Below are 55,243 nucleotides of genomic sequence, written 5' to 3'. Positions count from 1 at the left end.
CACGATTTCCGTGGCCCCGGCGTCCAGCGCAGCGGCGATCAGCTGGCCGCAGCCATAACTGTGGGCGCGCAGCGAGTTGGCCGGCGTGGGCTCCATGTGCGCCAGCCCGGAGGCCTGCGCCGTTTCGATCACCGCGGTGGCCCCGCCGAAGGCGTCCGCGCGGATGGCCCACGCGGCACCGATCGGGGCCAGAATGGGGCCAACAACTGCGTTGAGCCGTTCCTCGTAACCGGCCGCAACAGCCGCCTCGAGGGTGCCTTCACCGCCGTCGGCCACCGGAAACTGGGTGGTCTCGGCGTCCGGGTAGACGCGCAGGGCGCCTTCGGCAATGGCGGCGGCGGCTTCGACGGCGGTGAGGGAGCCCTTGAACTTGTCCGGGGCGATGAGGATGCGCATGGCACTATCCTGCCAGTCCGGCGGTGCCTGACCATGCTCGACTGCCCGGCGCAGCGACAAACCCGCGCCACCGGGAGTAACGTGGCTGCCACACACATTCGGCCCGGTCCGGGCCGGCAGAGGACGACGTCGGGAACCAACGGACAGGGGGATCGATGAGCCACCACGGACACGGCAGCGTTCCGGGCGTGACCGAGCTGCTGCTGGTACGTCACGGTGAAAGCCAAGGCAACGTTGCCGCCACGCTGGCTCAACAGGCCGGTGCGCATGTCATTGAAGTCCCGGCACGGGACGCGGATGTCGGATTGTCGGACACGGGACTTGAACAGGCGTTGGCCCTGGGCAGGCTCCTCGCGGAGTATCCGGACGGCCGGCGCACACCGGTCTGGTCCTCGCCCTACCTGCGCGCCCGGCAGACCGCAGAACTCGCCGTCCAGACCGGCGGGTGGCAAACGGCAGTCCTGATCGACGAGCGGTTGCGCGACCGCGAGCTAGGAGTCCTGGACATGCTCACCACGGCCGGGGTGGAAGCCCGGCTCCCCGAGGAGGCCGGCCGGCGGCGGTGGCTCGGCAAGTTCTACTACCGGCCCCCGGGCGGTGAGTCGTGGGCGGATGTGGTGCTGCGGCTCCGCTCGCTGCTGGCCGACCTTGACAACAAGCATTCCGGCGAGGGCGTCCTGCTGGTCTGCCACGACGCCGTGATCCTGCTCATCCGCTACATCCTGGAGGGCCTCTCGGAGCAGCAGCTGCTGGACATCGCGGCCACGTCCACCATCCTCAATGCCTCCGTCAGCCGCTTCGTCCGGCCCGACGGCAGGGGGGAATGGCTGTTGGAGACTTTCAATATGGCCGACCACCTCACGAGCGAAGGCGTCCCGGTAACCCAGCACTCGGGCGACGCGGATGTCCACCCCCGCTAAGTCCCGGCGGCCCAAGCCCCCTCAGGCCGAGGCCGTCACCCCGACGTTGCTGCGTGCCTGGCCCCTTCCCGGCGGCGGCTCCGGGAAGGATGACCGTGGCTCCGTGCTGGTCATCGGCGGCGCGCGCAAGACGCCCGGAGCGGCCTTGCTCGCCGGGGTCGCTGCCCTCCGCGCGGGTGCGGGCCGGCTGACTCTGGCCGTGGCGGATTCCGTGGCGATACCGCTGGCCATTGCCCTGCCCGAAGCTGGCGTCCTTGGACTGCCGGAAACGACGGCCGGGACCGTGGTAGGTTCCGCCGGCGGGTCCCTGGCCGCCGAGCTGGAAACAGCAGACGCCGTCCTGGTGGGGCCCGGCCTGGACGACAAGGACCAAACCACGGCGCTGCTGCGTGAACTCCTCAAAGCCACCCCGGGCAACCAGCCGTGTTTTGTCCTGGATGCCTTTGCAATGGCCAGCCTGCCGGAGCTCGAAGACGAACTGTCTCCGTGGGCCGGCCGGCTGATCCTAACCCCGAACGTCACGGAGGCGGCCATCCTCCTCGGCCGGGATGTCGAGGATCTGCACCGCGAGCTCCCTGAGGTGGCCGACAAATATCACGCCGTGGTCTCCTGCCAAGGGGTGATCGCAGAACCCCGCAGCAGCGGCAGGGCTGCTGCGTCTGGGCCCCGCCTCTGGGAGATCACCACCGGGCACAGCGGACTGGGCACCTCAGGCAGCGGAGATGTCCTCTCTGGCGCCATCACCGGCCTTCGCGCCAGGGGAACGGGCAACGCGCAGGCTGCCTGCTGGGGAACGCATCTGCATGCTGCGGCCGGAGACCGACTTGCCAGCCGGCTGGGCGGCTTGGGCTACCTCGCCCGGGAGCTCAACGAGGAACTGCCGCCACTCATGATGGAACTTTCCGCCTGACGCCGGTCCCTCTCTTTAAGACCGGGACCCGTTTAAGACCAGGTCCCGCGCTCCTGGAGGACCGCCTTGAGCAGGTCCGCGCGGTCCGTCACGATCCCGTCGACGCCGAGGTCCAGCAGGCGGTGCATTTCGGCGGGCTCATTGACCGTCCACACATGGACTTGCAGGCCGTGCCGGTGTGCCCGCCGGATGAAGCCGGGCGTCACCACCGGCACGGCACCATAGCGGACCGGGACCTGCAGGGCGTGGACTCCGCGCAGTGCCCGGCGCGCCACGAGCGACATCAGCCGCGCCGGCAGCACGGGGCCCAGCAGGACGAACACGGCATTGGACACGATGCCGGCCGAACTCGCGGCGGGACGGCTCAACTGCTTCAGCACTGCACGGCGGCGCCGGTCCGAGAAACTGGCCACCAGTACCCGGTCGTGCAGTCCGTGGCGCTCGATCGCCGAGGCCAGGGTGGCCACGGAATTCCAGTCCTTGACGTCGACATTGAGCCGGACGTCAGGGAAGGCCGCGATCAGCTCTTCGAACCGCGGGATTGGTTCGGATCCGCCGATCCTGGCCAGGTCCACGGTCGCGGCAGGAAGGTCCGCGATCCGGCCCCGCTCCGCCGTGATCCGGTCCAGGGCTTTGTCGTGGAAGACCACCAACACGCCGTCGGCCGTTGTGTGCACGTCCGTCTCCAGGTGCCGGAACCCGAGCTCGACGGCGGCGCGGAAGGCGGCCATCGAGTTCTCCAGTCCGTCCAGCGAGAAGCCCCGGTGGGCAAGCGCCAGGGGCGCCCGGGTGCCGGTGAAGGTTCCGGCGGGTCCTGGGGTCCTGGCGGCTGGGTCCTCGGGGCCGCCGTCGGGATGCCCGCGGGGGGCGAAGTAGGGGTGCGGTTCAGTCACTCCTGAAGCGTACCCGAGGCTCGATCTGCCGGTGCCGGGGCCGAGGGGATCGGGTCAACGGGGCCGGCTTGAGCGGGATCGGGTCGTCAGGAGTCGTTCTGGCGGATTTCGACGTCGTCGCTGCAGTGCAGGAGTGTGCGGCCGCGGCCGCCGTCGAGGTCCACCCAGATCATGCTGTGATCCTCCGTGACGGCGTCCACGAGGCCGCCGGTCTCGAAGCCCGGGCCCAGCCGGACGCTGACGCGGTCGCCCTGGCGCAGCTGCCTCCAGTGCCGGTCCGGCTCCACCTTGTGCAGGGGTTGTTCGTCCGTGTTGTTGATGCGGTATCTGGCCATGATGTCCCCACTATCGGTCAAACGATCTGTCGCGAGGTCCCAGCCTAGGAGGCCAAGGTGAACGCCAGTTGGCCGTCCACTGGGAATCCGGTGTCCACGCGGACGGCCGGTTTGCGGCGGAGTGCAGGGGTGCAAGGGTGCAGGGGCGCCGGCGGTGTCCGAGTGGACGTGGTCAGCTCCCCCGTGGCTTCAGGGCAACCGGACGCCGAGTTCGGCGAGCTTGGCCTCGAGGATCTGGGCGACGCCGTCGTCGTCGAAGTGCGGGGCCTGCTGACCGGCGGCCCGGATCGCTTCGGGGTGGCCGCTGGCCATGGCGTAACCGTGCCCGGCCCATCGAAGCATCTCGATGTCGTTGGGCATGTCCCCGAAGGCCACCACGTCCGCGGCGCCGATGCCGAGCGAGGCCGCATATTCGGCCAGGGTCACGGCCTTGTTCACCCCGGGCAGGGACAGCTCCAGCAGGGCCATGTTCGGCGCCGAGTGGGTCGCGGCCGCCAAGTGGGCGACGGCGGGTGTCACCTCGGCCAGGAATTCGTCGGCGGTGCCTTCCCGGACGATGGCAAGGAATTTCGCGATGGAGTCCCCCTCAGTGAGGGTGGTGTGCAGCGGGGCCGGCGTGAATTCCGCGAGCAGTTCGCTCGAGCCGTTCTCGATAAAGCCCGGTTCCAAGTGGAAGCCGGTCAGGGTCTCGGCTGCAAACAGCGCGGACGGACGCAACCGTTTGATGATGCGGCGCGCCTCGAACATGGCGTCGAGGTCCAGTGTCCGGGCCGAGAGCATGCGGTCGGCCTCGAGGTCCCACACGACAGCGCCGTTGGAGCAGATGACCGTTCCGGTGTGCCCCAGCTGGTCCTGCAGGGGGTGGAGCCAGCGCGGCGGGCGCCCAGTGACGAACACCAGTTCCAGCCCGGCGTCGCGGCAGGCGTGGAACGCGCGGACGGTCCTGTCGCTGATCTTGCCGTCATGGCCGAGGATCGTTCCGTCGATGTCACTTGCTACCAGCCGCATAGTGCCAGTCTACGTGCGCCGGGACGGTCGGCCCTCGCGGCTGTGCGCGCCGAGGTGTGCGCCGAGGTGTGCGCCGAGATCGCCGGAACGCGTCGCGTTCGCCGGAATATTCCGGCGATCTGGAGAGTTTGCGGCGACCTCGGGACGGGTTGGGCGAGTTCGGCGACCTGGAGAGTTTGCGGCGATCTCGGCGACCTCGGGGCGAGGGCGGGTTCGGCGACCTCGGGCGAGTTCGGCGACCTCGGGCGAGGGCGACGGCGGCGGGCCGAGGCGGCTCAGTGGCGTTCGAAGATGCCGGTAAGCGTTCCCCGGCCCAGGGTGTGCCGCAACAGCTTCGCTTCCAGGCTGCCCGGAGAAGTGTGCTCGTTGAGCCCCGACGGTGCGATGTCGAGCGCGTGCACGGTGATGACGTACCGGTGCGGCCCGTGCCCGGGAGGCGGCGCGGCGCCCAGGTAGCCGTGGAACCCGCCGTCGTTCCTCAACTGGATGGCGCCCGCGGGAAGATGCTTGCCGCCTTCGGCGCCCGCCCCTGCCGGCAGCGACGTGACGTCGGCGGGGACGTCCAGCACGGCCCAGTGCCAGAATCCGCCGCGGCCCGGGGCGTCGGGGTCGAACATGGTGACGGCATAGCCCTTAGTGCCGGCCGGGGCGCCGCTCCAGCTCAGCTGTGGGGACTCGTCCTGGCCGCCGGCGCGCATTTTGCCGCTGCGCTGGGCAGGCGGGAGTGTCTGGCCCTCCGCAAAGGATTCACTACGGACAGGGAACTGCGGAAATTCGTGGCGTGTCATGGCTGCCTTTCACTCACTGCAGGGGTTGGGCCCCCATTTCCACCCGTGCCAGCTCCGCGCGCGTGGGCGGGTTGGCGCCGGCACGGGACACGGTGACCGCCGCTGCCCGGGAGGCATGGGCGAGCAGATCGCGAAGACTTTCGGCGGAGAGTTCGCGCAGGGCCTTGCGGTTTTGTGCCCCGTCCAGGCCCAGATCCACCACGCCGGACAGCAGCGCGGCCATGAACGAATCCCCTGCCCCCACGGTGTCCGCGACGCTGATCTCCGGTGCGGGGAACTGCGCCGCACCTGCGGCGTTGATGCCCCAGGGGCCGTGGCCGCCACGGGTCACCACCACCATGGCGGGGCCCTCGGAGCCGCCCAGCGCCAGCCAGCGGCGGGCCGAATCCAGCGGGTCAACACCGGGATAGAGCCATTCGAGATCCTCGTCGGAGGCTTTCACCACGTCAGCGAGGGTTACGAACTTTTCGGCCTGCCCGCGGGCGTAGTCCACGTCCGGGATGATGCTGGGGCGGCAATTGGGGTCAAAGCTGATGGTCGCGGACGGGTGGGCGCGCTCGACGGCGGCGAGCACCTCGGCGGCGCCGGGCGCCAGCATGGTGGCGATGGATCCGGTGTGCAGCAGCGTGGTTCCCTGGAGCAGGAACGGCAGGCGCGCCGCGACGCCGGGAAGCTCCCAGGCGAGGTCGAAGGTGTAAGTGGCGGCGCCGGCGTCGTCGATCCGGGCGGCGGCCACGCTGGTGGGCAGCTCGTCGGGTCCCAGCGGGAGCAACACGGAGCTCGACTTCAGGTGTGCGGCCAGGGCCTCGCCATACGGATCTCGGCCGTAGCGGCCAATGAACTGGACGGGATGGTCCAGCCGCGCCAGCCCCACCGCCACGTTGAGGGGGCTGCCGCCGACATGGGCCTGGACGCCGGAGGACCGCTGGACTACATCAACCAGTCCTTCGCCAATAACTGTGAGCATGACCATACTCTGCCAGAGAATCCGCTCCGGCGCCGTGTGTTGCGCGCCCGCCCGCTTCCGCCGGGCTGCCCGCTCAGGCCACGGTCTCAGGCGGCCGTGGTGTCCAGCGTAATCCCGGCGGACGCGGCATCGCCGAACCTGGCGTCGATGTGGACAACGTCTCTGCCCGCCCGCTGGAGGAGGCTGGCGGCGATCCCGGCACGGTACCCGGAAGCGCAGTGCACCCAGAGCTTCCCGGCGGGGACGTCCCCGAGGCGCAGCAACAGCTCGTGCAACGGCACGTTGACCGCACCGAGCACGCGGGCAGCGGCGAATTCGTCGGCCCGGCGCACGTCCAGGACGGTGTCCCCGGGCGGCCGGCCGGCCAGCACGCCATCCCAGCCCACGCGCGGGTAGGAGGCGAGGCGGGCCTGCGGTGCCAGGGCGTGCGGCTCGGAACCGAACGCGGCGTCCGGGGATTCGATGCCGATCCGCGAAAGGTCGCGGATGGCGCGCTCGATGTCTTCCCGCGAGCCCACCAGAGTCAGCGGCTCACCCCACGGGAGCACCCAGCCGAGATACGTGGTGAAACTGGAGCCGGAGCCATACTCAAAACTGACGCTGCCCCTGAGGTGGCTGTTGGCGAACGCCACCCGCCGCCGCAGGTCCACCACCCACTCGCCGTCGTCCAATCGCCGGGTGAGCTCCGCGGCGTCCAGCGATTCGGGAACGGTCAGCTCGGAGGCGGCCGGTCCCCGAAGGTTGGCCGGACTCATGTGGGCGTAGTACGACGGGTGGTCCGTGAGGTTGGCGATGAGCTGGCGGACAAAGTGGTCCTCGTCAGGGTCCGTCAGCGCGTGGTTGGCGGCGAGCTGCTCGCCGATGGTGGAGGACCGGGCACGGCTGGCGGGTCCGGAGGAGCAGAACGAGCCGAATCCGTGGGTCGGGAACAGGGCGGCGTCGTGGCTGGACTCGGCGGCGAGGCGCCGGACCGAGGCGTACTGGTCATGGGTCAGGCCGACCGTGTCCGCCTCGGCAACAAGGTCGGTGCGGCCCACCGAGCCATACAGCAGGCTGCCGCCGGAGAAGACGGCCTGCTCCTCGCCGTCGTCCACGATGAACGACATATGCGTGTGCGTGTGGCCGGGCGTGGCGACCGCCTTGACCGTGAGCGAGCCCACCCGGACGGTTTGGCCGTCCGTGACGGGCGTACGCTCGAAGGCGACGGGATCGGCGGCGTTCACGAGGTAGCTGGCGCCGTGGGCGCGGGCCAGGATCAGCCCGCCGGTGATGTAGTCATTGTGCAAGTGGGTCTCGGCCACATGCGTGATGGCCACGCCGGCGTCGCGGGCGGCCGCCTCAATGCGGTCGGTGTCACGCTGCGGGTCGATCGCCAGCGCCACGGAGCCGTCGTGGACCAGATAGCTGCGGTCCCCGAGCTGCGGGGTCTCGATGACGATGACTTCCATGATCCCTCCGGTGAGGTCAGGCCGGTACGGTCAGCCCCGGTTGACGGGGTGTCCCTCGTCCTGCCACTGCATGATCCCGCCGGTGACGTTGACGGCGTCGTACCCCTGGTCCTCCAGGTAGGTGGCGGCCTGTGCGCTGCGCCCCCCGGCGGCGCACATGACGTAGACGGTTCCACTGGCCGGAACCTCGTCGAGGGACTGGACAAACCGTGAGAGCGGAATGCTCCTGGCGCCGGGAACGCGGACAGCGGCGTATTCGTCTTCCTCGCGTACATCGACGATTTCGGTGGCGTCGCCCAGGGCGGCCAGGTCCTTGACGGAGATGCTCTTCATGCCTGTTCCTTTCGCGGGCGCCGGACGGCCCGGCGCGCGTATTCCAGCTACACAATGATACCCCTTGGGGTATCACCGTTGCTCTGGACGGCACGTCCCTGCCGCACCCCCAAATCTAGTCCGTCAAGCTGGCCTGTCCACCCAAGCTGCAGGGCCCCAGCTAGCGTGCGGGACGGTCTCGCTGGTAGACGTCCGGGATGCCGTCGTGGTCCGAGTCGATCTTTTCTTCCTCTTCCGCCTGGCGGTACTGCTTGTTGCGGACCCGCAGCACGGCGGCCGCGAGGAGAGCCGCGAGCACTGTGGCCGCAAGGATCCCGACCTTCGCGTGGTCGTCGTGGACGGTGCCTTGGCCGAAGCTCAGTTCGGCCACGAGCAGCGACACCGTGAAACCTATGCCCGCAAGGATGGACAGCCCGAAGATGTCGATCCACTTGAACGAACGGTCCAGCCTGGCCCGCGTGGTCTTGGTGATGAGCCAGGTGGTGCCGAGGATCCCGGCCGGTTTTCCGAGCACGAGGGCCAGGACGATGCCCACGGCCACGGGGTCCGTCACAGCGGCACCGAGGCCCCGCCAGCCGCCGACGGCCACCCCGGCGGAAAAGAACGCGAAGGCCGGGACCGCGAATCCAGCCGAGATCGGGCGGAACCGGTGTTCAAAGATCTCCGCCAGGCCCGGTCCGGCCTCGGGCCCGCCGCTGGCTTGGGACCGCCGGACCGGGACCGCGAAGCCGAGCAGGACCCCGGCCACGGTGGCGTGGATTCCTGACGCGTGGACGAGCGCCCACGTGGCGGCGCCGAGCGGCAGAAGGATCACCCACGCGGCCAGTGAGTGCATGCCGAAGAACCGACGGTATTTCTGCACCAGGAGCGTATACAGGCCCAACGGGAGCAGGGCCAGCAGGAGAGGCACGGGATGGAGTTCGCTCGTGTAGAAGATGGCGATGATGGTGATGGCCAGAAGGTCGTCCACGACGGCGAGGGTGAGCAGGAAGATCCGCAGCGCACTGGGAAGGTGGGAACCGATGATCGCCAGCACGGCGAGTGCGAAGGCGATGTCAGTGGCGGTGGGGATCGCCCAGCCCCGCAGGGCGTCGGGGCCGCCGAGGTTGACTGCCGCATAGATGAGCGCGGGTACGGCCACGCCGCCCACGGCGGCGGCCACCGGGACCACGGATTTGTTGAATTGGCGCAGGTCGCCCGCGACGAATTCGCGCTTGAGTTCGAGCCCCACCAGAAAGAAGAAGATGGCCAGCAGGCCGTCGGCGGCCCATGCACCGAGGCTCAGCTCCAGATGCCAGGGCCCGTAGCCGATGGTGAAGTCGCGCAGCGCGAAGTAACTCTCCGAGGCCGGGGAGTTGGCCCAGACCAAGGCCACCGCCGCCGCCGCGACCAGCAGCGCGCCGCCAACGGTTTCCTTGCGGAGGATCTCGCCGATTCGCAGGGCCTCGGCGTAGCTGCCGCGGCCGAAAACGGTGAGGCGAGGGGGTGTGGGAGGGGGTGGCGGGGCGCTCATGGAGTCCTCAAAGTGGGGTCGACGGAATCATGCCGACCAGACTTCCCGGCGCACCTTGGTCCAGTCTATTGGCATTCACCCGCCCCGGGGACGTCTGGCAGGCGGCCGGGCGCGCCTTGCTGGCAGCTAGGTGGGCACCCGCGCCGGCTTCAGACCAGCAGCTGCTGCACGAGTTCACGGCATTTCCGGTAGGCGGGAGCCTTTGGATCAATGAGCGCAAAGTGGTCGCCCGGGACCTTCAGTAACTGGACCGGCGCACCGGCCGCCTTGGCTGCTCCGGCGTAGGTCTCGGACTGGCTGACCGGCACACTGTCATCCTCCGTGCCGTGAACGGCATATACGGGCACGCCGAGTGGCACCGCGCTCATGGGGTCTGCATATTTGTGCCGTTTGGGATACTTCTCCGACGAGCCGCCCAGGAAGTTGCTGACGGCGCCGTTGCTGAGGTTGAGCCGCTCGGCGGCCGCGAGGTTGAGCAACCCCGACTGGCTGACGACGCCGGTAAGCTGCACCGCGCCGTCGTCGTCGCCACGGCGCGTCAGCTGGCGGTCCGCGTCCGGGGCTCCGAGCCCGGCGAGCCGGCTGCGTCCCGCCGCCCAGACGGCGAGGTGACCGCCGGCCGAGTGGCCCAGGGCCACCACCCGGTCCAGCCCGAGGCCGTGCTCGTCTGCGAGCTCCCCGAGCTTGTCGATTCCGGCCAGGACGTCGGCAAAGGTGTTGGGCCAGCCTCCGCCGTTGCCGGCGCGCCGGTACTCCAGGTTCCAGGCTGCCATGCCGTGCGCGGCGAGGTCCTTGGCAAGGGGTTCCCCAAGTTCTGCGCCGTACTGCGAACGCCAGTACCCGCCATGGATCACCACCACCACACCCTTGGGCGCGGCCACCTCCGGAAGGAAGAGCTCACCCCACTGGCTGGGGTCCTCGCCATATTGGTACTTCTGCCTCTTCACAGCGTCCTCCTTGGGGCCCGGTGAACAGGCGACGGAGACTGCCCCCAGAGTCACCGCCGCTGCGGCAGCGATCATAGCCCGCCGCCGCATTTCAGCCATGTGCTGAGCCTACCTTGGGCGCCAAGCGGCCCCGCGCAGGCCGGGCCCCGCACGCCGCCCTTGAACACCGCCCTTGAACACGGCCCGACGGCGGCGGCCGCGGCAGTGCCTGCGGGCAGGTGTCGGCGGTGCGCCGTAAGCTGGATCCATGGCGAGCAACTGGGACCGTTTGGACTTGAGCCTGCGCGATTCCGTGCAGGAGAACGTGGAACTGTACGAGCGGGTCCGGCCTGCCCTGAAGCTGGTCACCCGGGAGGTTCTGCTCACGCTGCGGACCATGCTCAAGGACACCGAGGTCACGCCGTTGTTCGTCACCGGCCGCACCAAGACCGTTGAGTCCTTCCGCGAGAAAATTTCCCGCACCGAAGAACCGCTGGAGCCCGGCGGGCCGCCTGTTCTGAAGTTCCCGGATCCCTTCCGGACCTTGAACGACATGGTGGGCATCCGTGTGATCACCAAGCTGCCCGCGGAGAACGCGGTAGTGGCCAACCTGATCAAGCGCCAGCGCCAGCTCTTTGACTGCCGTGGAGACCGCGAAAAGGACATCGGCTCGATCGAGTCCGGTACTTACGGCTACTCCAGCCGGCACCTGATCCTGCGGACTATCCAGAACGAGGCCGTCAAGGACTACCAGCTGGCCTTCAACCCGGAAGTCCCGCCGAACGGCAGCTACTTCTTCGAGTGCCAGATCCGCACCGTGTTCGCGCACGCCTGGAGCGAGATCGAGCACGACATCCGTTTCAAGGCCGAGGACCCGCGGGCCTGGACCCCGCACTTCGACCGCCAGTTCACGGCCACGGCAGCCATGCTGGAGACCGTGGAGAGCGCGTTCTCGGACCTGCATGAGCGCTACGAGGAGGTCCGCAGTTACTGGGATGTGGACGGCGAGGGTGGCGCGCAGCTGACGCCCAACCGGATCCGCGACGTGTGGCGGACCTTGCTGCCGCACGTGGACCGGAAGGTCGACGACGACTGGGGCTGGGCCGCGGAACTCATGGCGGCCCACGGCCTCAACCAGACCATGCAGCTCGCCGGGCTGCTCAGCGCCAACCGGATCACCGAAGTCCGCAAGGCCCTGGACCACCGCTACTCCCCCGGCCCGGACCGGCTGCTCGATGACCTGCTGCTGTGGCAGTACGGCACCGAACACATCGAGCTCACCGCCGAGCCGGCCGACGCCGTCCCGCACCCCCGCCGCGACAGTCTCCTCCGGCGGCTCAAGCAGATCGAGCGGTACCGGCTCACCCAGGGCTAGCGCGGGCCCGCGTCTGCGGATCCGGATTCTCTATGCCGCCCTGCCCTGCCTGTGTGCCTCAATGCCGCGCCCTTCCCCGCTCTGTGCTGCTTGCCCTGCGCGGATTCTCCCCACCTTTGAATGTGCGACGCCGGGACTCACCGGCGTTTCTGTGCGACACGCCGGGCATCGCCCTCAAAAGTGGGGAATTTCGACGCCACACGCGGCTTATCTGTGGGCGTAGGTGAGGCAATCCGCGTTGTCGACCCCCGGGCCCACGTGCACTTCGGGCGCCTTGCACATCAGGTGATCGTTGTGGGCGCATTCGGTACGCTGGCAGGCACCGACGTCGGCCAGCACCTTGGGGAGCCCGCCGTGCACACCGATGTCGATAAACGTCGCGCAGGAGGCATGGTCTTCAGCGCCGCCGACGGTAATGGCGGCCGCGTTGCAGTGGGAGTGATCGTTGAAGGAGCAATTGTTCACGCTGCAGTCGGCTACGTGCGTCGTCATTGGATTTCCTCCATGCTCCGGCCACCCGGGACGGGCAGCGCCGTGGTTCCACGGTAGGCCGCACCAGGGCAAACAAAAAGGCCCAATCGTGTGACCTAATACCGGCCCGGGAGGTGCCAAAAATCTGACATATTCGTTCGACAGGTGGTCACGAAGTCGTCAGTCCGTGGATGCCGGTGGCACCATTCTTGGATGCTTGAGGCAACCAAAACTCCGAATACCGCCCGGGACGCGAGCGCTGCCGCCGACGTCCCGGCCAATCCCGCCCTCGCCGCCGAGGCAAAGATCGCCCGGATCGCGGTGACCATCTTCCCGATCCTCGTCGTGATGGCCGGGCTCGCCGGTTTCCTGCTCCCCGGGGCGTTCAAACCGCTCGCGCCCAGCGTGCCCTTCCTGCTGGGCATCATCATGTTCTGCATGGGCCTGACGCTGACCCCGCCAGATTTTGCCTCGGTGGCCAAGCGTCCCTGGGCCGTGGCCCTGGGAATCGTGGCGCACTACGTCATCATGCCGGGGGCCGGCTGGCTGATCGCCGTCGGCCTGCACCTCGAGCCGGAGCTTGCGGTGGGTCTGATCCTGGTGGGCTGCGCGCCGTCGGGCACTGCCTCCAACGTGATGGCGTTCCTGGCCAAGGGCGACGTCGCCCTGTCCGTGGCCGTCGCTTCGGTGTCCACGCTGATCGCCCCGATCGTGACGCCGCTGCTGGTGCTGTTCCTGGCCGGCTCGTACCTGAGCATCGACGCCGGCGGCATGGTCCAGGACATCGTCAAGACCGTCCTCCTGCCCGTCATTGCCGGCCTGCTGGCACGCCTCTTCCTCCGCAAGCTCGTGGCCAGGGTCCTCCCGGCGCTGCCGTGGGCCTCCGCGGCCGTGATTTCCCTGATCGTGGCGATCGTGGTGGCCGGCAGCGCCAGCAAACTCGTCGCCGCGGGCGGCATCGTGTTCCTCGCCGTGGTACTGCACAACGGCTTCGGACTGGGCCTGGGCTACCTGGCCGGCAAGCTGGGGCGCCTGGATGACAAGGCGCGCAGGGCCCTCGCCTTTGAAGTCGGGATGCAGAACTCCGGCCTGGCCGCCACCCTCGCCACGGCGCACTTCGGCGCGCTGGCCGCGCTGCCGTCCGCCGTCTTCTCCCTGTGGCACAACGTCTCCGGCGCGATCGTGGCCGCGTGGCTGGCCCGGCGCCCCCTCCGGGAGGAACCAACGCAGAACGCCGCTGCACTGGAGGCCGCCGCGCTGAAAGCCTAAGCGGGTTCCTAGCTCCGGAGCCTGGCGAGCAGCGCCGTGACGGCGCGCTCGGCCAGGACCTCGGGGCTGTCCGTTCCGGAGATCACATCGTAGGCGCCGTGGACACCGGGGCTGCCGGGCCCGGCGTCGTCCGCGATGAGCACCTGGGCCACGCCGCGGACGGCGAGTTCAGCCATGGTCCCGGAATCGTCGCCAGTCTCCGGCGCGCAGGTGTGGATGACGCCGTCGGCGCCGCCGGAGAGCATGAACTGCCGCCAGCCTCCGCCCAGCAGGACGACGGCCTGATAGCCGTGCTCCGGCAGGATTCCGGCCAGCACCGTGGCGATGGCCCTGTCCCGCGGCTGCTCGAGGTCCACGACGGCTACGGCCACCAGCTCCGTCCGGCCCCGGCGCATTCCCCGGGCGGCACGGTTGGCCACGTAGCCAAGTTCGCGGACCGCGGATTGCACCCGGTCCTGGGTGGCCTGGCTGATCCGGGTGGTGCCGCCGGAGCGGCCGGAGAGCACGTAGGAGACGGTGGTCAGGGACACCCCGGCCGTCTCCGCGACGTCGCGGATGGTGGGCTTGGATCCATGCCGCACTGATGACTCCCGGCTGCTTCTCCGCCGTTTCGTGGCGGCTCCTGAAAACTTCGTCCTAGGGGCGAACCCCATGTGGAACTCTAGCCCGAAGCGCCGCTCCCCGGCCCACGGCGAACAAACAAGCAACGCGGGGTCACTTAGCGCCCATCCCAAGGCCTTGGATGGGCGCTAAGTGACTCCGCGTTGGGTTGGATTCGGGTTTGGTTTGGCGAGGTCTTTGGTGAAGGGCAGCGGTCCGATGGTTTCCGGGTCGGCGGAGAGATCGAACTGGGCCTCGTAGCCGGTGTTCAGGTAAAGGTGCTTCGCCTCCGGCTGGCGGGGGCCGGTGGTCAGGTAGACCTTCCGGTAGCCGCGGCGGGCGGCCAGCGCTTCCAGTTCGGCAAGGACAAACCGGGCCAGTCCGCGGCGGCGGTGGGCCGAATGCGTCCAGATCCGCTTGAACTCGGCGGTCTGCGGGCCGTGCCGGCGGAAGGCGCCACCCGCCACAGATTCGCCGTTCTCGCGCACAATCAACAGGGCCCCGCCAGGCGCCGCGAATTCCTCCGCCGGGTAGCGGTTGAGTTCCTCCGCGGCGGCTCCGCGGCCGAAGAGGTTGCCGTAGCGGGTGTCATATTCGAGCGCGAGCTCGTCCAGGAGCGGACGGACCCTGGGATCGCTCATGGGGAGGTTGAGGACCGTCAGCGTGGAGCTGCCCGCGGGCTGGGTTTCCGCCGGCGGGATTTCGATGGGCCGGGCCTCGGCGGGCGGGGTGTGTAGTGGTGGCGGTGTCATGACGGTGTCTTTCCGCCGGCGGCGGCCTGCGGCACCGGCTGGCCGATGTTGGCTGGCTCACTGCCCGCTTGATCGTTGTTGGTCTGGCTCGATGCTGGCCTGGCCGTTGTTGGGCCGGACAGCAGGTTCAGGATGCGCCGGGCCAAGGCGTCGTTTTCCCGGAACGGTGCGGCGTTGGTGCGGGGCCGGGCGAAGGCGCCCGCGCCCCAGCCGGAGGTGCCGGGCCCGACGCCGAACAGCCGCTCGCGCCTCTCCCCCACCGGGCTGATCAGCTCGTTGTGGGCGGACACCAGGAGCCGTCCGGTCGCATGCGTGCCGTCCGCGGTCAGGAGCTGCTGCTCGGTGCCGAGCCCGGAGGTGTGCAGCTGGCGCAGCAGCGGGTTCGCGGAGCGGGCCACCGACGGCGCCGGGAGCCGGGCCTCGATCAGGGCCGCCGCTGACACGGTGAGCCCGGACTGGGCCGAGCGGGCGACGAACCGGCCCGAGTGCTCCGCGGCCTCGATCTCCAGGCCTGGGCCGATGAACTGCAGCAGTCCGGCCTGGTGGATCGCCAGCATCTCCCGCAGCCTGCGCGGCGGCGGCCCGGAGTCGACGAAGCTGAAGAAACCGTGCCACCAGCCCTGGACGTCGCGCTGCGACCGCGCGTTCAGCCGCTCTGCCGGGAGCAGTCGGCCCAGGTCCATGTAGGACTTGAGCAGGGAAATGAACAGGGCCAGCGTCTCCGAATGGTCCGGTCCGGTGCGTAATTCAAGGTCGCGGCCGATGTACGCTGCCACCGCGGCTTGGACATCTGCGTGGCCGGCGAATACCCGGTCCGCGAAGGGATGGTCCAGCCGTTCGAGGTCCAGGTGGAGCTCTGCGTCCGGGACGGACTCAGTGACCAGTCGCTGGCGGTCCTGGCTGGACCACTCCGCGGCGGAAAACCTCTCGGCGAATTCCGGCCAGCCAATCCGGACCCGCTCCGGGTAGCCGGTGAACAGCTCGCGGTAATACGCGTAGCCGGCATCCTTCGCGATCAGGGGCCACAACTGGTCGCGGAAGTCCAGTTCGCCGGGCGCGTCCAGCAGCACCGCGACGGCCTCTGCGGTGAAGAACGCGGGCTCTGCCGCTGCGTCGCCGCGCAGGGCTGACGTGATCTTGGAGTGGTAGGGCACGCCGCGGCGGGACCCGGCCCACAACCGCGGCTCAGCACCGGAGGGCAGGTAGCGCAGGCCGCCGTCGGGCAACTCTTCAAACCTGCCGCCGCGACCCTCCATGAGCAGAACCAGAAGGTCCACGAACGCCAGGCCCATGCCGGAGACGATCACGTCCTGGCCGGCGGCGAGCGGTGCGTAGTCGACGTCGGTGGTGTAGCTGGGCGCCGCGTGGAACGCGCCGTGCCGGGCGGCAAAACCGGCCCACGCGGCGGACTCCTCGTCCGGCAGCGAATCCGTGTGCCCCAGGGAAGCGATCACGACGTCGGCGCGCAGCACCGCGCCGCTGGCCAGCCGGACGCGGTAGCTTTCCGGGCCCTGTTTGGGTTCACGTTGTTCCGGGCCGTCCTGCACAAGTTCGACGGCGGACGCCGTGTCCCGGTGCACCGTGACGGTGACGTCCGGCCCGAGGGCCGCGACGGAGCGCCGGAAGAACCATTCCAGGTAGACACTCTGCAGCTGCCGGGTGGGGAAGGTGGAGCCGGTGAGGGCAGCCAGCTGGCGCCGGAGTTCCGGAGCCAGCTCCGGGACGTCCGCGATGGAGCCGTCCAGGACCCCGGCGGCCCAATCCGGCAGGCCGGGGCCTTCAACCGCCGGCCCCTCGCACTGGACCGAGGCATCGGTGAACATCGTGACATCCGCCGCGGCGGAGTTGAGCATCAGCCCGGGGTGCTGTTCGTAGCGCCAGATCCTGCCGGCGCCCGGGGTGTGCGGCTCCACGACGTGAATCTGGAGCGCGCCGGCGAGCAGCTCCGGCCGGTTGGCGGCAAGGCGCTCCAGTAACCCGGCCGTGCGCGGGCCGCCGCCAATGAGGACCACGGATGGGGCATTCACTGGCATGACGGTCTCCTCGCTCTGGTACGGAGCCCTCATGCTAGGCACCCGAAACGTGGCCGGTCGAGGCGCCGGTCACGGCCGTTCACCCCACGTAACGCGGCGTAAATCGAGGCAAGAATTCGTCGTGTGACGCCGTGCGAACCTGCGTGAACGTATGCAACTTGCCGCCTTGCCGCACGTTTTCGGCGGCCCCTAGATTGGCAGCCAACCAACCGAACCCCCACAGCAACTGGAAGAAGCGAGGTGGCGCATGAGTTCAACAGCAACCCCGGTGCCGGCGTCCGCCGGCGTCGAATCCGTACCCGAAAACGCACCGGCCGGCACCGCCGGGCCCACAACCGCCGCCGGCACCGGAACCGCACCGCGCGAAACGGCCGGTGCAGCGGGCCGCAAGGCAGCCACCGACTATGCCGACTACCGGCTGGTCCCGGCCCGCCACCCGTGGCGCTGGGTGGGCACCGCCGTCGTCGCCCTGGGCGTGGCGGGCATTGCCTGGTCCCTGGCCACCAACCCGCGCTGGGAGTGGGGCGTGGTGGCGCAATGGTTCACCGCGCAGTCGATTGTGAACGGCCTGCTGGAGACCCTGAAGCTGACGGCGATCTCCGGAGCCCTCGGGTTCATCCTGGGCTTCCTCCTGGCCCTGATGCGGCTTTCCGCATCCCCGCTGCTGGTTTCCGTCTCCTGGACCTTCTCCTGGATCTTCCGCTCCACGCCGCTGTTGGTGCAGATGCTGCTTTGGTACAACCTGGGCTACCTCTACGAGAAAATCAGCCTCGGAATCCCCTTCACGGACGTGCGCTTCTTCGAGGCGCAAACCACCACCCTGATCAGCCAGTTCGCCGCAGCGGTCCTCGGCCTGACCCTGAACCAGGCCGCCTACTCCGCCGAGATCATCCGCGGCGGCATCCTCTCCGTGGACCAGGGCCAGCTCGAGGCTGCAACCGCCCTGGGCATTCCGGCGTGGCGGCGTTCCACCAGGATCGTCCTGCCCCAGGCCATGCGGGCCATCCTGCCCACCGCCTTCAACGAGGTGATCGGCCTGGTCAAGGGCACCTCGATTGTCTACGTCCTGGCCTACTCCGAGCTGTTCTACACCGTCCAGGTCATCTACAACCGGACCCAGCAGGTCCTGCCGCTGCTGCTCGTGGCCACCCTCTGGTACGTCGTGATCACCTCGGTGCTGAGCGTCTTCCAGTACTACATCGAGCGGCACTACTCCAAGGGCGCCGTCCGCACGCTGCCCCTGACCCCGCTGCAAAAGGCCCGCAAATTCCTCGCCACGCATGCGCCGGCAACCAGCGCAACCAGCGCAACCACCCAGGAAAGGGGCACCCGATGAGCACCGTTGCCACCCACACCCTGCCGGCGCCCGCCGCCACTGACGCCGAAACCACCCGCGGCCTCGTCGAGATCACCAAGGTCCGCAAGTCCTTCGGGCCCACGGAAGTCCTCAAGGGCATCACGCTGACGGTCGAGCCCGGCGGCGTCGCCGTAATTGTCGGCCCGTCCGGGTCCGGCAAATCCACCCTCCTGCGCACCATCAACCACCTGGAAAAGGTCGACGCCGGGTTCATCGCGATCGACGGCACGCTGGTGGGTTACGAGGTCCGGGGGCGCCGGCTCCACGAGCTGCGCGAAAAGGAAATCCTGAAGCAACGCACCGAGATCGGCATGGTGTTCCAGAACTTCAATCTCTTCCCGCACCTGACCGCGCTGGAAAACGTCACCGAGGCCCCGGTCGTCGCGCCGCGGGCCGGAAAACCCCGGTCGTCCAAGGCCGAGGCCCGCGAACGCGGCCTGGAACTGCTGGACCGGGTGGGCCTGAAGGACCGTGCCGGCGCCTACCCGCGCCAGCTGTCCGGCGGCCAGCAGCAACGGGTCGCGATCGCCCGGGCCCTGGCCCTGGACCCCAAGATCCTGCTCTTCGACGAGCCCACCTCGGCCTTGGATCCGGAACTGGTCAACGAGGTCCTGGACGTCATCCGCGAGCTCGCCAAGTCCGGCACCACGCTGATCATCGTCACGCATGAGATGGGCTTCGCCCGCGACGTCGCCGACACGGTGGTGTTCATGGACCAGGGCCAGATCGTCGAGCAAGGCACGCCCCAGGAGATTTTCACCAACCCGCAAGAAGAACGCACCCGGAGCTTTTTCTCCAAGGTGATCGAACCCGCTTTCAACATCTAAGGAACACCCATGGCCATCAGCTCCGCCCTCCGCACCGCTCGTCCCAGTCCTAATCCCCGGCGGAAGCGTGCGGCGCTTCCCGCCGTCGTCCTCATCGGCACCCTGTCCGGCACGCTGGCACTGAGTGCCTGCGCTGATCCCGGCGCCTCCGCGGCCGCCGGCGGGCAGCCGGCGACGACGGCGGCGCGCAACGGCGTCGTCTACAACACCTCGCCGGACCAGCAACGCATCAGGGCCAAGAAGGATGCGGCCCTGGCCGCGGAAGTCCCCGCGCTGATCGGCAAGGACGGCAAGCTGACCGTGGCCACGACGGCGGGCGCGATTCCGCTGTCCTTCCACGCCACCGACGACAAGACCCCGATCGGCGTCGAAGTGGACCTGGCCCAGCTGGTCGCGGACAAGCTGGGCCTGGCACTGGATGTCCAGGTGACCTCCTGGGAGAACTGGCCGCTGAAAACCCAGTCCGGCGACTTCGAGGCCGTGTTCTCCAACGTGGGCATCAACGCCGCCCGTGTGAAGCTCTTCGACTTCTCCAGCTACCGCGCCGCGTACATGGGCTTCGAGGCCAAGAAGAGCTCCAGCTACAACATCAAGGGCTCCGATGACATCTCCGGCCTGAAGATCTCCGTGGGCTCGGGCACCAACCAGGAGAAGATCCTGATCGCCTGGAACAAGGAGCTGGAGGCCAAGGGCAAGGCGCCGGCGGAGCTGCTGTACTACTCCTCCGACGCCGACACCATCCTGGCCCTGTCCTCCGGGCGCACGGACCTGAACCTCGCGCCCTACCCGTCCGTCACGTACCGGGAAAACACCCGGGACGACCTCAAGGTGGTGGGCAAGGTCAACGCCGGCTGGCCGTCCGAGACACTGGTCGCCGCCACCACGCTCAAGGGCAACGGCCTGGCCCCGGCCATCACGGACGCCCTGAACTCCGCGATCAAGGACGGCTCCTACGCCAAGGTCCTGGACCGCTGGGGACTCTCCGAGGAAGCCCTCCCGGAGTCCACAACCGTCACCGAGGCCAACTTCGGGAACGCGCCTGCAGGGAAAACACAGTGAGGTTCCAGGTCCTCGACATCATCCCGCACCTGAAAAACCCCGTCACCGGGGCGATTGTCTCCACCGCGGACCGGCTCAACCAGGTGGTGGAAACCGCGCGCCGGGCCGAGGTACTCGGCTATGACAGCTTCTCGGTCGGGGAACGCCACGCGGGCGAATTCATCTCTTCCTCCCCCACCACCGTGCTCGCCGCCATCGCCGCCGTGACCACCAGGATCCGGCTGCAAAGCGGCGTGACGGTGCTGTCCGTGCTGGACCCGGTACGGGTCGCGGAGGACTACGCCACGATCGACCAGCTGAGCCGCGGCCGACTGGAACTGGTGATCGGCAAGGGCAACGAGGTGCTGCAGTACCCGCTGTTCGGCCTGGACCTGGCGGATCAGTGGGAGCTGCTCGCGGAGAAATACGGCCTGCTCCGCCGGCTCTGGACCGAGGAGAACGTCACCTGGTCCGGGACGTTCCGCACTGCGCTGACAGAGCCCACAACCACCACGCCCCGGCCCTTCGCCGGCGCGCCGCGGGTCTGGCACGGTTCCGCCACGAGCCTGGCCTCGGCCGCCCTGGCGGCGCAGTGGGGCGATCCGCTGTTCACGGCCAATGCGATCCAGCCGCGGGAAAACTACAAGGTGCTCATTGACCACTACCGCGAGGAATATGCACGGCACGGCCACGATCCCCGGCATCAGTATCTGGGCTCCGGATCCGGCGCCGGCGGGGTGTTCATCGCTGACACCACGCAGGAGGCCAAGCGGCAGTTCGGCCCGGTCTACGAGGCCCTCACGACCGGCAGGAATGTTCCCGGGAACAACTCCCCCTACCGGGACATCGACCACGCCGTTGCCGAAGGTCCGGCCCTGGTGGGCAGCCCGGAGCAGGTGATCGACAAGATCCTCAGCTACCACGCGCTCTACGGCCACGATCTGCAGTCCATCTCGCTGCCTACCACGCTGCCCTTCGACCAGCAGCTGGAAATCCTGGAGCGGTTCGCCCTCGAGGTCATTCCGGCCGTCCGCGCCGCCGCGCCCACCACGCTTTGGGCCGACGGCGACCCGTACGCCGGCCGTCCGGAGGCCAGCCTCGCCGGCAAGTCCGGCGGTGCCACCGAACCCGACGCCGCCGCCCGCGTCACAGCCGACCACAACAACCACAGGAGCTCCCATGTCTACACCAACTGACACCGACAGCCGCTCGGACCTGGAATTCCTGGCCGCCGCCCCGGACCGCCGGCCCAGTCCCGACGGCCGCCCCGGCGGCCGCCCCGTTGGCGGCCCGGACGTCCGTCCCGACCGGGAACTCCTGGCCGCCTGGGCGGACTGGCGTGCCGCGCACGAACGCCACCGCGCCGACCCCCACGGCTTCCTCGCCGTCACCCACTTGCACTGGCTCGATTCCTCGCCCGCCCGGCTGGATGGCGCGCCGGGCACGTGGGGCGTGGAGGACGACACCGTCCGTCTGGTGTTGCGGGCTGGCGAACGCGTCCTTCGCGACGGGCAGGAACTGAACGCGGACGGGACAGGAGCCACCGTGTTTCTCGGCCCGATTCCCGAGCGCGAGGGCCTGAATCTGCGCGTGGAAGATGCCGGCGCCGGTCATACCGTGATCGAGCTCGCCAAGCGCGGCGGCCGGTATGTGGTTCGGCCGCGGCATCCCCTGAATCCGCTGCTCACCGGCTACCGCGGCACACCCGCCTTCGCGCCCACGCCCGAATATGCCATTTCAGGAATATTCGTCCCGTTCGTCGAGCCGCGCCGCACCACGGTGGGCGCCGCGGTCGAAGGCATCCAGCACGTCTACGAGGCCCCAGGTGAAATCCGCTTCCGGCTGCACGGTAAGGACCTGAGCCTCACCGCCTTCAACGGCCACACTCCGGGCACGCTGTCGGTGCTCTTCACGGACGCGACGTCGGGCAAGAGCACCTACGCGGCCAACCGCTCGCTCACCGTGCCGGCTCCGGGCGCCGACGGGACGGTTGCGCTCGACTTCAACCGGGCGGTGAACCTGCCGTGCGCCTACACGGACCTCGCCACCTGCCCGCTGCCGCCTGCCGAGAACCGCCTGCCGGTGGCCATCGAAGCCGGCGAACAGATCCCCTACGAACGACAGGACGCATCATGAGCACCACTCCCGCCCAGAACGCGGCTCGGGAACACGGCCTGCTTATCCTGGAACTCCACGGCGCCGGCAGCCATCCGGCCGCGTGGCGGGTTTCCCGCACAGCCCCCGCGTCCGTGCTGGACCCGGAACACCTCCGCGGCGCCGTCCTCGCCGCCGAGTCTGCCGGGTTCCACGCGGCGACGTTTTCCGACCCCGGCCTGCCGGACCCCGCACTTTCAGTTCCCGCACTGCCGGATACCGATAACCCGGACCGGGACGCCGCTGCCCGGCTCAACGCCCTGCAGCGGGCCGCGTTCGCGTCTCCCGTGACGCGCAGCCTCGCCCTGATCCCGGAAGTGGACACCGTCTACACCGAGCCATTCCACCTCTCAACCCAGCTAGCCAGCCTGGACTATGTCTCCGGCGGGCGGGCCGGCTGGCTGGTAGCCGCCTCATCAAGCGCCGCCGATGCCGCCGCCGTCGGGCGGGACACTGTGCGCGGGGAGCGGCTCTCCGGGGAGGCCGCCGATTCCATCGGGGTCAGCCGCAGGCTCTGGGACTCCTGGGAGGACGACGCCGTGATCCGCGACGTCCCCACCGGGCGCTACCTCGACGTCGACAAGCTGCACTACATCGACGTCGAGAACGGCAGCTATTCCATCAAGGGTCCGTCGATCATTCCGCGGCCGCCGCAGGGCCAGCTCCCTGTGCTGGCCCCGGCCGGGCTCCTCACTCCGGAGGCTGTCGCGGCCGGGGTGGCCGACGCGCTCCTGGTCTCGGCCCCGACGCCCGGGCTCCTGGCCGCCAAGCTCGCGGCGACGCGGGCGGCACTCGTCGCCGGCGGCAGTGGGCCTGCACTGATTGCCGAGCTCGACGTCGTGCTGGATTCCCGTGGCCAGAGCGCCGCAGAGCGGCTGGCCGGGCTGAACCGCCACACCGTGTGGCAGAGTCCGCGCGCCCGGTTCGTCGGGACGGCGGCTGAGCTGACCGAACTGCTCACCGAGGTGCTGGCCTGGGCCGACGGCATCCGCCTGCACCCCGCCGTGCTGGAGACGGATCTTGAGGAACTGTCGCGGCTGGTGCTGCCAGAGTTGCGCCGGCGCGAGCTCCTGGCCCCCACCACCCCGGACGCCACGTTCCGCGAACAGCTGGGGCTGGCGCGGCCGGCCAGTCGTTACGCCGCTGCAACCAGCGCCCCCGGCACGGAAAACTAAGGAGTCCACCATGAGCCACAGCACCCACCCCGCCGCTGAATTCACCCCATCCGGATTCACCCCGTCAGGGCAGCTCCAGCTGGGCGTGTTCTTCCAGGGCGTCAACTCCGGAACGGTCTGGAAGAGCGCCGAGTCCGGCTCGCAGACCGATTTCGAATCGTTCCGGCGCATCGCCCAAACGGCCGAGCGCGGCCTGTTCGCGGCGTTCTTCCTCGGCGAGGGCCTGCGGTTACGCGAGCACCTCGGCCGACCGCACGCGCTTGACGTCGCCGGCCGTCCCGACGCGCAGACCGCGCTGGCGGCCCTGGCGGCCGTGACCACCAACATCGGCCTGGTCGCCACCCAAAACACCACGTACAACGACCCCGCAGACCTGGCGCACCGGCTCTCCACGCTGGATCTGCTTTCCGGCGGCCGCGCGGCCTGGAACATCGTCACCACGGACAACGCCTGGACCGGCGCGAACTTCCGCCGTGGCGGCTACCTGGACCATGCAGACAGGTACACCCATGCCGAGGCCTTCGTGGAAACCGCCAAGCGAATCTGGGACGCGTGGGAGGACGGCGCCATCGCGGCCTCGGCTTCCGCCGCCCGGTGGTCGGCGGAGGGGGCGGTCCGGCGGGTGCGCCACAGCGGCCAGCACTACTCCGTGGACCTCACGCCTAGGTTGCCGCGCAGCGCCCAATACCGGCCGGTGCTGTTCCAGGCCGGGGATTCGCCCGAGGGCCGGGACTTCGCCGCCCGGCAGGCGGACGTCATCTTTTCCGCGCACCCGCAGCTCGACGACGCCCTGGACTTCCGCCGCGACATCGTGGAGCGCACGCTCCGGGCCGGCCGGGGCGCCCAGGATGTGAAGATCATGCCCGCCAGCGAGTTCATTCTCGCCGCCACTCCGCAGGAGGCCCTCGAGAAGAAGGCCTGGGTCCGCAGCCTGCAGATCGGCCCGCAGCAGGCTATCGCGTACCTCGAGCAGTTCTGGGGCCGGGAGCTGCAGGGCTACGATCCCGACGGGCCGCTGCCGGACATCGACCCCGTGGTGGAAGAGACCTCCGAAACCCGCGGAAGCGGCTTCCATGGCGCGAAGGCCCGCCAACTGGCCGACCAGTGGCGGGCCGAGGCCAAGGAAAAGGGCCTGTCCATCCGGCAGTTCGTCTCGGCCAAGACCAGCCGGGGTGACTCCACCTTCACCGGGTCCTACACCGAGGTCGCGGACCGGCTCGCCGAGTATGCCCGGACCGGCGCCGTCGACGGCTTCAACGTCTCCCCGTGGCTCGTCCCGTCTGGACTCGATGACATCGTCAACCACCTCGTGCCGGAACTCCAAGAGCGCGGCGTGTACCCCACGGCGTACGCGGGCAGCACACTGCGGGAGAACCTCGGCCTGGCCACCCCGGTGCGCGCAGCCGCCGACGCCGAGACCGACTCGGTCACGGCACGGGCCTAGGCCTAGGCCTAGGCCTACACGATCCCAGCTCGTCACCAAGCAGACACAAAGAATCCCCGCCGGAGAAGTTTCCGGCGGGGATTCTTGGCTTGCGGCACCGCCCAAACAAGCAACGCGGGGTCACATCGCGCCCATAATCCCCTCCGGGACGGGCGCGATGTGACCCCGCGATGGTTTAAGCGGGCTGAGGCGGGCTAGCTCTTCGGCAGGCCTGCCGGGTTCAGCTCCGATTTCGCTACGGCCTCCTCGGACAGCCCCCAACGGTCCAGGATCTTGGCGTAGCTGCCGTCCTGAATCAGGTGGTTCAGTCCGGCCTGGGCCGCGGCGGCAAACCCGTTGTCCTTCTTGGTGGTGACCGCGATGCTGGCCTTCAGCGGCCAGCCGCCGTCCACCAGGCCCACCAGCTTGGTCTTGGCGTCGGAAGCGGCCTTGAAGGCTGCCGTGGCGTTGGGGCCAAAGCTGAGGTCCGCCCGGCCGGACTGGACGGCCAGCTGGGAGGCGGAGTCGTCGTCGTAATACTGGAACTCCACGGGCTTGAGGCCGTTCTTCTTGTTCTCTTCATCCCAGCGCAGCAGGATCGCCTCCTGGTTGGTGCCGGAGCCGACGATCACGCGCTTGCCGGCGACGTCCGGGGCCGACTCGACTTTGGTGACGCTGCTGTCGGCCTTGGCGTAGAAGCCGAGCTTGTCCTCGCGGTAGCTGGCGAAATCGAACTTGAGCTTGCGCTCCTCCGTGACGGTGACGTTGGAGAGCACTGCCTCATACTTGCCGGAATCGACGCCGAGCGGCCAGTCGGCCCACGCGGTCGGGACAATATCCGCCTCCAGGCCCAGCGACTCGGCCAGCGCGACGGCGAGATCCACCTCATTGCCCACCGGGGTCTTGTTGTCCGTGGCGTAGACGGCCAGCGGCGCCGCGAACGGACTCACCGCCACGGTCAGTTTCCCGTCCTTCCTGATGGCTTCCGGGACCAGCGCTGCGGCCGCGGCATCCACTGTGGCCTTGATGCGGTCCTGCTGCGGAGAGAGGTTGAACTGCTTGATGCCGGAGGAGGACGACGGCGCCGCGGATGTGCCGCCGGCAGCGGCGGCGCCCGGATCGGAGCAGGCCGCGAGACCCAGAACGGTGGTGGCCGCCAACGCTACGGCGACGCCGGACTTGAACGAAAGACTCGACATGGTTTCTCCTTGAAAGGGGTGGTCTGTGGTGCTGGTGCCAGCAACTATCCGGGGCGCGGGAATGCCGGTCAAAGCGCCGCGAAACCGGGTGAAACCAAGGGATACAGGCGGTAATACCCGTTCATCCGGCGTCCGCGGACGCCGCCTGGGGACGCCGGAGTGTTACCGAAGATTGCCCTGCATGACGTGGCGGGACGGAATTGTTCACGGCCCGCCACAACTGGCCTAGCCTGCATAGAAGACCTGCAGGGTGACAGCACGACACAGGAGGGGTGAACTTGTCAGTGAGCACGGACCACAGGACGCACCGGACCACGCACCGGCTCGGCATCAACGCCCCGGCGGACCTCGTCTTCGGCATGCTGCGGGACGCCTCCCACTGGCCTTATCTCGACGGCCTGACGGTGTACTCCGAGCGGGTCAGCGGCGACGACGCCGCGCACGAGCTCCGCACGTCCTTGGTTTCGAACGGCTCGCTCAGCTCAAGCCACTGCTGGCGCGTCTTTGATGCCGCCAGCCACCGCGCGGAGTTCCACCAGTTGGACCTCGAACCCCCGCTCCGAGAACTTGCTGGCGACTGGGAGATCCGCCCGGCGGACGGGCTCTCCGTGGTCACCCTGAACCACGAGTTCGAGGTCGACGATGAGCAGCTCGCCGAGCGCATTAATGCGATTATCGATGACTACAGCAGGCGTGAACTGGAGGCGCTCCGGGTCAGCTGCGAACGGTTGTCCGTCCTCCTGCAGCACCACGCCCCGCAGACGCACCCCGCACCGCAAACCCCGCCGCACCCCACACCGCAGTCCACAGCAAAGGAGGCCTAAATGTCAGAGGACAGGTTCACAACCGAACGGGACAGCTTCGGCCGGCTTCTCGCGGACCGCGAAGTCTGGCGGCAGGCCGCCACCATCGCGGCGGCCGGCGAGCTGACCGCCCGCTGGCTCGAGGGCACCAGCGAATACCAGCCCGGAGTCTTCTCGCGCGGGTTCGACGACGAGACCAAGGCCATCGCCGCAGAGCTTGCCCTCCTCAACCGCAACGGGCTCTTCACCAAGGAATCGCAGCCTGGCGTTCAGGCCGGTGGCGTCGCGCAGCGCGCCTATGTGACGGCCTTCTGCAGCGCGGAGACGGCGTCGGACCTCCTGGCCTTGTCCACCCGAACCGGACTGGTGACGGTTGCGCATGCCCCCGGTGAGACGAGCAGCGCCTCTATCCCGGTGACCCTCCAGGACGGCGACGTGGTGACAGTGCTCGGAAGCAGCGAGGGGCCGGTTGGGGAAGACCAGCTCAGGGACTGGGCGGCCGAGACCAACGAGACACTGGCCCTGGTCCTGGCGGATGCCTGGTACGTGGAAATCTTCGATCCCGTCTGGGGCCGGAACGATCTCTTGCTGACTTCTGTGTTTGAGGCGCTGCAGGTCGAATAGCCCTGCGGGACGGTGCGCGGCCGGACAGCCGGCGGCCGCCCGATTCCCGCGGAAACTCACATGTCGGTCGCGTCCCAGCCGATGCTGGCTGCCTCGTCCAGCGTCCGCGACTCAAAATGCTCCAGGATGTCTTTCATTGCCTCGACGCTCTGCTTGAACAGGGCAGAGGCCCGCCACTGCTCAATCTGTTCCAGGGACTCCCAGGGACCGGTGCTGATGAACCTGTTTTTGACGTCGCGGTCGTGCATCAGCACCCCTTTGGCGTTGGGAAAATCCTCCTTCGTTTTCCTGGCCAGGTCCCGCCAGGCCTGCACAAAATCGTTCTCGCGGCCGGGATGCACCAGCCAGATTCCGAGCGTGTAGACAGACACGTCGATCGCCTCCATTGTGCGTTCGGGGTTGATACGGCGATTATGTTCCAGTCCTTTGGCCGGCGGTAGGGCCGGATTGCCCGGCGCGATGACCCGGGGCCCGCCAAAAGACCGTTGTACCGGGTGAAGTGGAAGGCCTAGCATGTGGGCAGGCCCCACTCTGGGGACCAGCCCCGGACCTTCCAACATTTGGAGCGGGCAGGCTTGGGAGGCCGCTGTCCTGGGCGTCACAGGATAGGAAAAACGATGAGCAAATATCTGTTCGAAGCGAAGTACGTCGGCGACGGAATCAAGGGCCTCATGCGTGAGGGCGGCACCAAGCGGCGTGACGCGGTGGTCGAAGCCCTCAAATCGGTGGGCGGTTCACTCGACAGCTTTTACTACGCCTTCGGAGAGACCGACGTCGTGGGGGTCTTCGATATCCCCGATCAGGCCAACGCAGTCGCGCTGTCGCTGATGATCAACTCCACCGGCGCCGTGAACCTGCACCTGAAACCGCTCATGACTCCGGAGGATCTTGACGAGGCAGCCACGAAGACGCCGTCGTACCGGGCACCGGGGCAATAGATCAAGAACACCGTGCCGCCGTTCTCGCCGTCTCCGCCGTCGGAGCCAGTAGGCTCGGGGCATGGCACTGGGGAAGTCACAGCGGAAGTCACTTGGTGGGGGAAGACACTGGATGCGCGGCGCCGTGCTGCTGTTGGCGGTGGCCGGCACCGCAGCAGGCCTGGCCGGATGTGAATACCCCGATGACGTAGCAGACCCGACGGCGGCCCCCACCAGGGCGGGCCGGGCGGCCCCGGCGCCTCCCCCGCGGGTAGACCCCGGCCTCCCCGCGGCCGAGCAGCGCAACTTGGGCAGGCTCGAAGCAGTCCTCGGCACCCGGCCGGGCGGGCTTGTTCTCGGCGGAACGGGCGGGATTGGCGGCAGCGGATTCCGCCACTCGGCCGCTGCGGTGCCGAAGGGAACCTACACGCTCACCGCCGCCTGCATCGGCGCACCGCATGCGCTCTTGACGGTGTCCCAAGACGGCCTCCGGGGCGGGGGCAGCGCGGAGATGAACCTGGACTGCGGAGCAGTTGAGACAACGCGGGTCGAGCTGAGGGCCGGACCAGTCCAGGTTCAGGGACTCCGTCCCGGCACCGACGCCGCCGGTGCCGAAGTGGCGGGCTTCTGGATGGTCTCGGCCGCACCGGGGTCCTAGCCGGGCACCGGCTGCGGGGCCAACGGCTTTACGGCAAGCGCTCCCGGCAAGGTCAATCAGGCCACCGGCCCTGGTGTGCCGGGCCGGGCCCCGCACCGCAGAGACGGCGGGGCCCCGCACCGGCAGCATCGGAGGATTTAGCACAGCCGTATTACTCGGCGCCGTTGCATTCCTCGTCGCTCACGAGGTCACCCACTCGGACTCCGCGCCCTCGGACAGCGGCGCAGGTCCCTTGGCGGGCGCCGTCCTAGTTCAGGGTCGCGGTGTCAATCACGAAGCGGTAGCGGACGTCGGAGGCCAGGACGCGTTCGTAGGCGTCGTTGGCCTTCGCGGCCGGGATGACCTCGATCTCGGCGCCCAGACCGTGCTCAGCGCAGAAGTTGAGCATTTCCTGGGTTTCGCGGATGCCGCCGATGGCGGAACCGGCGAAGGACCGGCGCCCCATGATCAGGGAGAACACGTTCACCGGGAGCGGTTCCGCGGGCGCGCCGACGTTGACCAGGGCGCCGTCGAGGGACAGCAGCTGCAGGTAGGCGCTGATGTCGATCGCGGCACTGACCGTGTTGATGATCAGGTCAAAGGTGCCGGCAAGTTCCGTGAACGTGTTTTCGTCGCTCGTCGCGTAGTAGTGGTCCGCGCCCAGGCGAAGCCCGTCTTCCTGCTTCTTTAGCGACTGGGACAGGACGGTGACGTCGGCGCCCATGGCGTGGGCGATCTTGACTGCCATGTGGCCCAGCCCGCCCAAGCCGACGATCGCAACCTTTTTCCCCGGGCCCGCGCCCCAGTGGTTCAGCGGCGAGTAGGTGGTGATGCCGGCGCACAGCAGCGGCGCGGCGACGTCGAGCTCGATGCCCTCCGGGATGGTGACTACGAAGTCTTCGGCCACCACCACGTGGGTGGAGTAGCCGCCCTGGGTGATGGTGCCGTCACGGTCGACAGCGCCGTAGGTGCCGGTGTTTCCGGCGAGGCAGTACTGCTCCTCGCCGGCCTGGCAGTTGACGCACTCGCCGCAGGAGTTGACCATGCAGCCGACGCCGACGCGGTCGCCGACCGTGTGCTTGGTAACGGCGGAGCCGATCTCGGTGACGATCCCGGCGATTTCGTGGCCGGGGACCAGCGGGTAGGTCTGCGGACCCCAGTCGCCGCGGACGGTGTGGATGTCCGAATGGCAGATCCCGGCGAACTTGATGTCGATCAGGACATCGTGCGGGCCCACGTCGCGGCGCTCGACGGTGGTGAGGGCGAGCGGCTCGGTCGCGGAGGGTGATGCGTAAGCGTTGACGGTAAGCAATGAATCTCCTGCTTGTTGATCGTTGGGGGTTGTTCAACGGAACACCATCCATCAAACCCGTCTTCGCAGCGCTGAGGGAGTCACTGCTGATAGGGGTACTGGCAGGGCCTCCCTCAGCGAGCCGTAAGGCCTAACGTTGATGGCATGGACAATCGAGACGCGACCCGCGAATTCCTTGCCTCGCGCCGGGCGAAGATCACCCCCGAGCAGTCGGGGCTGCCGGTCTATGGCGCCAAGCGCCGGGTGCCGGGGCTGCGCCGCGGGGAGGTCGCGATGCTGGCCGGCGTCAGCGTCGAGTATTACACCCGGCTGGAGCGCGGAAACCTGTCCGGCGTTTCGGAAGGTGTACTGGACGCGGTGGCGAGGGCTCTGCAGCTCGACGACGCCGAACGGGCCCACCTTTTCGACCTTGCCCGGGCGGCGGCCCCGGGCAGCCGGACCCGCCGTCGACCCCGTCCCGCGGAGTCCGTCCGACGCAGCGTGCAGCTGACCCTGGACGCCATCACCAACGCGCCCGCCTTTGTGCGGAACGGGCGCATGGACATCATTGCGGCCAACCCGCTGGGTTACGCCCTGTATTCGGACATGTATGTTGGACCGGCCCGTCCGGCCAACCATGCCCGCTTCATCTTCCTGGACGGCCGCTCGCGCAGCTTCTATCCGGACTGGGAGCGTGCGGCGAGCGACACCGTCGCGATCCTGCGCACCGAGGCCGGCCGGGACCCCTTCGACCGCGGACTAACCGACCTTGTGGGCGAGCTATCGACGCGGAGCGAGGAATTCCGCACCTTGTGGGCCGCGCACAACGTGCGCCAGCACTACACCGGGCTCAAGCACTTCCACCACCCGGTGGTCGGGGAACTCCACCTGATGTTCGAGGCCTTGGATGTCTCGGCCGACGCCGGGCTGTCGCTGCTGGTCTACAACGCCGAGCCCGGCTCCGCGTCGGAGGACGCGCTGCGGCTGCTGGCCAGCTGGGCCGCGACCAACCGGCAGGTCAAGGAGGCCGACGCAACAACGACGGCGGAAAAGGCCTAAGCGCACGGCGCTGGCCGGAATGGTCACGCCCGGGCGGAAAGGCCGTCCGCGTATCCACCGGGCTGGGCGCCGGTGGTGGTGAAGTTGTTCAGCCAGGCCATGGCGTCGTCCCGGGAAGTGAAGAATTCGTGGGGGTAGCGGGTGTGCCGGCTCATTGCCGCCGCAATCACGCGATCCACGGTGCTGGATCCAAGCACGGCGATCGCCAGAACCCCTGTTGTCTGCGCGAACTCGTATCTGGCGGCCGCGCTGATCTCCACGTCCGTCATCTCGGAGAGCATCGGCATCGGGGTTCCGCCGCTGACCTGCGCTACGGCCCGCATGGCGTCCCTGGCGTCGTGGACATCTACAGACGAGCCGGGCTGCCAGACCGATGTGATGATGCCCGCGCTGACGCTCAGCACGTTCTTTCCATCAGCAGCTGCAATCTGTCCTGGCATCATCGAAACCATTGTAGGTCCGGCCATGCCAAGCCAGGGCTTTGGGGCCCGGTGCGCGTGGCGGGCCGCAAAGCCGTGGCTAATTGCGGCTGACAGGGGGCCCGCCGTCGCGCTGGCCCCAGGACATGCTCCCCCGTGCTGCCCGGCAATAAGCATGCCCCCACTGCCTGCCCCGCGGGGACATTTCCCCTTCCCGGAAGGGACATGTCCCTCGGCGCAGCCCGGGAATGGACTTAGTGAGCCTATGCCCATCCCTGAGCGCCAGAGGAGGGCATGTCCCCGGGCCGGTCGCTGCCGGACGAAACCCCGCCTGCCGACTAACAGGGTGTACCCCGGTTGCCACTTGGCCTGCAGCCCGTGCCGGTATCCAGCGAAATCGTTGCCATCGGCGCGGTCCGCGGGCATACTCGTGCCTGCGGGAAGTCGTCCCCGCGTCCCCCATAACGGCCCGCTAAGCACACGCGAACGGATGAGCGCCATGGCTGATATGACCAACCTTGAGCAACAGCAGGTGGACCGGGCCAACGCTTCCGGTCTCAAACCCGTCGTCTTCGTCCACGGACTGTGGCTCCTGTCCAGCAGTTGGGACCGGTGGCGGGCCCTCTATGAGGAGAACGGCTACACCACGCTCGCCCCCACGTGGCCCGATGATCCCGAAAGCGTCGACGAGGCCAGACGCGACCCGGAGGTCTTTGCCAAGAAGATGGTCAAGCAAGTCACGGACCACTACCTCGACGCGATTGGCCAGCTGACCGTCAAGCCCGCCGTCGTTGGGCATTCCTTCGGCGGACTCATCGCCCAGCGAATTGCCGGAACGGGAGCCTCTGCGGTCACAGTGGCGATCGACCCCGCACCGTTTCGGGGTGTCCTGCCCCTGCCGGCCTCAGCCCTGAAGTCGGCAGCGCCTGTTCTCGCGAATCCCGCCAACGCCAGGCGCGCCGTGTCGTTGACCTTTGACGAATTCCGTTTCGGCTGGGCCAATGCCCTGGACGAGGACGAAGCCCGCCATTTGTTTGACGATTTTCATGTCCCGGCATCAGGCGTGCCACTCTTCCAGGCTGCAACGGCAAACCTCAACCCGTTCACCGAGGCCAAGGTTGACACGAAGAATCCGGATCGGGGGCCGCTGCTGATCATCTCCGGGGAGAAAGACCACACAGTACCGTGGGCCATCGCCAATGCGTCCTACAAGAGGCAAGAAAGAAACTCGGCGCACACAGCAATTACTGAACTACCCGAACGCGGCCACTCTCTCACGATCGATCACGGCTGGCCTGAAGTCGCCCAAACCGCCCTGGACTTCATCAAAGAGTTCGGCTGACTACTACCCGGCATCGTCACCGCTTCCGGCAGGGGGCATGCCCCCTGCCGGAACTCAGCAGTGGGCATGTCCCCCTCCCGGAAGGGACATGTCCCTCCGAGCGGCTCAGGGATGGACATAGTGGGCGTATGTCCATCCCTGGCTGCCGGAGGAGGGCATGTCCCCACACGGGTGCTTTTGCGCTCTCCCTCGCACCGGACATGCTTTGCGGTGCTGCCCGGCAATGAGCATGTCCCCCAAGGCCTGTGGACCGCTCACGGGGTCAGGACTCCAGGACCAGCAGCTGGGCCTTGTCCGGTTCCCAGCCCACCCACAGCTCCTCATCCGGCAGGATCCCGGCGGCCCGGTCGGAGCTCAGCTCGCGGAGCTGGAGTTCGTGGCCGCCGGCCGTGAGGCGGTGGCGGACCGTGGCGCCCAGGTTCGTCGAGGACACCAGGGTCGCGGCGCATCTGTTGCCCGCCGAGGCCGGCGTCCTGAACTTGAGGTGCTCCGGTCGGATGGAGACGGCGTAGTTCTCGCCGCTGGCCCCGCGGTCCCGGACCTTTGCCAGACCAAGTCCGCCGAGGTCCACAACTGCCTCGTCGCCGTTTCGCTCCACGATGGTGCACGGGATGAGGTTCGTGTCGCCGAGGAAGCTGGCCACCCAGTCGGTGAGGGGGTGGTTGTACACCTCCTCCGGCGGGCCGGACTGCACGATCTTCCCGTCCTTCATCACCACGATCCGGTCCGACATGGCCATGGCCTCGTCCTGGTCGTGCGTCACGAACAGCACGGAGATGCCCAGGCCCTTCTGCAGGGTCTTGATCTCCTCCTGCATCTGCTCGCGAAGTCGCTTGTCCAGGGCTGCCATCGGCTCATCCAGCAGCAGGGCCGCCGGGTTGAAAACCAGCGCCCGGGCCAGCGCCACCCGCTGCTGCTGCCCGCCGGAGAGCTGGCGCGGCTTCCGGCCGCCCATCTTGCCCAGTCCCACCCGGTCGAGGGCTTCCTCCGCGCGCTGGCGCCGTTCCGGTCGCGGCACCTTCCTCATACGGAGCGCGAACTCCACGTTTTCCAGCGCGCTCATGTGCGGGAACAGGGCATAGTTCTGGAACACCACACCGAGGTTGCGGTCCCGGGGCGGCAGCGAGTCCACGGGCCTGCCGTCAATCAGGACGGTTCCGGCGGTGTGTTCTTCAAACCCCGCAACCATCATCATGGTGGTCGTCTTGCCGGAGCCGCTGGGGCCGAGCAGGGTCACGAACTCTCCGGGCTGAACCGTCAGGTCCAGCTCGTCCACGGCAACGACGACGCCGTAGTGCTTGCTGACCTGGCGGAGCTCAATGGCGCCCTGGGCGGCCCTGCCCGTCCCGGGAATTGATTCCGCGGAAATCACTGATGCGGTCATCGACTTTCCTTACGTTTGTGCGGACACGGCCAGCGGCAGCATCCGGGTTGAAGATCGGCGCTTGAGGACAAACATGACCTGGAGCAGCAGCCCGATTGTGGCGACGCTGACCAGCAGGGCCGACGACACGGCGATCTTCGGGGTCAGGTTGAACTGGATATCCGTGAACATCTTGACCGGCAAGGTGGTGGCGCCCGGGGACTGCATGAACAGGGACATCACCGTCTCATCGATGGAGACCGAGAACGCGAAGAGCGCCCCGGAGATCAGGCCGGGCAGGATGATGGGCAGATACACGTGCCGCAGGACGGAGAGCGACCCCGCCCCCAGGCTCTGCGCCGACCGGACCAGGGCCGGGTTGAGCCCGGCGAGGCTGGCACGGGTGGTCAGGTACACGTAAGGGGTCGCGATCACTGCGTGCGCCAGGCCGATGGGCACGATGCTGCCCACCATCCCGATCGAGATGAAGAACTGGTAGAACGCCAGCGCAAGCACCACGGTCGGCACGATCATCGGCGCGAGGATCAGACCCACCACTGCGGGCTGTCCAGGGAACTTGCGCCCGTGCAGGCCGATCGCCGCGGTTGCGCCCAGCAGCACACCGATCACGACGGCGATCGCCGCCGACTGCAGGCTGGACGTCAGCGCGGAGGTCCAGGCCCGGTCGGCGAAGAACCCGGCCACGGCGGCGAAGGAGATCCCCTCGGGCGGGAAGGTGATGTAGCGGCTGTCATTCAGCGCGACCGGCACCACAATCGCTGTCGGAATGACTAGAAAAAGGAAGGCCGGGATGGAAAGCAGCGCCAGCAGGCGGTGCTGCGGATTAATTGTCTTCATGTTGGCCTCCCGCCTTGAGGACGCGCTGGTAGACGGCCACGAGGATGCTGACCATGACCGTCAGGATGACGGCCAGTGCAGCGGCCCCGGAGAAGTCCGTGAGCTGTCGGGCGTAGTAGTCGATCTGGTTGGCGATCATCATGTCGCCGGGTCCGCCCATGACCACGGGCGTGATGAAGAAGCCCGTGCTAATGATGAAGACCAGCAGCCCGGCCGCGGAAACGCCGGGCATGCTCAGCGGCAGCGTGATCCTGCGGAACACGGATCCCTCCCGCGCGCCCAGCGAGCGGGCCGCCAGCCCCAGCCGGTCATCGATCGATGCCAGCGAGGAGAAGATCGGGAACACCGCGTACGGCAGCAGGCAGTGCACCATGCCGACGATCACGGCGAAACGGTTGTGCAGCAACGGGATCGGCGCACCGGTAAGCCCGATTCCCTGCAGAAAGGCGTTCACTATGCCGTTGTCCTGAAGCAGGACCGCCCAGGCGAAGTTCTTCACCAGGATGCCGGTCCAGAACGGCAGGAGCACGACGGCGAACAGGATCACCCGGGTGACTGTTCCGGCCCGCCACAGGACCATGGCAATGATGTAGCCGAGCACCACCGTGACAATGGTGCTCGCCAGGCTGATAGTCAGGGTGTTGACCAGCGCCCGCACCACCAGCGGGTCCTCGAGGACCCGCTGGTAGGCGTTGTCGGCGAAGCTTGCGCCGACCAGCTTGCCCAGCGGCGTCAGGAACAGCACGACGTCGAAGGCAAGGATCGGGGCCAGCAGCAGCCACCAGCCGCTGCGCCGCCGTCGTGGTGCCGCTTCAGCGCCGGGAGGCGCACCGCGGCCCCGCGGCCGCGTCCGTTCCAGAGTTGCGTTGCTCATCTCAGCTGGCCTGCCAGAGCTTGAACTGCTGCTCGGTCTTCTTCAGGTTCTGCGACCACCACTTGTCGTCCCGGACCAGGATCTTGTCCGCAAGGCGGGGGCTGGTGGGAAGCGTGTCCGCGATTTCCTTCGGCAGCTTGGACAGCGCCGGGGTGTTGGCAAGGGTCAGGTTGGTGACCTTGTCGAACGCTGCGCCGGCCTCGGCGTCGTTGGACATGAAGTTCATCAACTTGAAGGCCGCTTCCTTGTTCTTGGCGCCCTTCGGCACCACGAAGTAGTCGCCGGCGAGGACGGCGTTTTCTGCGGAGAAGTTCAGCTTTGCGCCGTCGTGGCGGGCTGCGTTGATGCGGTTGTTGAAGCTGGTGGAGAGGGAGACCTCACCGGAGGTGAGCTGCTGGATGGGCTCCTGGTTGGCGGCGTGGTAGATCAGCCGGTCCTTGCCCGGGTGCTGGCCCAATACTCTCAGGGCCCGGTCGACGTCGAGGGGGTAGATCTGGTCGAACGGGACACCGTCGGCCAGCAGGGCGGCTTCCAGGACGGAGCTGTCGGAGAGCTGGTTATACACGGAGCGCTTGGTGTTGTACTTGCCCTGGTCGAAGAACTGGGCCCAGTCCTTCGGTGCCTGCGCGTCAGAAATGACCTTCTGGTCCCACGCCATGACGAACAGGAAGCTCAGGTACTTGATGCCGTACTCGGCCTTCGCGTAACCCGGCAGGCCCTTGTCGCTGATGATGTCGTAGTCGAACTTCTCCAGCAGCCCCTCGGCCACGGCTACTTCGTACTCCGGCGCCGTGATTTCCACGAGGTCCCACTGCACGTCGCCGGACTGGACCTGGGCCTTCAGCGCGGCGAGGCTCGTGTTGGCCAGCAGCGTTGTCTGGATCCCGGACTGCTTGGAGAACGGGTCCAGGATGGTCTGGGTCAGCTGGTCGTTGTAGGAGCCACCGTAGGACGTGACCGTCACCGTCTTGTTCGCGGCGGCACTTTCGGCGGGCTTGGCCGCGCAGCCGGAGAGCGCCAGACCCGCAAACGGCGTCAGCGCTGCCGCTTTGAGGAGCTGCCTGCGGTCAAAGGGAGTGGAACGGAATGCTGTCATGGGGGACAGTGCCTCTCATGTACGCGGGCACGCCGAAGGAAGGCGCGCCGGATTGCGGGCGTGGTGGGGTGCGGGTGGTTGGGTTAGCGCCGTGAAGATTCAGCGCAGTAAAGAATTAGCGCGGTAGAGAAAGAGGAAGTGACAGCGGCGGTTCGCGCGCGCCATCTCCTCCCCTTGGAGATCTCGAGTCCGCCTTCCGGCGGCTTTTCGGTTTCGCAACTCTAACTGTGAAGTTGCTCACTAGTCAACAGTTGTATTGCTTTAAGAAACAGTGGAATTCTGGTCCGGACTCTCCCCGAACGGGGGCTCACCTTCGCCCGCCACGCGCGATCAAGCACCTGGCACCTGTCACCTGTCATCCCACGCGCGCATCGGCCGGCCCTACCCGCAAATTTCCTCAGGAGATTCACAGCTTCAGAGGCTAGGGCAGATGCCGCCGAAGGACTGACAATGAGAGCGATCTGATAGGAGTATTTGCCGGGCGATGGCGGCCGCGACTTACTGGAGCGTCAGTGGCAAGCGTCTTGACCAATCGAGCCGGAAGCAATTGAAACTGGTTCCGACTACTGATGGGTCCCCGACATGATCACGCTGCGAAAACACCTACTTCCCTCGGTTCTCGCTCTCGTTCTGCTCTCGACCGCGGCGTGCACCCCCGGTCCCCCGTCCGGTTCCCGATCCGATTCGCCCTCCAGCGCCGCGGCGAGCAAATCTCCCAAGCCCGCCAAGTCCGCCATTCCCAGTGCTTCGGTGCCCCAGGTGGAGCCTGTCAGCGCGGCGGACGCGCGGACGGTGCTGGCGGCTTTCAAGTCCCGGAACATGGTGGGGCACATGCAGGCGCTGCAGCGCATTGCCGATGCCAATGGCGGCAACCGCGCTTCGGGCACGTCCGGATATGAGGAATCGGGCCGCTATGTGGAGGAGCAACTGCGGGCGGCCGGGTATGAACCGGTGCGGCAGACCTTCACGTTCAAAGGCGAGCGCCGGGGCAAGCCGCGGGTGGAGTCCTTCAACATCCTCGCCGACACCGGCGGCGATGCCCGGCACACCGTGGTGGTGGGCGCGCATCTGGACTCCGTGCGCCAGGGCCCGGGCATCAACGACAACGGCAGCGGGGTGGCGGCGGCCCTGGAGACCGCGCGGTGGATGAAGGAGGCCGGCATCAAGCCGGCCAACCGGGTCCGGTTCGCGTTCTGGGGCGGGGAGGAGGACGGGTTGTACGGGTCCCAGCACTACGTCGACGAGCTCAGCCAGGCCGAGGTCGCCCAGACCGCGGCGAACCTGAACGTGGACATGGCGGCCTCGCCCAACGGTGTGCGGTCCGTGCATGACGGGGACGGATCCGATTTCGGCCACGCCGGCCCGGCCGGGTCCAAGGCGATCGAGGACATCCTGTTCCGCTACTTCCAGGAGAACGCGCTGCCCGCCGAGACCACGCCCTTTGACGGCGGCTCCGACTACGACGCCTTCCTCTCGGCCGGCATTCCCGGCGGCGGGCTGTTCACCGGCGATGAGAAGAAGAAGTCCCAGGCCCAGGCGCGGTCCTTTGGCGGCGTGGCCGGCAAGGTCCTCGACCCCTGCTACCACGAGGCCTGCGACACCATCGCCAACACCAACCCGGAACTGCTCCATGAAATGTCGGGCGCCCTGGCCTACGCCACCGTGGCCTACGCGATGGCCAAGACCGGCTAAACGCCCAGTTTGCCGCTGAGACCTGGTCCACGCAGGAAGGTCCCCGGCACGGCCACCTTTGAGGGGCCGTGCCGGGGACCTGCACTTCGTGGGGCCGAAACGTGCCCTAGACTCCGGCCCCGCGCCGCGCCGGGGATCCTTGGGGCTGCCGCACGGCGGCCGGCGTGAACAGTGCGCCGGTATCCGGGAACCCGGGCACGGCGATGCGTGCGTGGGTGTGGATCTCCTCGACGGAGTCGCGTGTGCGTTGCGCGATCTTCTCCATGGTGGTGACCCACATCCCGTCCATGGATTTGACCCGTTCCATCAGCTGTTCCAGCGCCACGGCCTTGGACGGCCGGCCGGAAATGAAGGGATGGTTGGTCAGGACGAAGCAGCTCCCGGCAGCGTGGTGCGCCTCGGCCTCCAGCGTCCACATCTCGAGGACCTTGGCCGGGCTTTCGATGACACCGCTTCCGGTGACGCCCGGGTAAAAGGCGTATTGCTCCCAGTCGTCCAGAGCCCAGTCGACGGGGATTTCCACGAGGTCGCGGGGGTCCCCCTCGGCAACGCTGAAGCGGTAGGGGGCGTCGCCGTCGAGCAGGCTTGAGTCATAAAGGAACCCGCGATCGGCCAGGAGGGTTGCGGAGTGCCAGTTGAGCTCCCACCACGGTGCACGGTAGCCCGTCGGCCGGACGCCGGCGGCCTCGGCCAGGGCGTCCAGGCCCCGGTCCAGGTACCGCGCCTCCGCTGCGGCGTCGATGCCCTGCATGGGCTCGTGCAGGTAGCCGTGGTGGGCAATCTCGTGGCCGCCGTCCGCTATCCGACGGACCACGTCCGGGTAGCACTCGGCGGTGAATCCCGGGACAAAGAACGTGGCCTGGATGTCCTGGCGCTCAAGGATCTGCAGGATCCGCGGGACGGCGACCTTGGGCCCGTAGGACTGGTGCGTCATGAGCGACATGCGCCTGGTGCTCTGCGGGTCATGGGCGATGGTGCAGGATTCGGCGTCGACGTCGAAGGTGAAGGACGCGGCGGCACGATGGCCTTCGGGCCAGGTGATGGGATGGGCAGTGTCGGCGAAAGCGGGGAAGTTCACGGGATTCATCTCCTGCTAGAGGGCGGCGCGGGTGGGTGATGGGACCGGAAGGTCGGCCGCTGGAGGCGTGGATACCTCTGTGGTCAGTTCGCTGCCGCTGGGGACATCTAGGAACTTGCGGTGGAACCGCGGTCCGAGGACGGCGTAGGCGGCGGCGCTGGACAGTCCCCCGGCGAGCCAGGACAAGTCCCACCCGCCCAGGGCGACTGCGATGGGTCCCTGCATTGCCGGGACCAGCCCGTACATGAAAAGCCAGGTGGCGAAGATGCCGATGACCAGGGAGATGATGCCTGCCGGGTTTACGCCTGGCAGCCGTTTGGTGCCGACAGCGTCGAAGAGCCTGTCGGGGTTACCGGGCCAGCGTTTCTCGATCCAGAAGTAGTGGACCAGCATGACTCCGCCCCAGGCAGCCACCCAGGCGACCAGCCCAATCAGCCATGCGTCCAGCACGGAGGCGAAGTCCTCCTGGAAGATGAAGAAGATCACGACGACAAGGGAGAAGACGCCGACGAACAGGTTCAACTTGCGCCTGCTGATGGAGATGTCCAGTGCCTGCGTGGCGACGGAAAAGGTGTAGATGTTCAAGATGTTGGTCGCGATCGGGCCGTGCAGCACCATGAGCAGCACGGGGAGGGCCAGTGCGCCGAAGTTCAGGACGATGAGTTTGCCGGGATCTATTTCACCTGTGTTGGTGGCCAGGCTGGCCCCCAGAATGCCCAGCCAGACGACGGGGATGAACTGGCCCAGCACCGACGCGAGGTAGACCTTGCGCTTGGGCACCGTGGTGCTGACGAAGCGGGAGTAGTCTGCGGCGTAGGTGAACCAGGTGATGCCCCAGCCGATGCCGATCGCGGTCATGACCGCGCTCATCGCGGCGATGCGTTCCGAGCCTTCCAGGATGTGGCCGGCGGGGCCAGCGTAGGTCCAGTTGATCTTCATGCCGAACCAGGCCACGGCGGACATCACGGTCAGGATGACGATGGTCGGCGGGACGGTCCATTTCTCGAACGCGGCGATCGCCTTGTAGCCGAACCAGGCAATGGTTACCTGGGTGGCCATGATAAAGGTGGCGATGCCGATCTTCCATGCATAGTTGTGGGCCTCCGGGTCAACCCATCCCAGGGTTCCGAACAGCGCCATGACCAGATCCAGGATGATCCAGGTGTTGACCGCACACCAACCGATCACCAGAAGGGCCTGAATGGCCGCCGGAAGATAGTTTCCGCGCCGTCCAAAGGCGGCGCGGGCCAGCACCATGCCGGTCGCTCCCGTTTTTTGACCCAGCAGGACAAAGCACCCAAAGAGCAGCATCCCGATCAAGTTTCCAAGGACAAGAACGGTGACCGTATCCGCGAATCCCAGGCCGAGCTGGATGCCGAGCGCTCCGAGCACCCAGTTGATCGGGGCGAGGTTGGCGCCAGCCCAGATCCAGAACTGGCCGGACACTTTGCGGGTCCGCTCTGATTCGGGGATGGGGTGAAGCCACGCTTCGTGGTCTTCACTGGCTACCGGCGCGGAGCCGGCTGGGGCCGCTGGTGATTTTTGACGCATTGGGAGCCTCCGAGGGTGTATGGGATTTCTCAAGATTATGTGTCGTAGGCCACACCGGCCATATACAATGTGTCTAAATAAACCTAGAGCGACGTGACGGAGTGTAATGTCCATTCATCTTGACGATGTGCTGAACCATCCGACCCTCGCGGCTGCCGATCCCGTCATCCGGGCGGCGGCCCGGGCTGCCGCCCGTACGCAGCTGCGGTGGATCCACTCCAGTGAAATCATCGACATCGCACCCCTGCTTGCCGGCGGGGAGCTTCTGCTGACAGGCGGCGAAGCCCTCGCCCAGGCCTCTGAAGAGCGGCAGGTCAATTACGTTCGCCAACTGGCCGAGCGGGGCGTGGCGGCCGTCGCCATCGAAACCGGGACGGCCCTTCCCTCCCTCCCGTCCGCAATGGTGGCGGCCGCCGAGGAAGCTGGCCTTCCACTGATCGAACTTCGCGGCGTGGTGCCGTTCGTCGGTGTCATGCAGGCCATCAACTCGATGCTTGTCAGTGACTCGGTGTCCCAATTGCGGCGGGCGGACGAGGCCAGTCACGCCATGGCAGTCGAGCTGGCGCACGGCGGCGGCCTGGACCGGATCCTCGCCGTGCTGGCCGGCATCATCCATGCCGAGGTGACCCTGACGTCCATATCGGGCGCGACCCTGGCCAGCGCAACCCCGGGGAAGACGGAAACCACCGACGCCGATGCCTCCGTCTTGGGGCCGCAGGAGCAGGCCCGCCTGCTCCACATCGACGTCCCGATCCGCGGCATTCTCGCTGCGCAGCTGTTGCTCCGGGTCCCGGCGGGCGAGGACGAGAACCTGGCCCGAACAGCCGGGAACCGCTCAGTGGATATTCTGGCCCTGGCCCTGTTGCAGCGGATGTCTCCCGGGCTTAGGGAAGTCGCCGGGGCGGCCCTGCTTCGCGCGATAGATTCGGGCAGCCAGGCCTGGCGGCTCCAGCAGCTGGCGTCCGCGGCGGGGATTCCGCCGGCTGCCGCGCTTGTAGCCATCGTGATCCGGTCCGACATGCTCCAACAGCTCCGGGCGCCGGTAGAGCGCCTCCTGACCCGGGGGGCGCAGCCGAGCGCCACCTATGTCGATAACGCCGAGCTCCTGGCGGTGGCCGTCCTCCCGGGCGATAATCCGCGGGAAAGCCGGCACGCACTCCTGGCCGGCCTGCGGGGGTTGCCCGCGCTGGCAGATACGCTCGTTGCCGTTGGCCCGCTGGCCGCCGGCATATCGGAAGCTCCTTGGTCGCTGTCGGAATCCAGGCTCACGCTGGAACTGGCGGACGAACTGGAAAAGTTCCCCGCGGCAGCAGAAGGCCCGCACTGTCCTGTGATCGATTCCGAAACATTCGCCGTCGAACGCCTCGCAGTGGGAAGCCTGGATACCGAGCAACGGCGGAACTTCGTGCGCCAGCAGCTGGGCGCACTCCTGGACCATGATGCCCAACGCAATTCGCGGCTGCTCGACACCCTGGCGACGTGGCTGGATTCCGGATGCAACACCGCCCAGGCGGCCAGGGAGCTGCACGTTGAACGGCAGTCGATGCATCAACGGCTGCAGCGGATCTTCGACCTGTGCGGCGGCGACCCCCGGCGAACGGGCCGGCTCGCGGCCTTGCATTTGGCCACGCGGCTGGCCCGGCTGGGCTAAGGCGGGCGCGCCGCGCTTGCCGTCCCCGCGTTAGCCGCTGCTGCGGGACGCGCGGCCGCCCAGCCGCCCGGTGATTTTGCCGGCCGCAGCCGCGCACGCTTCACCCAGGCTCTGCAGCCCTTCGGGGGAGACGCGGAACCGGGGCGCCGAGATCAGGACGGCCGCCACGATGTCGCCGCGGTGGTCATAGGCGGGGGCGGCCACGCCCACTTCGTCGATGGAGGATTCGCCGTAGTTGATGGCCCAACCACGAGCCGTCACATCCTTGAGCTTGATCAGGTAGCCGTCCAGGCCCGCATCATCGAGTCCCGGGTAGCTGATCGCTCCGCTGCGGAGGAGTGCGCGGACGCGTTCGACGGGCGCGGCGGACAGGAAGACCTGCACGGAGGCGCTCATGGCGTCGGTGTACCGGGCTCCCAGCGGGGTGGTGTGTTTGATCTGGTGGTGGCTGGCAATCTGTTCCACGCACATTGATTCGGCGCTGTTCCACACCATGAGGGCGCTGGTTTCGCCGGTCTGTTCCGTGAGTTCACGCAGGACCGGGTACGCCACGCGCCGTTCTTCCAGTTCGGCCAGCAACGGTCCGGCGACGGCGATCAGTCCCAGCCCCAGCCGGAAGCGGCGGGTTTCCGGATCCCGTTCCACCAGGTGTTCCTGTTCGAACGTGGCCAGGATCCGGGAAACGGTGCTCTTGTGCAGGCCCACGCGGTTGGCGATCTCGGTGACGCCCAGCAGCGGCTCGTCGGCGCTGAACGTTCGCAGCACGGCGATGGCGTTGACGATGACGGACGTGCCCTTGGTGTCGCCGTTTCCGCTGGTCTCGGGAGATTCTGCTGGGGTCATGGTGTCTACCATCATTCCGTATGGGGGCCCGAAAGCGGCGCCACGGAGGACGTGGCGCCGCTTCTGCTCCCCTTCAGGGGATGTGGGCGTCTCAGGCGCCCACGATGTTGTACTCCGGGCCGAACGGGAACTTCGTGATGTTCTCGGCTCCGTCCTCACCGACCACCAGGATGTCGTGCTCCCGGTAGCCGCCGGCGCCGGGCTGGCCGTCCAAGACGGTGATCATGGGTTCCATGGACACCACCATGCCGGGTTCGAGCACGGTGTCGATGTCCTCGCGGAGTTCCAGTCCGGCTTCGCGGCCGTAGTAGTGGCTCAAGACGCCGAACGAGTGTCCGTAGCCGAATGTCCGGTTGGCCAGCAGTCCGTGGCCCACGTAGATCTCGTTCAGTTCGGCGGCGATGTCCTTGCAGACCGCTCCGGGCTTGATGAGCTCGAGGCCGCGCTTGTGGACTTCCACATTGATGTTCCACAGCTCAAGGGAGCGGGCGTCCGGTTCGCCGTAGAAGAGGGTGCGTTCCAGTGCGGTGTAGTAGCCGGAGGTCATGGGGAAGCAGTTCAGCGACAGGATGTCGTGCTCCTGGATCTTGCGCGTGGTGGCCCAGTTGTGGGCGCCGTCGGTGTTGATGCCGGACTGGAACCACACCCAGGTGTCACGGATTTCCGAATCCGGGAACGTGCGGGCGATTTCGTGGACCATGGCCTCGGTGCCGATCAGGGCGACCTCATATTCGGTGATGCCGGCGGTGATGGCGTTGCGGATGGCTTCGCCGCCGAGATCGCCGATGCGGGCCCCGTGCTTGATCACCTCGATTTCCTCGGCCGATTTGATCATCCGCTGGCGCATCGCGGCCTGGGCCACGTCCACCAGGGCGGCCCCGGCGAAGGCGGCCTGGATCTTGTTGCGGTTGTCCTGCGGGAGCGAATCGTCTTCGACGCCGAGCCGGCGGGGGCTAATGCCGCGGGTGCGCAGCGCCTCCTGGATGGCGAAGATGTAGTTGTCACGGCGCCAGTCCGTGTACACCACGTTGTCGCCGTAGCTGCGCCGCCACGGCATGCCGGCGTCGATGTTGGCCGTGACAGTCACGGTGTCATCTTTGGTGACCACCATGGCGTAGGACCGGCCGAAGTAGGTGAAGAGGAAGTCAGAGTAGTACTTGATGGAGTGGTAGCTGGTCAGGACGACGGCGTCCAGGTCCTTCTCTGCCATGATGCGGCGGAGTCCGCCGAGCCGGCGCTCAAATTCGGCGTTGGAAAAGGTCAGCTTGTCCTTCTGCCCGTTGTGCAGGACTTTCAGTCGCTCCAGTTCGGCGATGGACGAAGCGTTGTTGGAGGTTGCGATGGTCATGGTGGTGGTGCCTTTCTGCAGTGCTGTTCTGTGGAGGGGAAAATTGGGGCGGAGAAAATTGGGGCGCCTGTCGGGGCTACTCGTGGCGCAGCGGTTCTTTGCTGGTTTCACGGGAGAGCACGACGGCGATCAGGGAGATGGCCGCGGCGCCGGCCAGGTACCAGGCAGGGGCCAGGTCATTGGCCGTCGCGGCGATCAGGAGGGTCGCCATGAACGGCGCAGTGCCGCCGAACAGCGCATTGGAGAGATTGAAGCTGACGGCGAAGCCGCTGTAGCGGACACGGGTGGGGAACATTTCCGCGAGGAAGCTCGGGAGCGTGCCGTCATTGAGCGTGAGCATGCCGCCTAGCAGGATCTGGACCAAGACGATCACCAGGAAGTTCCCGGTGCCCAGCAGGGCGAAGGCCGGCACCGTCAGCAGGATGAAGCTCAGGGATGCGGCGATGAGTACCTTTTTCCGGCCGTAGCGGTCCGAGAGCATTCCGGTCAGGAAGATGAACCCGATGTACGTCACCAGGGCGATGGTGGTGGCCAGGAAGGATTCGGCCGCGCCGAGACCGAGCTCCGAGGACAGGTACGTTGGCATGTAGCTGAGGATGACGTAGAACCCGACGGCGTTGAGCAGCACGGCTCCGACGGCCTTCAGCAGCAGCCGCCAGTGGTTCCGGAAGAGGCTGGATACCGGGGCCTTGATGGCCTGGTCCTCCTCTGCCAGCTCGCGGAACACCGGGGTGTCTTCCAGCTTGGTGCGGATGTAGCGACCTATCAGGCCCATCGGGGCGGCCAGCAGGAACGGCAGCCGCCACCCCCAGCTCTGCATCGCCTCGGTGCTGAGCAGGATGGTCAGCAGGCCCGCGAGCAGGGAGCCGAGCAGCAGGCCCGCGGCCGTGCTGGCCGGAACCACCGCCGCGTACAAGCCGCGTTTGTTGGCGGGGGCGTACTCCACCAGGAAGGCGGATGCGCCCGCATATTCGCCCGAGGCGGAGAAGCCCTGGACGACGCGCACCAGCAGAAGAAGGATCGGGGCCCAGACGCCGATGGAGTTGTACCCCGGGATAAGCGCGATGCAGAAGGTCGCTCCGGACATGATCAGGATTGACAGGGAAAGCGCAGTGCGGCGCCCCACCCGGTCGCCAATGTGGCCCCAGACGAAGCCGCCAAGCGGCCGCACGAGGAACGAGATGGCGAACAGGGCGAAAGTCAGCAGAAGCGCGGTCTGGGGATTGGATTCGGGGAAGAAGACCGCGGCAATTGTTGCGGCCAGGTAGCCGTAGACGGCGTAGTCGAACCATTCGACGAAGTTCCCGATGAAACTTGCGGCGACCACCCGCCGTCGGGTCTCCCTGCTGACCACGGGATCTTGCCCGCCCGGCGCGCCGCGGCCGCTCAACGTGGCGTGTCCGGAGGAAGTACTGCCATGCCCGCTATTCGACTCCGGGCGGATCGACCCCGCAAGTGTGGCCGGGGAGGAATTTTCGTTACTCATGTGTCCACCAAAGTGTTTTGGAGTTGCAATCAGTGCAACGCTGTTGCATCAGATTAGGCGTGACGCATGACACAGTCAATGCTTTTTTATTTTTCCGTCGCGCGGATCCTCGATGAAACCGCAGAATCCGGGCAGCGGACACCCATCAGGCCGCAAAATAGAAGTTGCACTGAACGGGACTGAGTTGCATAAATCCCGCCGTCAGCGCGTCAGCTTGTGAAAAGCTTGAGCCGGGAGGTGCTGCGGTTCCACCCACGCCGACGCGGTGGCACACTTGGTGGACTATCGAGTGGCCGGGGGTCCACGTCAGGAGATCGTCATGGGCAGGCTGGTACGCGCGCGCACTTCCGGCCGGACGGCCGGCGAGCCATGATGGCCGGGTGGGCTTATCTCATGGCGGGAATCATGACCGTCGACTCGCTCCTCCTGGGATTGCTCCTGATGAACGTGAAGTGGCCGAGGCGTTGGAAGTAAAGCGGCCAAAACCGACGCGCACTGCGTCCGGCGACGCGGGAAATACCTGACGCGGCCGGTATACGGGCGCGCTGGGTATTTTGCGCATCGGCAGACACGGACCGCGTCCTCCGCGACCTCGAGCGTACGCAGCGCGACGGCATCCGGGCCGCCGTCGGTGGCTCTGCGCTTGAGGGTCCGGGCTACTTTGTCGCTCCGACGGTACTGGTCAGCGTGCCCGACGGGGCCGAATGCTCCCGCGAGGAGATCTTCGGGCCCGTCGTCACCACCGAGGCCTTTGCCAGCGAATAAAAGCCATCACCCGCGCAAACGATGCGCCGTTCGGCCTTGCCGCCTCCATCTGGACCGAGGACGCCCGGAGCAGCCATGACTGGCATCCAGGATCGATGCCGGCACCGCCTGGGTGAACTCGCACCTGGTGCTGGCCAATGAAGTCCCGTGGGGCGGATTCAAGGGTTCCGGCTACGGGCGGGACCTGTCCGTCTACGCCCTGGACGACTACTCCAGAACCAAGCACGTCACGCACAACCGCGGGCGCTGAACTGCGGAGGACGACGGCGGGCGCCTCCCGCCGTCGTCCACGTCGCCGGAAACGTGCGGGTTCGCCGGTTGCTTCCGGCGAACCCGCAGTGTTCCGGCGATTTCGGCGCGCTAGAGGACCTTGCGGATGGTCTCTTCGAAGCTGGTGACGTGGTGCAGGGCGAGCTCCCCGGCCCTGTCCGCGTCGCCCTCGGCCACCGCTTTGAGCAGCTCCACGTGCTCGGAGATGTGGCCGCTGACCGAGGGGACCTTGTCCAGGACCAGGCACCAGATGCGCGTGGCCAGGTTGTCGTAGCGGATCAGCGTGTCCTCAAGATGCGGGTTGGCGGCGGCCCGGTAGATCAGGCGGTGCACCGTCAGGTCGTAGCGCATCAGCTCCCGGGACTCAGCGGGAAGCGGGGCCAGGTCCGCAATGGTCTTGGCGACATCCAGCAGTTCGCGGCGCATGGCGGCGTTGGCCCTCGTCGCCGCCCGGCGCGCCGCCAGCGGTTCCAGCAGTTCCCGGATTTCCGAGACATCAGCCAGTTCCGTGAAGTCCACAGTGGTGGCAAAGGTTCCCCGGCGCGGATAGGAAACCACCAAATGGTCCACCTCCAGCCGTTTGATCGCCTCGCGCACGGGAGTGCGGCCGAAGCCGAGCTCGGCGGCGAGCTGCCCGTCATTGATGGGTTCGCCCGGCCGGATTTCGAGCATGATCAGCTTGTCGCGCAACTGCCGGTACGCGGCCTCCGCCTGGGACAGGGCTTCGCCCTCTGCGGGCGGCAGGACGGTCAGTGCATTCACAGCTCGGCTCCGTTTCTGGATTCAACGTTTCTCGATTTCAACCGGAAGCTTGGTTCCACTTGGCTTCCGGCTATTGACTCTGGTGTGATCTCAATCATACCATTGTTCTCACACTGATATATCAGTCATAGCAATAGTGGTATTTCAAAGGAGCAACCGTGGTTGAGCAGTTGAACGAGCGACTTTCCGTAGTCGATCCCGAGGTGGAACAGGCCGTGGCGCGCGAACTGAAGCGCCAGCAGTCCACCCTCGAAATGATTGCGTCCGAGAACTTCGCCCCCGCCGGGGTCATGGAGGCACAGGGTTCGGTGCTGACCAACAAGTATGCCGAGGGCTATCCGGGCAAGCGCTACTACGGCGGCTGCGAGCACGTCGATGTGATCGAGCAGCTCGCCATCGACCGGGTCAAGGCCCTGTTCGGCGCGGAGTACGCGAACGTGCAGCCGCACTCCGGCGCGCAGGCCAACGCCGCTGCGATGTTCGCCCTCCTGGAACCGGGCGACACCATCATGGGACTGGCCCTGGCGCACGGCGGCCACCTCACCCACGGGATGAAGATCAATTTCTCCGGCAAGCTCTACAACGTGGTCCCGTACCACGTGAGCGAGCACAACCACTTGGTGGACATGGCCGAGGTCGAGGCCCTGGCGCTGGAGCACCGGCCCAAGATGATCGTGGCCGGATGGTCCGCATACTCCCGGCAGCTGGACTTCGCCGAGTTCCGGCGGATCGCCGACCTCGTGGGCGCATACCTCATGGTGGACATGGCGCATTTCGCCGGCCTGGTTGCGGCGGGGCTTCATCCGAACCCCGTCCCCTACGCCGACGTCGTCACCACCACCACGCACAAGACCCTCGGCGGCCCGCGCGGCGGCGTGATCCTGGGTAAGGCGGAGTACGCGCGCAAGATCAACAGCGCCGTGTTCCCCGGCCAGCAGGGCGGTCCGCTGGAACACGTGATCGCGGCCAAGGCCGTGGCCTTCAAGATCGCGGCGTCCCCCGAGTTCAAGGAACGCCAGGAACGCACGCTCGAAGGCGCCAAAATCCTCGCGTCCCGGCTCCTGAAGGACGACGTCGCGGCGGCCGGGATCTCTGTAGTCAACGGCGGCACCGATGTGCACCTGGTCCTGGTGGACCTGCGGGACTCCGAACTGGACGGGCAGCAGGCCGAAGACCGGCTCCACCGGATCGGTATCACCGTCAATCGCAACGCCGTCCCGTTCGATCCCCGCCCGCCCATGGTGTCCTCCGGCCTGCGGATCGGCACCCCCGCATTGGCCACCCGCGGCTTCGGTGCCGCGGAGTTCACTGAAGTGGCGGACATCATCGCCACCGCCCTCATCTCACAAGCACCCGGGGACGAGCTCAGCGACCAAATCGCAGCTGAACTGCGCGGACGCGTCAGCGCCCTCGCGGACCGCTTCCCCCTTTACCCGCATCTCGGCACCAGTACAGCGGCAACCGGGCTTGAGGCGGAACTGATTGGAGCAGCACGATGACCACCGAACACCTGCCCGAGCACCCGGACTTCCTCTGGCGCAATCCGGACCCCAAGTCCTCCTACGACGCCGTGATTGTGGGCGGCGGCGGACATGGACTGGCGACGGCATATTACTTGGCCAAGAACCACGGGATGACCAACATCGCCATCCTCGAAAAAGGCTGGCTGGCCGGTGGCAACATGGCCAGGAACACCACCATCATCCGCTCCAACTACCTCTGGGACGAGAGCGCGGCGATCTACGAGCACGCCCTGAAGCTGTGGGAGATCCTGCCGGAAGAACTCGAATACGACTTCCTGTTCAGCCAGCGCGGGGTCATGAACCTGGCCCACACCCTGGGCGACGTCCGTGAGAGCGTCCGCCGCGTCGGAGCCAACAAACTCAACGGCGTCGACGCCGAGTGGCTGGACCCGCAGCAGGTCAAGGAACTCTGCCCCATCCTGAACATCAACGACAACATCCGCTACCCGGTGATGGGTGCCACCTACCAGCCGCGCGCCGGCATCGCCAAGCACGACCACGTGGCGTGGGCGTTCGCCCGCAAATGCGATGAGCTCGGCGTGGATATCATCCAGAACTGCGAGGTCACCGGCTTCGTCAAGGACGGCAACAAGGTGGTGGGGGTCAAGACCAACCGCGGCACCATCAACACCGAAAAGGTGGGCCTCTGCGCCGCAGGGCACAGTTCAGTGCTGGCGGAAATGGCCGGGTTCCGGCTGCCTATCCAGTCCCATCCCCTCCAGGCACTGGTGTCCGAGCTCCACGAGCCCGTCCACCCCACCGTGGTCATGTCCAACCACGTCCACGTCTACGTCTCCCAGGCGCACAAGGGCGAACTGGTCATGGGCGCCGGCGTGGACTCGTACAACGGCTACGGCCAGCGCGGATCATTCCACGTGATCGAGCACCAGATGGCAGCCGCCGTCGAACTCTTCCCGATCTTCGCCAGGGCCCACGTGCTCCGGACGTGGGGCGGGATCGTGGACACCACCCTGGACGCCTCGCCGATCGTGGGCACCACCCCGGTGGAGAACATGTTCGTCAACTGCGGGTGGGGCACCGGCGGGTTCAAGGGCACACCGGCGGCCGGGCTGACGTTCGCGCACACCATCGCCACGGGAACCCCGCACAAACTCAACCAGCCCTTTGCGCTCGAACGCTTCGAAACCGGGGCCCTGATCGATGAACACGGCGCCGCCGCCGTTGCCCACTAAAAAACCTGCCCACTAGAAAGAGGTACGGACATGCTCTTGATTCCCTGCCCCAACTGCGGTCCCCGCGACGAGACCGAATTCCACTACGGCGGCCAGGCCCACGTGGCCTACCCGGAAAACCCCGCCGAACTCACGGACCGCGAATGGGCCGAGTACCTGTTCTACCGCGACAACACCAAGGGAGCCTTCGCCGAACGCTGGCTGCACAGCACCGGGTGCCGGCAATGGTTCAACATGCTCCGCGACACGCACACCTACGACATCCACGCCGTCTACCCGATGGGCCAGCTCCGCCCCGCCACGGGAACCATAGCCCCGAACGTCACCAGCCCCGTCTCCCCGGAAGGAGCAATCAAATGAGCGCTCAGCCGCAGTCCGCGCGCCTTAGCGCCGGCGGACGCATCGACCGCAGCGTCACCTGGCGCTTCACCCTGGATGGTCAGGAGTACACGGGCCACCCGGGCGACACCCTCGCCTCGGCGCTGCTGGCGAACGGCCGGCTGGAGGCGGGCAACTCCCTCTACGAGGACCGGCCCCGCGGCATCATGTCCGCCGGCGTGGAGGAGTCCAATGCCTTGGTCAAGGTCGCCGCCCGGTTCCCGGGCCACGTGGCCGAATCCATGCTCCCCGCCACCGCCGTGTCCCTCATCGACGGGCTCAACGCCGAATACCTCAACGGACTGGGAAAGCTGGACCCGGACGAGGACCGCGCCGAGTACGACAAGAAGTACGTCCACACCGACGTCCTTGTGGTGGGCGGAGGCCCTGCGGGCCTGGCCGCAGCGCGGCAGGCCGTCCGCGCCGGCGCCCGGGTCATCCTCATCGACGACCAGCCCGAGCTCGGCGGCTCGCTGCTGTCCGGATCCACCGATCCCTCGCTCGCGGAGAGCATCGAGGGACAGCCCGCCCTGGACTGGGTGGCCAGTGTTGAAGCCGAACTGATCTCCGCGGCCGAGTGCACGGTGCTGAACCGCACCAGCGCCTTCGGCTCCTACGACTCCAACTACGTCATCGCGGCCCAGAACCGGACGGACCACCTCCTGACCCCGGCCGCACCCGGCGTGTCCCGCCAGCGGATCTGGCACATCCGCGCCGCCCAGGTCATCCTGGCCCCGGGCGCCCACGAGCGCCCGTTGGTCTTCGAAAACAACGACCGCCCCGGGATCATGCTCGCCTCCGCGGTCCGCACCTACCTCAACCGCTACGCCGTGGCCGCCGGCTCCCGCGTGGTCATCAGCACCACCAACGACAGCGCCTACGCCCTGGCCGCCGACCTCCGCGCCGCCGGCATCGCCGTCGAAGCCGTCGTAGACGCCCGTCCGCAGCTGAGCGAAACGGCCACGGCAGCCGCCGCGGCCGGAACGCGGGTGCTGATCGGCAGCGCCGTCGCCAACACCACCGCTGATCTGTCCGGCGACGGCCGGCTCCTCGGCGTCACCGTCCGGAGCATCAACGACGCCGGCGAACTCACCTCCGGCATCGAACAACTCGCCTGCGACCTGCTCGCCGTCTCCGGCGGCTGGTCACCGGTGGTGCACCTGCACTCCCAGCGCCAGGGCAGGCTCCGCTGGGACGACGACCTCGCCGCCTTCGTCCCCAACAGCGTGGTGCCCAACCAGCAGGTGGCCGGCTCCGGCCGCGGCAGTTTCGCCCTGGGCGACTGCGTGGCCGAAGGCATCTCCGCCGGAGCCTCGGCGGTCATCGCCGCGGGCTTCGACTCCGACGTCGCACCCTCTGCCCCGACGCCGCCGCGCGCCTCCTCCCCCACCCGCCAGCTCTGGCTGGTCCCCGGCGAACAGGGCGGCCCGGAGGACTGGCACCACCACTTCGTGGACTTCCAGCGCGACCAGTCCGTGGCCGACGTCCTCCGCTCCACCGGGGCCGGCATGCGCTCGGTGGAACACGTCAAGCGCTACACCTCGATCAGCACCGCGAACGATCAGGGCAAGACCTCGGGTGTGAACGCGATCGGCGTCATCGCGGCAGCCCTCAAGCACGGCGGCGGGGAAACGGTTGGGGTAGGCGAGATTGGGACCACCGCGTACCGCGCCCCCTTCACCCCCGTGGCATTCGCCGCGCTGGCCGGACGCCAGCGCGGCGAACTGTTCGACCCTGCCCGGCTCACCTCGATCCACCCGTGGCACGTCGCCCAGGGCGCGCTGTTCGAGGACGTCGGCCAGTGGAAGCGGCCCTGGTGCTACCCGCAGGACGGCGAGGACATGGACACCGCGGTCCTGCGCGAATGCGCGGCCGTCCGGGAGTCAGTGGGCTTCATGGACGCCACCACCCTGGGCAAGATCGAGATCCGGGGCAAGGACGCGGGCGAGTTCCTGAACCGCATTTACACCAATGCCTTCAAGAAACTGGCCCCCGGCTCGGCCCGCTACGGCGTCATGTGCACCCCGGACGGGATGATCTTCGACGACGGCGTCACGCTCCGCCTGGACGATGACCGGTTCTTCATGACCACCACCACCGGCGGTGCAGCGAAGGTCCTGGACTGGCTGGAGGAATGGCTGCAGACCGAGTGGCCGGAGCTGGACGTGCACTGCACCTCCGTCACGGAGCAGTGGTCCACCATCGCCGTCGTCGGACCGAAATCCCGGGCCGTTCTCGCCAAAGTGGCCCCGGAACTGGCAGCCGACGGCGGTCTGGACGCCGAGGCTTTCCCGTTCATGACGTTCCGGGAGACCACCCTGGCCTCCGGTGTCCAGGCCCGGGTCTGCCGGATCTCGTTCTCCGGTGAGCTGGCCTACGAAATCAACGTCCCGTCCTGGTACGGGCTGAGCACCTGGGAAGCCGTGGAGGCAGCGGGCGCGGAGTTCAACATCACCCCGTACGGCACCGAGACCATGCACGTGCTGCGTGCGGAGAAGGGGTACCCGATCGTCGGCCAGGACACCGACGGGACCGTGACCCCGCAGGACGCCGGCATGGAATGGGTGGTGTCCAAGGTCAAGGACTTCATCGGCAAACGCTCGTACGCCCGCAAGGACGCCGGCCGCGCCGACCGCAAGCATCTGGTCAGCGTCCTCCCCGTGGACGGCAGCATCCGGCTCCCCGAGGGCACCCAGCTGGTGGAGCAGGGCATCACGGTCAACCCCGCCTACGGGCCCGTGCCCATGCAGGGGTTCGTGACCTCGAGCTACCACAGTGCGGCGCTGGGCCGGTCATTCGCCCTGGCCCTGATCAAGAACGGCCGCAACCGCATCGGCGAAACCCTGGTGGCCGCCGCCGGCGACCAGCTGGTGGACGTCGTCGTCGCAGAAACCGTACTTTTTGACTCTGAAGGGACCCGCAAAGATGGCTGACACTGCAGCACTCGAAAATTCCAAGAAGATCCAGACCCTCCGGACCAGTCCGGCCTCGCTCCTGTGGACAGCATTTGAAGCGGGGTCCGTGGCGGGCACCGTGGAGCTGCGCGAGGTGCCGTTTCTGACCATGGCGGGGCTCCGGGTCGATCCTGCCGGCGAGGCCGGGGAGCGCCTGGGGGCCGTGGCCGGAGGCCTGCCCTCCGCGTCGGGGGAAGTCGGCGGCAACGGCGACACCGCGGTGCTGTGGCTGGGCCCGGCAGAATTCCTGCTCGTGGCCCCCGCGGAATCCCACGAAAGCCTGGGCGGCGAGCTCCCCCGGGGGCTCATCACGGCACTGGCGGACGGCCAGGGCCAGGTGGTGGACCTGTCCGCCA

General features: G+C 67.6%; 53 protein-coding genes and 1 pseudogene (1 of these 54 cut by a window edge). 26 read left to right on the top strand and 28 right to left on the bottom strand.

The features are described 5' to 3' along the window. A protein-coding gene (locus tag AC1DKQ_RS17805) for a glycerate kinase (protein WP_476886031.1) crosses the window boundary here: on the bottom strand, positions 1–396 show its start. Its footprint begins 729 nt before the window's first position; only the first 396 of its 1,125 coding nucleotides appear in the window; its start codon is at positions 394–396; its stop codon lies off the left edge, out of view. A gap of 155 nt (positions 397–551) precedes the next feature. Between AC1DKQ_RS17805 and AC1DKQ_RS17800 the strand changes: the two genes are divergently transcribed. Both AC1DKQ_RS17800 and AC1DKQ_RS17795 read left to right on the top strand, forming a co-directional pair. Beyond that, a complete protein-coding gene (locus AC1DKQ_RS17800) occupies positions 552–1,316 on the top strand; it encodes a histidine phosphatase family protein (protein WP_476919731.1) in 765 nt (254 codons plus the stop codon). Next, positions 1,300–2,226: an NAD(P)H-hydrate dehydratase gene (locus tag AC1DKQ_RS17795; protein ID WP_476919730.1), complete on the top strand. Its 927-nt coding sequence runs from the start codon at positions 1,300–1,302 to the stop codon at positions 2,224–2,226. The genes AC1DKQ_RS17800 and AC1DKQ_RS17795 overlap by 17 nt, the downstream gene beginning before the upstream one ends. A gap of 32 nt (positions 2,227–2,258) precedes the next feature. Here the strand turns inward: AC1DKQ_RS17795 and AC1DKQ_RS17790 are convergent, their stop codons facing one another. From AC1DKQ_RS17790 to AC1DKQ_RS17750, 9 genes are all read right to left on the bottom strand, one after another. After that, a complete protein-coding gene (locus AC1DKQ_RS17790; protein WP_476919729.1) occupies positions 2,259–3,119 on the bottom strand; it encodes a glycerophosphodiester phosphodiesterase family protein in 861 nt (286 codons plus the stop codon). Positions 3,120–3,205: 86 nt separating this feature from the next. Beyond that, the gene (locus AC1DKQ_RS17785; RefSeq protein ID WP_476886027.1) at positions 3,206–3,454 is read right to left on the bottom strand and encodes a hypothetical protein; all 249 of its coding nucleotides are present in this window, start codon (positions 3,452–3,454) and stop codon (positions 3,206–3,208) included. A 189-nt stretch (positions 3,455–3,643) separates the two neighbouring features. Next, entirely contained in the window at positions 3,644–4,462 is an 819-nt protein-coding gene (locus AC1DKQ_RS17780) for an HAD family hydrolase (protein ID WP_476919728.1), read from the bottom strand. 275 nt (positions 4,463–4,737) lie between these two features. Further along, positions 4,738–5,250 carry a YbhB/YbcL family Raf kinase inhibitor-like protein gene (locus AC1DKQ_RS17775; protein WP_476919727.1) on the bottom strand — a complete coding sequence of 171 codons (513 nt, stop codon included), beginning with the start codon at positions 5,248–5,250 and terminating at the stop codon, positions 4,738–4,740. A 13-nt stretch (positions 5,251–5,263) separates the two neighbouring features. Next, positions 5,264–6,217 carry a carbohydrate kinase family protein gene (locus AC1DKQ_RS17770; protein WP_476886024.1) on the bottom strand — a complete coding sequence of 318 codons (954 nt, stop codon included), beginning with the start codon at positions 6,215–6,217 and terminating at the stop codon, positions 5,264–5,266. 86 nt (positions 6,218–6,303) lie between these two features. Beyond that, on the bottom strand, positions 6,304–7,665 hold the full coding sequence (locus AC1DKQ_RS17765; protein WP_476919726.1) for an MBL fold metallo-hydrolase: 1,362 nt from the start codon (positions 7,663–7,665) through the stop codon (positions 6,304–6,306). 30 nt (positions 7,666–7,695) lie between these two features. Then, on the bottom strand, positions 7,696–7,998 hold the full coding sequence (locus tag AC1DKQ_RS17760) for a rhodanese-like domain-containing protein (protein WP_476886022.1): 303 nt from the start codon (positions 7,996–7,998) through the stop codon (positions 7,696–7,698). Positions 7,999–8,158: 160 nt separating this feature from the next. Beyond that, complete coding sequence (gene nhaA / locus AC1DKQ_RS17755) at positions 8,159–9,511, bottom strand: Na+/H+ antiporter NhaA (RefSeq protein ID WP_476919725.1); 1,353 nt, start codon at positions 9,509–9,511, stop codon at positions 8,159–8,161. 149 nt (positions 9,512–9,660) lie between these two features. Then, positions 9,661–10,458, bottom strand: a complete 798-nt coding sequence (locus AC1DKQ_RS17750) for an alpha/beta hydrolase (protein ID WP_476919724.1) — start codon at positions 10,456–10,458, stop codon at positions 9,661–9,663. Between the two features lie 247 nt (positions 10,459–10,705). On the opposite strand from AC1DKQ_RS17750, the gene AC1DKQ_RS17745 reads away from it, so the two are divergent. Continuing rightward, positions 10,706–11,812 carry a GTP pyrophosphokinase gene (locus AC1DKQ_RS17745; protein WP_476886019.1) on the top strand — a complete coding sequence of 369 codons (1,107 nt, stop codon included), beginning with the start codon at positions 10,706–10,708 and terminating at the stop codon, positions 11,810–11,812. A gap of 207 nt (positions 11,813–12,019) precedes the next feature. Here AC1DKQ_RS17745 and AC1DKQ_RS17740 read toward each other — a convergent pair whose 3' ends face one another. Next, on the bottom strand, positions 12,020–12,304 hold the full coding sequence (locus tag AC1DKQ_RS17740) for a DUF1540 domain-containing protein (protein WP_390201628.1): 285 nt from the start codon (positions 12,302–12,304) through the stop codon (positions 12,020–12,022). A 192-nt stretch (positions 12,305–12,496) separates the two neighbouring features. Here AC1DKQ_RS17740 and AC1DKQ_RS17735 point away from each other — a divergent pair, with 192 nt between their 5' ends. Further along, complete coding sequence (locus AC1DKQ_RS17735; RefSeq protein WP_476886018.1) at positions 12,497–13,552, top strand: bile acid:sodium symporter family protein; 1,056 nt, start codon at positions 12,497–12,499, stop codon at positions 13,550–13,552. 8 nt (positions 13,553–13,560) lie between these two features. Here the strand turns inward: AC1DKQ_RS17735 and AC1DKQ_RS17730 are convergent, their stop codons facing one another. From AC1DKQ_RS17730 to AC1DKQ_RS17720, 3 genes are all read right to left on the bottom strand, one after another. Then, the gene (locus AC1DKQ_RS17730) at positions 13,561–14,133 is read right to left on the bottom strand and encodes a LacI family DNA-binding transcriptional regulator (protein ID WP_476886017.1); all 573 of its coding nucleotides are present in this window, start codon (positions 14,131–14,133) and stop codon (positions 13,561–13,563) included. Between the two features lie 168 nt (positions 14,134–14,301). After that, entirely contained in the window at positions 14,302–14,904 is a 603-nt protein-coding gene (locus tag AC1DKQ_RS17725) for a GNAT family N-acetyltransferase (protein ID WP_476886016.1), read from the bottom strand. After that, positions 14,901–16,937 carry an FAD/NAD(P)-binding protein gene (locus tag AC1DKQ_RS17720; RefSeq protein ID WP_476919723.1) on the bottom strand — a complete coding sequence of 679 codons (2,037 nt, stop codon included), beginning with the start codon at positions 16,935–16,937 and terminating at the stop codon, positions 14,901–14,903. The genes AC1DKQ_RS17725 and AC1DKQ_RS17720 overlap by 4 nt, the downstream gene beginning before the upstream one ends. A 247-nt stretch (positions 16,938–17,184) precedes the next feature. Here AC1DKQ_RS17720 and AC1DKQ_RS17715 point away from each other — a divergent pair, with 247 nt between their 5' ends. The 7 genes from AC1DKQ_RS17715 to AC1DKQ_RS17685 are packed head-to-tail and all read left to right on the top strand — an operon-like array spanning position 17,185 to position 24,932. Next, entirely contained in the window at positions 17,185–18,273 is a 1,089-nt protein-coding gene (locus AC1DKQ_RS17715; protein WP_476919722.1) for an amino acid ABC transporter permease, read from the top strand. Then, positions 18,270–19,121, top strand: a complete 852-nt coding sequence (locus tag AC1DKQ_RS17710; protein ID WP_476919721.1) for an amino acid ABC transporter ATP-binding protein — start codon at positions 18,270–18,272, stop codon at positions 19,119–19,121. Before AC1DKQ_RS17715 ends, AC1DKQ_RS17710 begins: the two co-directional genes overlap by 4 nt. Before the next feature lie 9 nt (positions 19,122–19,130). After that, a complete protein-coding gene (locus AC1DKQ_RS17705; RefSeq protein ID WP_476919720.1) occupies positions 19,131–20,180 on the top strand; it encodes an ABC transporter substrate-binding protein in 1,050 nt (349 codons plus the stop codon). After that, positions 20,177–21,355, top strand: a complete 1,179-nt coding sequence (locus AC1DKQ_RS17700) for an LLM class flavin-dependent oxidoreductase (RefSeq protein ID WP_476919719.1) — start codon at positions 20,177–20,179, stop codon at positions 21,353–21,355. Before AC1DKQ_RS17705 ends, AC1DKQ_RS17700 begins: the two co-directional genes overlap by 4 nt. Further along, complete coding sequence (locus AC1DKQ_RS17695; RefSeq protein ID WP_476919718.1) at positions 21,339–22,295, top strand: DUF1684 domain-containing protein; 957 nt, start codon at positions 21,339–21,341, stop codon at positions 22,293–22,295. Before AC1DKQ_RS17700 ends, AC1DKQ_RS17695 begins: the two co-directional genes overlap by 17 nt. After that, a complete protein-coding gene (locus AC1DKQ_RS17690; protein WP_476919717.1) occupies positions 22,292–23,488 on the top strand; it encodes an LLM class flavin-dependent oxidoreductase in 1,197 nt (398 codons plus the stop codon). Before AC1DKQ_RS17695 ends, AC1DKQ_RS17690 begins: the two co-directional genes overlap by 4 nt. 10 nt (positions 23,489–23,498) lie before the next feature. Then, on the top strand, positions 23,499–24,932 hold the full coding sequence (locus AC1DKQ_RS17685; protein ID WP_476919716.1) for an NtaA/DmoA family FMN-dependent monooxygenase: 1,434 nt from the start codon (positions 23,499–23,501) through the stop codon (positions 24,930–24,932). Positions 24,933–25,126: 194 nt separating this feature from the next. Here AC1DKQ_RS17685 and AC1DKQ_RS17680 read toward each other — a convergent pair whose 3' ends face one another. Further along, positions 25,127–26,110 carry an ABC transporter substrate-binding protein gene (locus AC1DKQ_RS17680; RefSeq protein ID WP_476919715.1) on the bottom strand — a complete coding sequence of 328 codons (984 nt, stop codon included), beginning with the start codon at positions 26,108–26,110 and terminating at the stop codon, positions 25,127–25,129. Positions 26,111–26,394: 284 nt separating this feature from the next. On the opposite strand from AC1DKQ_RS17680, the gene AC1DKQ_RS17675 reads away from it, so the two are divergent. Beyond that, positions 26,395–26,934, top strand: coding sequence for an SRPBCC family protein (locus AC1DKQ_RS17675; RefSeq protein WP_476886006.1), 540 nt, complete (start codon positions 26,395–26,397; stop codon positions 26,932–26,934). Further along, entirely contained in the window at positions 26,935–27,537 is a 603-nt protein-coding gene (locus tag AC1DKQ_RS17670) for a DUF6919 domain-containing protein (protein ID WP_476919714.1), read from the top strand. A 56-nt stretch (positions 27,538–27,593) separates the two neighbouring features. On the opposite strand, the gene AC1DKQ_RS17665 is transcribed toward AC1DKQ_RS17670, so the two are convergent. Further along, positions 27,594–27,923, bottom strand: coding sequence for an antibiotic biosynthesis monooxygenase family protein (locus AC1DKQ_RS17665; protein WP_476919713.1), 330 nt, complete (start codon positions 27,921–27,923; stop codon positions 27,594–27,596). Between the two features lie 231 nt (positions 27,924–28,154). On the opposite strand from AC1DKQ_RS17665, the gene AC1DKQ_RS17660 reads away from it, so the two are divergent. Next, positions 28,155–28,475: a GYD domain-containing protein gene (locus tag AC1DKQ_RS17660; RefSeq protein ID WP_476919712.1), complete on the top strand. Its 321-nt coding sequence runs from the start codon at positions 28,155–28,157 to the stop codon at positions 28,473–28,475. 61 nt (positions 28,476–28,536) lie between these two features. Continuing rightward, a complete protein-coding gene (locus AC1DKQ_RS17655) occupies positions 28,537–29,112 on the top strand; it encodes a hypothetical protein (RefSeq protein WP_476919711.1) in 576 nt (191 codons plus the stop codon). Between the two features lie 247 nt (positions 29,113–29,359). Here AC1DKQ_RS17655 and AC1DKQ_RS17650 read toward each other — a convergent pair whose 3' ends face one another. After that, complete coding sequence (locus tag AC1DKQ_RS17650; RefSeq protein ID WP_476919710.1) at positions 29,360–30,403, bottom strand: NAD(P)-dependent alcohol dehydrogenase; 1,044 nt, start codon at positions 30,401–30,403, stop codon at positions 29,360–29,362. A gap of 144 nt (positions 30,404–30,547) precedes the next feature. On the opposite strand from AC1DKQ_RS17650, the gene AC1DKQ_RS17645 reads away from it, so the two are divergent. Further along, the gene (locus tag AC1DKQ_RS17645; protein WP_476886000.1) at positions 30,548–31,441 is read left to right on the top strand and encodes a helix-turn-helix transcriptional regulator; all 894 of its coding nucleotides are present in this window, start codon (positions 30,548–30,550) and stop codon (positions 31,439–31,441) included. 23 nt (positions 31,442–31,464) lie between these two features. On the opposite strand, the gene AC1DKQ_RS17640 is transcribed toward AC1DKQ_RS17645, so the two are convergent. Next, positions 31,465–31,884 carry a DUF7793 family protein gene (locus AC1DKQ_RS17640; protein WP_476885999.1) on the bottom strand — a complete coding sequence of 140 codons (420 nt, stop codon included), beginning with the start codon at positions 31,882–31,884 and terminating at the stop codon, positions 31,465–31,467. A gap of 475 nt (positions 31,885–32,359) precedes the next feature. On the opposite strand from AC1DKQ_RS17640, the gene AC1DKQ_RS17635 reads away from it, so the two are divergent. Further along, on the top strand, positions 32,360–33,202 hold the full coding sequence (locus AC1DKQ_RS17635) for an alpha/beta hydrolase (protein ID WP_476919709.1): 843 nt from the start codon (positions 32,360–32,362) through the stop codon (positions 33,200–33,202). A gap of 262 nt (positions 33,203–33,464) precedes the next feature. Here AC1DKQ_RS17635 and AC1DKQ_RS17630 read toward each other — a convergent pair whose 3' ends face one another. Genes AC1DKQ_RS17630 through AC1DKQ_RS17615 form a run of 4 tightly spaced genes read right to left on the bottom strand, consistent with a single transcriptional unit; the run spans position 33,465 to position 37,393 of the window. Then, positions 33,465–34,586 carry an ABC transporter ATP-binding protein gene (locus AC1DKQ_RS17630; RefSeq protein ID WP_476919708.1) on the bottom strand — a complete coding sequence of 374 codons (1,122 nt, stop codon included), beginning with the start codon at positions 34,584–34,586 and terminating at the stop codon, positions 33,465–33,467. Between the two features lie 9 nt (positions 34,587–34,595). Further along, positions 34,596–35,423: an ABC transporter permease gene (locus AC1DKQ_RS17625; protein WP_476919707.1), complete on the bottom strand. Its 828-nt coding sequence runs from the start codon at positions 35,421–35,423 to the stop codon at positions 34,596–34,598. Continuing rightward, the gene (locus tag AC1DKQ_RS17620; RefSeq protein ID WP_476885995.1) at positions 35,410–36,297 is read right to left on the bottom strand and encodes an ABC transporter permease; all 888 of its coding nucleotides are present in this window, start codon (positions 36,295–36,297) and stop codon (positions 35,410–35,412) included. Before AC1DKQ_RS17620 ends, AC1DKQ_RS17625 begins: the two co-directional genes overlap by 14 nt. Before the next feature lies 1 nt (position 36,298). Further along, positions 36,299–37,393, bottom strand: coding sequence for an extracellular solute-binding protein (locus tag AC1DKQ_RS17615; protein ID WP_476885994.1), 1,095 nt, complete (start codon positions 37,391–37,393; stop codon positions 36,299–36,301). A gap of 582 nt (positions 37,394–37,975) precedes the next feature. Here AC1DKQ_RS17615 and AC1DKQ_RS17610 point away from each other — a divergent pair. After that, entirely contained in the window at positions 37,976–39,085 is a 1,110-nt protein-coding gene (locus tag AC1DKQ_RS17610) for a M20/M25/M40 family metallo-hydrolase (RefSeq protein ID WP_476919706.1), read from the top strand. Positions 39,086–39,191: 106 nt separating this feature from the next. Here AC1DKQ_RS17610 and AC1DKQ_RS17605 read toward each other — a convergent pair whose 3' ends face one another. Then, entirely contained in the window at positions 39,192–40,163 is a 972-nt protein-coding gene (locus AC1DKQ_RS17605) for a polysaccharide deacetylase family protein (RefSeq protein ID WP_476919705.1), read from the bottom strand. A 15-nt stretch (positions 40,164–40,178) separates the two neighbouring features. Further along, entirely contained in the window at positions 40,179–41,714 is a 1,536-nt protein-coding gene (locus AC1DKQ_RS17600) for a purine-cytosine permease family protein (RefSeq protein ID WP_476919704.1), read from the bottom strand. A gap of 106 nt (positions 41,715–41,820) precedes the next feature. Here AC1DKQ_RS17600 and AC1DKQ_RS17595 point away from each other — a divergent pair, with 106 nt between their 5' ends. Beyond that, positions 41,821–43,365 carry a PucR family transcriptional regulator gene (locus AC1DKQ_RS17595; RefSeq protein ID WP_476883226.1) on the top strand — a complete coding sequence of 515 codons (1,545 nt, stop codon included), beginning with the start codon at positions 41,821–41,823 and terminating at the stop codon, positions 43,363–43,365. 30 nt (positions 43,366–43,395) lie between these two features. Here the strand turns inward: AC1DKQ_RS17595 and AC1DKQ_RS17590 are convergent, their stop codons facing one another. From AC1DKQ_RS17590 to AC1DKQ_RS17580, 3 genes are all read right to left on the bottom strand, one after another. Beyond that, positions 43,396–44,208 (bottom strand): IclR family transcriptional regulator, encoded by an 813-nt coding sequence (locus AC1DKQ_RS17590; RefSeq protein WP_476883225.1) that lies wholly within the window; start codon positions 44,206–44,208, stop codon positions 43,396–43,398. Between the two features lie 91 nt (positions 44,209–44,299). After that, positions 44,300–45,556: an aminopeptidase P family protein gene (locus tag AC1DKQ_RS17585; RefSeq protein ID WP_476919703.1), complete on the bottom strand. Its 1,257-nt coding sequence runs from the start codon at positions 45,554–45,556 to the stop codon at positions 44,300–44,302. Between the two features lie 76 nt (positions 45,557–45,632). Continuing rightward, positions 45,633–47,042, bottom strand: coding sequence for an MFS transporter (locus AC1DKQ_RS17580; protein WP_476919702.1), 1,410 nt, complete (start codon positions 47,040–47,042; stop codon positions 45,633–45,635). Between the two features lie 495 nt (positions 47,043–47,537). On the opposite strand from AC1DKQ_RS17580, the gene AC1DKQ_RS17575 reads away from it, so the two are divergent. After that, a complete protein-coding gene (locus AC1DKQ_RS17575; protein ID WP_476883241.1) occupies positions 47,538–47,807 on the top strand; it encodes an aldehyde dehydrogenase family protein in 270 nt (89 codons plus the stop codon). 112 nt (positions 47,808–47,919) lie between these two features. After that, a complete protein-coding gene (locus AC1DKQ_RS17570) occupies positions 47,920–48,057 on the top strand; it encodes an aldehyde dehydrogenase family protein (RefSeq protein WP_476883222.1) in 138 nt (45 codons plus the stop codon). A gap of 110 nt (positions 48,058–48,167) precedes the next feature. On the opposite strand, the gene AC1DKQ_RS17565 is transcribed toward AC1DKQ_RS17570, so the two are convergent. Beyond that, the gene (locus AC1DKQ_RS17565) at positions 48,168–48,839 is read right to left on the bottom strand and encodes a GntR family transcriptional regulator (protein WP_476883221.1); all 672 of its coding nucleotides are present in this window, start codon (positions 48,837–48,839) and stop codon (positions 48,168–48,170) included. Positions 48,840–48,997: 158 nt separating this feature from the next. On the opposite strand from AC1DKQ_RS17565, the gene glyA reads away from it, so the two are divergent. From glyA to AC1DKQ_RS17540, 5 genes and pseudogenes are all read left to right on the top strand, one after another. Continuing rightward, positions 48,998–50,338 carry a serine hydroxymethyltransferase gene (gene glyA, locus AC1DKQ_RS17560; protein WP_476883220.1) on the top strand — a complete coding sequence of 447 codons (1,341 nt, stop codon included), beginning with the start codon at positions 48,998–49,000 and terminating at the stop codon, positions 50,336–50,338. Continuing rightward, a complete protein-coding gene (locus AC1DKQ_RS17555; protein ID WP_277525147.1) occupies positions 50,335–51,555 on the top strand; it encodes a sarcosine oxidase subunit beta family protein in 1,221 nt (406 codons plus the stop codon). Before glyA ends, AC1DKQ_RS17555 begins: the two co-directional genes overlap by 4 nt. Before the next feature lie 30 nt (positions 51,556–51,585). Beyond that, positions 51,586–51,915, top strand: coding sequence for a sarcosine oxidase subunit delta (locus tag AC1DKQ_RS17550; protein ID WP_476919701.1), 330 nt, complete (start codon positions 51,586–51,588; stop codon positions 51,913–51,915). After that, a complete protein-coding gene (locus tag AC1DKQ_RS17545) occupies positions 51,912–54,866 on the top strand; it encodes a 2Fe-2S iron-sulfur cluster-binding protein (RefSeq protein ID WP_476919700.1) in 2,955 nt (984 codons plus the stop codon). The genes AC1DKQ_RS17550 and AC1DKQ_RS17545 overlap by 4 nt, the downstream gene beginning before the upstream one ends. Beyond that, a pseudogene (locus AC1DKQ_RS17540) lies at positions 54,859–55,243 on the top strand (sarcosine oxidase subunit gamma); the annotation flags it as partial. The gene AC1DKQ_RS17545 and the pseudogene AC1DKQ_RS17540, both read left to right, overlap by 8 nt.

The organism is Arthrobacter sp. 05L421 (assembly GCF_056397785.1).
Note: the sequence above shows the minus strand (reverse complement) of the source record. Positions and strands in the feature narration are given on the sequence as shown.

What these genes read in the sequence shown, in the direction of transcription:
- AC1DKQ_RS17680 (WP_476919715.1), bottom strand. Translation starts at nt 26,110, where the DNA reads ATGTCGAGTCTTTCGTTCAAGTCCGGCGTCGCCGTAGCGTTGGCGGCC.
- AC1DKQ_RS17640 (WP_476885999.1), bottom strand. Translation starts at nt 31,884, where the DNA reads ATGATGCCAGGACAGATTGCAGCTGCTGATGGAAAGAACGTGCTGAGC.
- AC1DKQ_RS17670 (WP_476919714.1), top strand. Translation starts at nt 26,935, where the DNA reads ATGTCAGAGGACAGGTTCACAACCGAACGGGACAGCTTCGGCCGGCTT.
- AC1DKQ_RS17725 (WP_476886016.1), bottom strand. Translation starts at nt 14,904, where the DNA reads ATGACACCGCCACCACTACACACCCCGCCCGCCGAGGCCCGGCCCATC.
- AC1DKQ_RS17710 (WP_476919721.1), top strand. Translation starts at nt 18,270, where the DNA reads ATGAGCACCGTTGCCACCCACACCCTGCCGGCGCCCGCCGCCACTGAC.
- AC1DKQ_RS17705 (WP_476919720.1), top strand. Translation starts at nt 19,131, where the DNA reads ATGGCCATCAGCTCCGCCCTCCGCACCGCTCGTCCCAGTCCTAATCCC.
- AC1DKQ_RS17800 (WP_476919731.1), top strand. Translation starts at nt 552, where the DNA reads ATGAGCCACCACGGACACGGCAGCGTTCCGGGCGTGACCGAGCTGCTG.
- AC1DKQ_RS17585 (WP_476919703.1), bottom strand. Translation starts at nt 45,556, where the DNA reads ATGACCATCGCAACCTCCAACAACGCTTCGTCCATCGCCGAACTGGAG.
- AC1DKQ_RS17545 (WP_476919700.1), top strand. Translation starts at nt 51,912, where the DNA reads ATGAGCGCTCAGCCGCAGTCCGCGCGCCTTAGCGCCGGCGGACGCATC.
- AC1DKQ_RS17645 (WP_476886000.1), top strand. Translation starts at nt 30,548, where the DNA reads ATGGACAATCGAGACGCGACCCGCGAATTCCTTGCCTCGCGCCGGGCG.
- AC1DKQ_RS17690 (WP_476919717.1), top strand. Translation starts at nt 22,292, where the DNA reads ATGAGCACCACTCCCGCCCAGAACGCGGCTCGGGAACACGGCCTGCTT.
- AC1DKQ_RS17600 (WP_476919704.1), bottom strand. Translation starts at nt 41,714, where the DNA reads ATGCGTCAAAAATCACCAGCGGCCCCAGCCGGCTCCGCGCCGGTAGCC.
- AC1DKQ_RS17655 (WP_476919711.1), top strand. Translation starts at nt 28,537, where the DNA reads ATGGCACTGGGGAAGTCACAGCGGAAGTCACTTGGTGGGGGAAGACAC.
- AC1DKQ_RS17795 (WP_476919730.1), top strand. Translation starts at nt 1,300, where the DNA reads ATGTCCACCCCCGCTAAGTCCCGGCGGCCCAAGCCCCCTCAGGCCGAG.
- AC1DKQ_RS17555 (WP_277525147.1), top strand. Translation starts at nt 50,335, where the DNA reads ATGACCACCGAACACCTGCCCGAGCACCCGGACTTCCTCTGGCGCAAT.
- AC1DKQ_RS17635 (WP_476919709.1), top strand. Translation starts at nt 32,360, where the DNA reads ATGGCTGATATGACCAACCTTGAGCAACAGCAGGTGGACCGGGCCAAC.
- AC1DKQ_RS17610 (WP_476919706.1), top strand. Translation starts at nt 37,976, where the DNA reads ATGATCACGCTGCGAAAACACCTACTTCCCTCGGTTCTCGCTCTCGTT.
- AC1DKQ_RS17720 (WP_476919723.1), bottom strand. Translation starts at nt 16,937, where the DNA reads ATGCCAGTGAATGCCCCATCCGTGGTCCTCATTGGCGGCGGCCCGCGC.
- AC1DKQ_RS17740 (WP_390201628.1), bottom strand. Translation starts at nt 12,304, where the DNA reads ATGACGACGCACGTAGCCGACTGCAGCGTGAACAATTGCTCCTTCAAC.
- AC1DKQ_RS17580 (WP_476919702.1), bottom strand. Translation starts at nt 47,042, where the DNA reads ATGAGTAACGAAAATTCCTCCCCGGCCACACTTGCGGGGTCGATCCGC.
- AC1DKQ_RS17775 (WP_476919727.1), bottom strand. Translation starts at nt 5,250, where the DNA reads ATGACACGCCACGAATTTCCGCAGTTCCCTGTCCGTAGTGAATCCTTT.
- AC1DKQ_RS17665 (WP_476919713.1), bottom strand. Translation starts at nt 27,923, where the DNA reads ATGGAGGCGATCGACGTGTCTGTCTACACGCTCGGAATCTGGCTGGTG.
- AC1DKQ_RS17770 (WP_476886024.1), bottom strand. Translation starts at nt 6,217, where the DNA reads ATGCTCACAGTTATTGGCGAAGGACTGGTTGATGTAGTCCAGCGGTCC.
- AC1DKQ_RS17660 (WP_476919712.1), top strand. Translation starts at nt 28,155, where the DNA reads ATGAGCAAATATCTGTTCGAAGCGAAGTACGTCGGCGACGGAATCAAG.
- AC1DKQ_RS17630 (WP_476919708.1), bottom strand. Translation starts at nt 34,586, where the DNA reads ATGACCGCATCAGTGATTTCCGCGGAATCAATTCCCGGGACGGGCAGG.
- AC1DKQ_RS17615 (WP_476885994.1), bottom strand. Translation starts at nt 37,393, where the DNA reads ATGACAGCATTCCGTTCCACTCCCTTTGACCGCAGGCAGCTCCTCAAA.
- AC1DKQ_RS17590 (WP_476883225.1), bottom strand. Translation starts at nt 44,208, where the DNA reads ATGACCCCAGCAGAATCTCCCGAGACCAGCGGAAACGGCGACACCAAG.
- nhaA (WP_476919725.1), bottom strand. Translation starts at nt 9,511, where the DNA reads ATGAGCGCCCCGCCACCCCCTCCCACACCCCCTCGCCTCACCGTTTTC.
- AC1DKQ_RS17695 (WP_476919718.1), top strand. Translation starts at nt 21,339, where the DNA reads ATGTCTACACCAACTGACACCGACAGCCGCTCGGACCTGGAATTCCTG.
- AC1DKQ_RS17745 (WP_476886019.1), top strand. Translation starts at nt 10,706, where the DNA reads ATGGCGAGCAACTGGGACCGTTTGGACTTGAGCCTGCGCGATTCCGTG.
- AC1DKQ_RS17760 (WP_476886022.1), bottom strand. Translation starts at nt 7,998, where the DNA reads ATGAAGAGCATCTCCGTCAAGGACCTGGCCGCCCTGGGCGACGCCACC.
- AC1DKQ_RS17735 (WP_476886018.1), top strand. Translation starts at nt 12,497, where the DNA reads ATGCTTGAGGCAACCAAAACTCCGAATACCGCCCGGGACGCGAGCGCT.
- AC1DKQ_RS17715 (WP_476919722.1), top strand. Translation starts at nt 17,185, where the DNA reads ATGAGTTCAACAGCAACCCCGGTGCCGGCGTCCGCCGGCGTCGAATCC.
- AC1DKQ_RS17625 (WP_476919707.1), bottom strand. Translation starts at nt 35,423, where the DNA reads ATGAAGACAATTAATCCGCAGCACCGCCTGCTGGCGCTGCTTTCCATC.
- AC1DKQ_RS17550 (WP_476919701.1), top strand. Translation starts at nt 51,586, where the DNA reads ATGCTCTTGATTCCCTGCCCCAACTGCGGTCCCCGCGACGAGACCGAA.
- AC1DKQ_RS17595 (WP_476883226.1), top strand. Translation starts at nt 41,821, where the DNA reads ATGTCCATTCATCTTGACGATGTGCTGAACCATCCGACCCTCGCGGCT.
- AC1DKQ_RS17785 (WP_476886027.1), bottom strand. Translation starts at nt 3,454, where the DNA reads ATGGCCAGATACCGCATCAACAACACGGACGAACAACCCCTGCACAAG.
- AC1DKQ_RS17765 (WP_476919726.1), bottom strand. Translation starts at nt 7,665, where the DNA reads ATGGAAGTCATCGTCATCGAGACCCCGCAGCTCGGGGACCGCAGCTAT.
- AC1DKQ_RS17620 (WP_476885995.1), bottom strand. Translation starts at nt 36,297, where the DNA reads ATGAGCAACGCAACTCTGGAACGGACGCGGCCGCGGGGCCGCGGTGCG.
- AC1DKQ_RS17780 (WP_476919728.1), bottom strand. Translation starts at nt 4,462, where the DNA reads ATGCGGCTGGTAGCAAGTGACATCGACGGAACGATCCTCGGCCATGAC.
- AC1DKQ_RS17685 (WP_476919716.1), top strand. Translation starts at nt 23,499, where the DNA reads ATGAGCCACAGCACCCACCCCGCCGCTGAATTCACCCCATCCGGATTC.